This window comes from Microcoleus sp. ARI1-B5 (genome assembly GCF_036705795.1).
GTDB lineage: Bacteria > Cyanobacteriota > Cyanobacteriia > Cyanobacteriales > Microcoleaceae > Microcoleus.
This window is the reverse complement of record NZ_JAUBVK010000001.1, coordinates 394673-452343: the sequence shown is the minus strand read 5'-3', so window position 1 is coordinate 452343 and position 57671 is coordinate 394673. Positions and strand designations below refer to the sequence as shown.

Annotated in this window: 46 protein-coding genes (2 of these 46 running past the window's edge); 8 read left to right on the top strand and 38 right to left on the bottom strand. The window is 45.8% G+C overall.

The window, feature by feature from the left end:
* A protein-coding gene (locus QUB63_RS02025) for a tetratricopeptide repeat protein (protein ID WP_332943098.1) crosses the window boundary here: on the top strand, positions 1-4552 show its 3' portion. It extends 536 nt beyond the left edge of the window; the window shows 4552 of its 5088 coding nt (coding positions 537-5088); the start codon falls outside the window, past its left edge; its stop codon occupies positions 4550-4552.
* A gap of 44 nt (positions 4553-4596) precedes the next feature.
* Here QUB63_RS02025 and QUB63_RS02020 read toward each other — a convergent pair whose 3' ends face one another.
* From QUB63_RS02020 to QUB63_RS01885, 28 genes are all read right to left on the bottom strand, one after another.
* A complete protein-coding gene (locus tag QUB63_RS02020) occupies positions 4597-5877 on the bottom strand; it encodes a glycosyltransferase (protein WP_332943097.1) in 1281 nt (426 codons plus the stop codon).
* 93 nt (positions 5878-5970) lie between these two features.
* Entirely contained in the window at positions 5971-7098 is a 1128-nt protein-coding gene (locus QUB63_RS02015; RefSeq protein ID WP_332943096.1) for a hypothetical protein, read from the bottom strand.
* A gap of 175 nt (positions 7099-7273) precedes the next feature.
* Positions 7274-9208, bottom strand: a complete 1935-nt coding sequence (locus QUB63_RS02010; protein WP_332943095.1) for a methyltransferase domain-containing protein — start codon at positions 9206-9208, stop codon at positions 7274-7276.
* Between the two features lie 364 nt (positions 9209-9572).
* On the bottom strand, positions 9573-10205 hold the full coding sequence (locus QUB63_RS02005) for an SIS domain-containing protein (RefSeq protein WP_332943094.1): 633 nt from the start codon (positions 10203-10205) through the stop codon (positions 9573-9575).
* Between the two features lie 42 nt (positions 10206-10247).
* Positions 10248-10712, bottom strand: a complete 465-nt coding sequence (locus QUB63_RS02000) for an NUDIX hydrolase (RefSeq protein ID WP_332943093.1) — start codon at positions 10710-10712, stop codon at positions 10248-10250.
* Entirely contained in the window at positions 10712-11707 is a 996-nt protein-coding gene (locus tag QUB63_RS01995; protein ID WP_190656445.1) for an SDR family oxidoreductase, read from the bottom strand. The genes QUB63_RS02000 and QUB63_RS01995 overlap by 1 nt, the downstream gene beginning before the upstream one ends.
* 100 nt (positions 11708-11807) lie before the next feature.
* Entirely contained in the window at positions 11808-12881 is a 1074-nt protein-coding gene (locus QUB63_RS01990) for a Gfo/Idh/MocA family protein (RefSeq protein WP_332943091.1), read from the bottom strand.
* Positions 12882-12910: 29 nt separating this feature from the next.
* Positions 12911-14128, bottom strand: a complete 1218-nt coding sequence (locus QUB63_RS01985) for a methyltransferase domain-containing protein (RefSeq protein ID WP_332943090.1) — start codon at positions 14126-14128, stop codon at positions 12911-12913.
* Positions 14129-14256: 128 nt separating this feature from the next.
* Entirely contained in the window at positions 14257-15258 is a 1002-nt protein-coding gene (locus QUB63_RS01980) for an FkbM family methyltransferase (RefSeq protein ID WP_332943089.1), read from the bottom strand.
* Between the two features lie 111 nt (positions 15259-15369).
* Positions 15370-15903, bottom strand: coding sequence for a WbuC family cupin fold metalloprotein (locus tag QUB63_RS01975; protein ID WP_332943088.1), 534 nt, complete (start codon positions 15901-15903; stop codon positions 15370-15372).
* A 13-nt stretch (positions 15904-15916) separates the two neighbouring features.
* A complete protein-coding gene (locus tag QUB63_RS01970; protein WP_332943087.1) occupies positions 15917-17119 on the bottom strand; it encodes a class I SAM-dependent methyltransferase in 1203 nt (400 codons plus the stop codon).
* Between the two features lie 17 nt (positions 17120-17136).
* Complete coding sequence (locus QUB63_RS01965; protein ID WP_332943086.1) at positions 17137-18066, bottom strand: NAD-dependent epimerase/dehydratase family protein; 930 nt, start codon at positions 18064-18066, stop codon at positions 17137-17139.
* A gap of 26 nt (positions 18067-18092) precedes the next feature.
* Positions 18093-19334, bottom strand: a complete 1242-nt coding sequence (locus tag QUB63_RS01960; protein WP_332943085.1) for a class I SAM-dependent methyltransferase — start codon at positions 19332-19334, stop codon at positions 18093-18095.
* 67 nt (positions 19335-19401) lie between these two features.
* The gene (locus tag QUB63_RS01955) at positions 19402-21156 is read right to left on the bottom strand and encodes a TIGR04372 family glycosyltransferase (protein ID WP_332943084.1); all 1755 of its coding nucleotides are present in this window, start codon (positions 21154-21156) and stop codon (positions 19402-19404) included.
* A 25-nt stretch (positions 21157-21181) separates the two neighbouring features.
* A complete protein-coding gene (locus QUB63_RS01950; RefSeq protein WP_332943082.1) occupies positions 21182-23800 on the bottom strand; it encodes a tetratricopeptide repeat protein in 2619 nt (872 codons plus the stop codon).
* Between the two features lie 40 nt (positions 23801-23840).
* Entirely contained in the window at positions 23841-27359 is a 3519-nt protein-coding gene (locus QUB63_RS01945; RefSeq protein ID WP_332943081.1) for a tetratricopeptide repeat protein, read from the bottom strand.
* 25 nt (positions 27360-27384) lie between these two features.
* Positions 27385-29496 carry a TIGR04372 family glycosyltransferase gene (locus tag QUB63_RS01940; RefSeq protein ID WP_332943080.1) on the bottom strand — a complete coding sequence of 704 codons (2112 nt, stop codon included), beginning with the start codon at positions 29494-29496 and terminating at the stop codon, positions 27385-27387.
* Between the two features lie 150 nt (positions 29497-29646).
* Positions 29647-31770, bottom strand: coding sequence for a TIGR04372 family glycosyltransferase (locus tag QUB63_RS01935; RefSeq protein WP_332943079.1), 2124 nt, complete (start codon positions 31768-31770; stop codon positions 29647-29649).
* 39 nt (positions 31771-31809) lie between these two features.
* On the bottom strand, positions 31810-32487 hold the full coding sequence (locus QUB63_RS01930; RefSeq protein WP_332943078.1) for a class I SAM-dependent methyltransferase: 678 nt from the start codon (positions 32485-32487) through the stop codon (positions 31810-31812).
* 164 nt (positions 32488-32651) lie between these two features.
* Positions 32652-33101, bottom strand: coding sequence for an LIC12192 family sporadic carbohydrate cluster protein (locus tag QUB63_RS01925; RefSeq protein WP_332943077.1), 450 nt, complete (start codon positions 33099-33101; stop codon positions 32652-32654).
* Positions 33101-33901, bottom strand: a complete 801-nt coding sequence (locus tag QUB63_RS01920; protein ID WP_332943076.1) for a sporadic carbohydrate cluster 2OG-Fe(II) oxygenase — start codon at positions 33899-33901, stop codon at positions 33101-33103. The genes QUB63_RS01925 and QUB63_RS01920 overlap by 1 nt, the downstream gene beginning before the upstream one ends.
* 22 nt (positions 33902-33923) lie before the next feature.
* A complete protein-coding gene (locus QUB63_RS01915) occupies positions 33924-34625 on the bottom strand; it encodes a class I SAM-dependent methyltransferase (protein WP_332943075.1) in 702 nt (233 codons plus the stop codon).
* A 144-nt stretch (positions 34626-34769) separates the two neighbouring features.
* Positions 34770-35720 (bottom strand): transketolase family protein, encoded by a 951-nt coding sequence (locus QUB63_RS01910; RefSeq protein ID WP_332943074.1) that lies wholly within the window; start codon positions 35718-35720, stop codon positions 34770-34772.
* The gene (locus tag QUB63_RS01905) at positions 35721-36575 is read right to left on the bottom strand and encodes a transketolase (RefSeq protein WP_199292447.1); all 855 of its coding nucleotides are present in this window, start codon (positions 36573-36575) and stop codon (positions 35721-35723) included. It abuts the gene before it with no gap.
* On the bottom strand, positions 36535-37623 hold the full coding sequence (locus QUB63_RS01900) for a phosphotransferase (RefSeq protein WP_332943072.1): 1089 nt from the start codon (positions 37621-37623) through the stop codon (positions 36535-36537). The genes QUB63_RS01905 and QUB63_RS01900 overlap by 41 nt, the downstream gene beginning before the upstream one ends.
* Entirely contained in the window at positions 37598-38230 is a 633-nt protein-coding gene (locus tag QUB63_RS01895) for a hypothetical protein (RefSeq protein WP_332943071.1), read from the bottom strand. Before QUB63_RS01895 ends, QUB63_RS01900 begins: the two co-directional genes overlap by 26 nt.
* Before the next feature lie 126 nt (positions 38231-38356).
* Positions 38357-39358 carry an NAD-dependent epimerase/dehydratase family protein gene (locus QUB63_RS01890; protein WP_332943070.1) on the bottom strand — a complete coding sequence of 334 codons (1002 nt, stop codon included), beginning with the start codon at positions 39356-39358 and terminating at the stop codon, positions 38357-38359.
* A gap of 228 nt (positions 39359-39586) precedes the next feature.
* A complete protein-coding gene (locus tag QUB63_RS01885) occupies positions 39587-40204 on the bottom strand; it encodes a D-glycero-alpha-D-manno-heptose-1,7-bisphosphate 7-phosphatase (RefSeq protein WP_332943069.1) in 618 nt (205 codons plus the stop codon).
* 41 nt (positions 40205-40245) lie between these two features.
* Here QUB63_RS01885 and QUB63_RS01880 point away from each other — a divergent pair, with 41 nt between their 5' ends.
* Positions 40246-40431 carry a hypothetical protein gene (locus QUB63_RS01880; RefSeq protein WP_332943068.1) on the top strand — a complete coding sequence of 62 codons (186 nt, stop codon included), beginning with the start codon at positions 40246-40248 and terminating at the stop codon, positions 40429-40431.
* A gap of 53 nt (positions 40432-40484) precedes the next feature.
* Here QUB63_RS01880 and QUB63_RS01875 read toward each other — a convergent pair whose 3' ends face one another.
* The 5 genes from QUB63_RS01875 to nadD form a co-directional block, all read right to left on the bottom strand.
* Positions 40485-42032, bottom strand: coding sequence for a PfkB family carbohydrate kinase (locus QUB63_RS01875; RefSeq protein ID WP_332943067.1), 1548 nt, complete (start codon positions 42030-42032; stop codon positions 40485-40487).
* 107 nt (positions 42033-42139) lie between these two features.
* Entirely contained in the window at positions 42140-42310 is a 171-nt protein-coding gene (locus QUB63_RS01870) for a DUF5678 domain-containing protein (RefSeq protein WP_332943066.1), read from the bottom strand.
* Positions 42311-42332: 22 nt separating this feature from the next.
* The gene (locus QUB63_RS01865) at positions 42333-43286 is read right to left on the bottom strand and encodes a GDP-mannose 4,6-dehydratase (RefSeq protein WP_332943065.1); all 954 of its coding nucleotides are present in this window, start codon (positions 43284-43286) and stop codon (positions 42333-42335) included.
* A 341-nt stretch (positions 43287-43627) separates the two neighbouring features.
* Complete coding sequence (locus QUB63_RS01860; protein WP_332943064.1) at positions 43628-44647, bottom strand: type I glyceraldehyde-3-phosphate dehydrogenase; 1020 nt, start codon at positions 44645-44647, stop codon at positions 43628-43630.
* A gap of 191 nt (positions 44648-44838) precedes the next feature.
* The gene (nadD, locus tag QUB63_RS01855; RefSeq protein WP_332943063.1) at positions 44839-45549 is read right to left on the bottom strand and encodes a nicotinate (nicotinamide) nucleotide adenylyltransferase; all 711 of its coding nucleotides are present in this window, start codon (positions 45547-45549) and stop codon (positions 44839-44841) included.
* 621 nt (positions 45550-46170) lie between these two features.
* Between nadD and murC the strand changes: the two genes are divergently transcribed.
* From murC to QUB63_RS01835, 4 genes are all read left to right on the top strand, one after another.
* Entirely contained in the window at positions 46171-47727 is a 1557-nt protein-coding gene (murC, locus tag QUB63_RS01850; protein WP_332943062.1) for a UDP-N-acetylmuramate--L-alanine ligase, read from the top strand.
* Between the two features lie 158 nt (positions 47728-47885).
* On the top strand, positions 47886-48842 hold the full coding sequence (gene murB / locus QUB63_RS01845; RefSeq protein WP_332943061.1) for a UDP-N-acetylmuramate dehydrogenase: 957 nt from the start codon (positions 47886-47888) through the stop codon (positions 48840-48842).
* 62 nt (positions 48843-48904) lie between these two features.
* Positions 48905-49252 (top strand): YbaB/EbfC family nucleoid-associated protein, encoded by a 348-nt coding sequence (locus QUB63_RS01840; protein ID WP_193973579.1) that lies wholly within the window; start codon positions 48905-48907, stop codon positions 49250-49252.
* Positions 49253-49474: 222 nt separating this feature from the next.
* A complete protein-coding gene (locus tag QUB63_RS01835) occupies positions 49475-49978 on the top strand; it encodes a low molecular weight protein-tyrosine-phosphatase (RefSeq protein WP_332943060.1) in 504 nt (167 codons plus the stop codon).
* Here the strand turns inward: QUB63_RS01835 and QUB63_RS01830 are convergent.
* The 3 genes from QUB63_RS01830 to QUB63_RS01820 form a co-directional block, all read right to left on the bottom strand.
* Positions 49970-51025, bottom strand: coding sequence for a hypothetical protein (locus tag QUB63_RS01830; protein WP_332943059.1), 1056 nt, complete (start codon positions 51023-51025; stop codon positions 49970-49972). The two genes, QUB63_RS01835 and QUB63_RS01830, sit on opposite strands and share 9 nt — an antisense overlap.
* Before the next feature lie 409 nt (positions 51026-51434).
* On the bottom strand, positions 51435-52169 hold the full coding sequence (locus QUB63_RS01825; RefSeq protein ID WP_332943058.1) for a response regulator transcription factor: 735 nt from the start codon (positions 52167-52169) through the stop codon (positions 51435-51437).
* 72 nt (positions 52170-52241) lie between these two features.
* Positions 52242-53834 (bottom strand): glucose-6-phosphate isomerase, encoded by a 1593-nt coding sequence (locus QUB63_RS01820; protein WP_332943057.1) that lies wholly within the window; start codon positions 53832-53834, stop codon positions 52242-52244.
* A gap of 594 nt (positions 53835-54428) precedes the next feature.
* On the opposite strand from QUB63_RS01820, the gene dusB reads away from it, so the two are divergent.
* Both dusB and argF read left to right on the top strand, forming a co-directional pair.
* Positions 54429-55442, top strand: a complete 1014-nt coding sequence (dusB, locus tag QUB63_RS01815; RefSeq protein WP_332943056.1) for a tRNA dihydrouridine synthase DusB — start codon at positions 54429-54431, stop codon at positions 55440-55442.
* Between the two features lie 68 nt (positions 55443-55510).
* The gene (argF, locus tag QUB63_RS01810) at positions 55511-56431 is read left to right on the top strand and encodes an ornithine carbamoyltransferase (RefSeq protein WP_332943055.1); all 921 of its coding nucleotides are present in this window, start codon (positions 55511-55513) and stop codon (positions 56429-56431) included.
* Positions 56432-56665: 234 nt separating this feature from the next.
* Here argF and QUB63_RS01805 read toward each other — a convergent pair whose 3' ends face one another.
* Together QUB63_RS01805 and QUB63_RS01800 are read right to left on the bottom strand one after the other, a co-directional pair.
* Complete coding sequence (locus QUB63_RS01805; protein WP_332943054.1) at positions 56666-57250, bottom strand: Uma2 family endonuclease; 585 nt, start codon at positions 57248-57250, stop codon at positions 56666-56668.
* A 157-nt stretch (positions 57251-57407) separates the two neighbouring features.
* Positions 57408-57671 carry the 3' portion of a family 10 glycosylhydrolase gene (locus QUB63_RS01800; protein ID WP_332943053.1) on the bottom strand. It continues 1239 nt past the right edge of the window, so the window shows 264 of its 1503 coding nt (coding positions 1240-1503); its start codon lies off the right edge, out of view; its stop codon occupies positions 57408-57410.

Genomic DNA, 57671 nt, shown 5'->3' with positions numbered 1-57671 from the left:
TGAGTTGTACGACCTCAACGACCAACTTTTTTTGTCAGCGACTTCCCACATCAGCGACGAAGATTTTGTAGAAGAACTGTACCGCACCTACCTGAAACGGGCGGTCGATGTAGAGGGCAAAAACGGCTTCTTCAATTCTATCCGTCATGGCAAGCTCACCCGACAGCAATGCCCAGCTCAAATTCGTCAATCATCGGAATTTATATCCCTACTAGTCGATTCAACCGCTTCAAGATGTTTCCAAGAAGCGATCGCGGCTTACCGCCTTGTAGTTGAACTAAATCCTGAATCTGACGAGTCTTACCGCTGTTTGGCGGAAGCTTTAGGTTCACAGGGCAAGCTTGATGAAGCAATTCTCGCCTACAGTAGGGCGATAGAATTTAACCCTAACTTTCATGAATTGCACAATAGTTTAGGAGAAACATTTTATCAATTGGCGATGGCACTGAACCAAGAATCTTTCTCGTCATATTCAAGGTTAGGAGAAGTTTTTTCTCATAAAGGTCAAGACAACGACTATTTAAATGAACTATACCGATTTAATGACGAATTTTTTTTGCAAGCAACCTCACAACTAAATGATGAACAATTCATCGAAGAAGTTTATCGCACTTATCTGAAACGTGAACCAGATATGGGAGGCAAAAACTACTTCCTCCAATATATCAGTAATGGCCACTTCACACGCCATCACTCACTCGTTAATATCAGAAAATCATCAGAATTTACACCTTTTTACATCATTCCCATTATTTCATTTTGCTTAGAAGAAGCGATCGGCGCATACCGCCGTGCTATTGCTCTGGACAGCAGCTATGATAGATATTATCATAACTTGGAGAAGGCGCTCGATCGGCAGGCTGAACTCGATATCAAACCAGACTCGCTGCAAATCTACCATTTAATTAGCAGCCACTTTTATGTTTATGGAAAATATGATTGGGCTGTCAAATTGCTAATCAGGTCTGGGGAAGTTCAAAATGAACTTGCAAAAACATATCAATTTGATAAGTTAGGTATACGAATTCTTACACAAGAGTGGACTGGTGCTATTGGTCACCTAGGTTTACTTGATTACTATGTGAAAATGAAAATCCTTGGCTGGTTGCCAGCACACCAAACTATTTTGTTGGCGCCCCCATTTCAGAGTGCTAACCCTTGTTACCTGAACTACTGGTATCGTTATTTCCCTGTGGTGATTCCACCAGCACAGATCCAGCTTTTGTCCCCATTAACAAAATATCTGGCAGACCACATCAATATGATTAGTCTTAGTAACGGAGAGACTCTGCCTTTATATGAAGCTGTGATGAAGGTTCAAAAACAATGGGAAGCTGAGAAGCGACCACACCTGCACACTTTGTCCGATTCGGATGAAGAGCGTGGTTGGTCTTGTTTGGAGCAACTTGGCGTACCAAAGGATGCTTGGTTTGTCAGCCTGCACGTTCGAGACACGGGCTATGTTAACGGACAGTGGGACGGGGCAACTCGATCGGGACGCAACGCTCATATTGAAAGTTACTTCCTAGCAATCCAATCGATTTTGGAACGAGGAGGATGGGTAATCCGTATGGGCGATCGCAAGATGAAGCCTCTACCGCCCATGCCGCAAGTAATTGACTATGCTCACAGCGACGCAAAAAGTGATTGGATGGATGTCTTTCTGTGGGCTAAGTGTCGCTTTTTTATCGGTACGCCTTCAGGTCCTAGCGTTGTCCCCCCTACCTTTGGTGTCCCCTGCGTTCTAACAAACTGGGCATCAATACAGTTTCGACAGCACTTTAGTCAAGATATCTTTATTCCTAAACTTTACTGGTCTGAGAATGAGCAGCGCTATCTAACATTTACCGAAATGCTTTCTCCTGCTTATATAGTCACTGAAAATGTTGACTACTTTGATTCTATAGGCGTTAAAGTTGTCGATAATACTCCAGAGGAGATCAACGACTTAGTTTGGGAAATGTTGGAGCGACTGGAAGGGAAAATCAACTACACAGAAGAGGATGAGCTGTTGCAGTCTCGCTTTGCCCAACTGGTAGATCCTGATGACATTTACAGTGGTTCTAGGATGGGGCGGAATTTTCTACAAAAGTATGCTCATCTCATGAATTTATCGCCAGATAACTTTGAATTGTACTTGCAGTTAGGGAATACCTTAGTTTCCCAGAATCAATGGGAGGAAGCACTGGTCAATTATCGGCGTGCTGTTGAACTCAACCCAGACTCTTTTGAATGCCATCACCAGTTAGGAAAAACCTTCGATAGCTTGGCAAGCGAGCTGAATCCTGAATCTGTACAATTATATAACTGGTTAGTGGAACTGCTCGCTCAACCAGGTCAGAGCAACGACTTTTCAACTGAGCCACTTCACCTCAGCGACTCCGCCTTTTTGCTGGCAACTTCTCACCTCAGCGACGAAGATTTTGTAGAGGAATTGTACCGCACCTATCTGAAACGGGCGATCGATGTAGAGGGCAGAAACGGCTTCTTCAATTCTCTCCGTCATGGCACACTCACCCGACAGCAATGCCCAGCTCAAATTCGGCAATCATCGGAATTTATATTCCTGTTAGTCGATTCAACCGTTTCAAGATGTTTCCAAGAAGCGATCGCGGCTTACCGCCGTGCAGTTGAATTAAATCCTGACTCTGACGAGTTGTGCCGCTGTTTGGGGGAAGCTTTCGCCCAAAAGGGCAATTGGGAAGAGGCTATTACTTGTTTTCGGAAGGCGATTGAACTCAATCCAAGCTCAGCAGAATTTTACCACAGCTTAGGGGAAGCTCTCAGCCAAGTCAGTCAACAGTCCGACACGGCAGATGTCTACCTGTCTGCTAGCACTCATTACATGATGGCCACATTACTAGCAAAGCAAGGAATGCTGGATGAAGCAATATCCTACTTCCAAAAATCACCCCAGATCAAGCTTAGGGAGGAAGCCATCTACGAAAATATATGGAACGGATTGAATCAAATACCCATTAGGCTTGATGAGAATTTTCCTGATTACTCAACCGAACTCAATCAGCAATCTGCCTACCAATATTTTGATAAAAATAGCCAATATCGAGAGATTATCCTCTGCTCTTTAACTGAAAACGACAAAAAGTTTCTTCGGGATTCTGGCTTGTCATTAGCAAATTTGGAGTTGATTTTCAAAGATGATATTTTTCTAGAAGAAATTTATATTAATAGTTTTAGCTGTCGCTCAAAACACCAGCTTTCAAAACAAGTAGAAGGCGAAGCTCCAACTGTATGGCAAGCATTGAAAAACTATGCTTGTAGTAAAAGTATTGTAGAAACTGGCTATATTTATTCAGTCTGCCCCACAACTGGTAAAGTTATGAGGTCTCAAGAGTCATTTCATAGTGTTAGTTGGCTTCAAATGCTTTTTTATAGGTTTGTAGGATGTGAAGTATTTTATTTATTAATAGGACACAATTTAGGATGTAAAGTTTGTATTTACTTACCTCGTTTAAACTTAATTATTTATCACATAAAAGACCCACATATTGTAGCTGAGATTAATCGATTTAAAAGTTACACTGTTAGTTATTGGCAGGATTTTAAGCGTTATATATCATCAAATGCACCCAAAGAACTGGTGGCAACTCAAGGTTTTTACCCAAACCTGGGGCATTACTTGTGGAATGATGTTACGGGACTTCAATACTTATATGATAATGGAATCTTGAACAGAATCAGCAAATTCTTAATTGGACCTCATGAATATTTAAAATTTGCCGATCTTTTTGCCGAAATTCCTCGCGAGAAGATTGTCCAAATACCCGACAATTTGACTGTCTTTAAAACAATCTTAGAAAAAAACTATTTTGCTCTGAGAGCAACTGGCTATTTTATCACTCAGGGATTGGCAACAAGAATCTCTGAAGCTTACCGCAAGAAATGCTCTAAAACTTTTTTAGAAGAGATTGACAGAAGCAAGAAACATTTCCCCCTAATTTGTTTTCAACTGCGCACGCACAATAGAGTCTGGCTGTCTCAAGTAGAAGGAATTGCTAACATTATCACAAGCCTCTATCCAGATTTTCCGAATATGGGTGTTGTATTTGAGGGATTTTCACGTCCAGAAAGAGAAGAACTTAATAAGGACGTGCAGAAAACCGATAATACGTGGGATTTGGAAAAGATGATTGAAAGCGAGAACGCACTTGTTGACCAAATCCGCAATCTTATTCCGCCTGATATCTATATAGATAGCGCCATAGGTTGCATGATTTATGAAACTATTGTTTGGGATCAAGCTATGGATCTGTTTATTGCACCGGGAGGATCCGGGCTTACCTTTATATCATGGATTGCTAACAAACCAGGGGTGATACATGGAAACAGGGAGGCTTGTGCTAGCACTGCTCAAAGATATTGGATAGAGAGTCGAGAAAACATTGTGCCGCCAGTCTTTATATCTTTGGAGTATATTGTTGATGATGAGGCGAGTACCTTTCATCCTCCTAATCGCAATTATGATTGTGATTGGAAAGTAGTTTATCAGGAAGCTCTGAAAATCATAAAACAGTTACAAGAAAGGGGATGAGCCAGTTATCTACCTCTTGACAGTTCAAGCAAGATTGATATTAATTATTTAATCTTAGGCTGGCGGGAAGCAAGCTTCAGGCATTGCTCTAATTCCACCTGCACTTGCTGTGCTGTATTCTTCCAAGCTTGAGCTTGGGATTCAAAGTAATTTGCTTGAGCTTGAAAGTAATCTTTGGCTCTATAAAAGTTGTTCGTTGTCCACATATTCATAATATGTTCTACCCGACTTCTAACCTTTTTGCCGATCGCCTGCGGACTCAATAAAGACTTCAACTCCCTAGCTGCTCTTGCGCCTACTTCCTGGGCTTGCGGATAATTGTGAAAGACGTAATACATGAGAGCAGCAGCGTGTTCGATATCAGCTTCCGCCCAAGTGTTCCCTCTTTTGTAAGGCCCCTGCTCTTCTACAAGCGTCACCAAATCGTATTTAACTAAAAAACTATTGCCGACATTCATAAATTCCATATTAGACGAGTAAGCCGTGGCGATTACTGGCTTGCCGTAAAACATAGCTTCAGCCATTGTCAGCCCGAAACCTTCAGCCCGATGCAGCGATACATAGCAGTCAGAATTGTAAATTAAGGCATTCACCTCTTCCTTCATCAAATGCCCCTCTATCAGGTGAACTGACGGATAGTTTGCCACTAACTCCTTAAATTTATCTCGCTGGTGAGGATAGTGCTCCGAGTTAGAAAACTTTATGACCAGCCAAACATCGTTATTTGACTCGCCGAAAGCTTGGATAAATGCCTGAACTACTCCTTCGGGATTTTTTCTTTCAAAGGTGCTCAGAGAGTCAAACATAAAAAGAAAAATAAACTTATCTGTAGGCAAACCTAAAGCTTCTTTTCCCAAAGAAGGCTGGGGCAGATCGAGGCTAGGCATGATCTTGATCACGGGGATAGGCGACACCGCTGCGATCGCTTCTGCCGAGTGATTGCTGTAAGTCCATATCTCGTCAAAGAAATCGAAAGCAAACCGCCACTCTGGAGGAAATGTCGGCAGTTCCCAAGCCCAACATCCAATATTGTAGTGATTTTGAAAATAACTTTTACCAAAAGCATCAATAAATGTACCCAGGGACTCGGCATTCACGTTGACCAAATTAATTGCATAGGGGTTTTCAGCCGCAAAATCTTCCTCTTTGTGGCTGGTATCTAAGTTCCGGTGCCACTGGACATTCAGGCTATTAACTGTGTAGGGAATCCCCGCAGCTTTGATGGATCTAATATTCGCTCTGACACCTTCCCCAAGCCCAAACTCACCTTTGACAAAACCGCCTATATTAACTCCAAAATTAGAGTTTAATGTTTCCTTGTTCATAACATATCTCCCGTTATTCATAATTTAACTCACTCACGATCAAGTGCGGTCTTGCGGTATGCAAGTCAACAGCCGCAGCGGTTGCTTAAAATTCTATCTTTGCCGAGCCAGAGCTTGCTCCAGCTCCTTTTGAAGCTGTTGTGCCATCTGTCTCACAGCCAGATATTTGGATTGCAGCCAATCTTTTTCTGCCTGAACTTCCTGCATCAAAGTTTGAATCCGCTTCAATTCCTCCTGAGTTTGGCTTAGTTGCTCTTGCACTCCCTGCAATTGCTCAATTTTCCCTTGCATCAATTGTACAAAAGCGTGAGATTCCTCTAACTCTTCTGAGGAAGTGTGAAGTTGAGCAGCAAGCGTTGAAACCAGGAAAATAAAGTCAGGGGACTGTTCTAATTCTCCTGCTGTTTGGATTTCGGGCTGAGATTTCTCTAATTCTTGCTGTTCCTGATAAAGCATTTCGTAAAATAGAGGGGTAGGCTCTGTATTTAAGTTTAAGTGAAAATCGGCTGACACCTTAGAAAGCTGTATAACAGCGATCGCGTTAGCACAAGGCCAAGGTAAATTGTATTCGACACTGCTAAGTTCGACAGCATTTGATTGCCCCCAAACCATGCGGGGGCTGCTGCTTGTTGTTTCTATATTTATTAGCTTTAAAAAGCTAATTGATATAGCTGTTTGGGGAATGCCATATTTTTCGACTAAAAGAGCCAAATACTCTTGACTGCACTGAATAAACCATCCTGCATCCGTGAGTTTGCCAAAAGGCACTGTAATCAAAGCTTTACCCTCTGTAGCAAGCAGGTCGTATATTTTGGCAATTGCTTTTAGCGGTTCTTCCAGGTCGCGGGACTCTACCGACTGCCCGTAATGACCCGACGGCTCAGCTCCCTGTCCTATATGTTCGACAGTAGAAACTGACACTATAGCGTCGTATTTCTCAGGCGATAAAAAGCTGATTAAGTCTTGATTATCTACCCCGACATCTCTTTCAAATTTATCTATGATTTGTCTTGACTTAATTCCTAGATAGTCGCTGAGGGTGTTTTCATAATGAGAAAGTACATGGCCTACTTCTAGAATCCGTTTTTTACTGTCGAGATTTGCCAGAAAGTCAAAGGCGATCGCCACCTCAACTGCTCTCTCTGATGGATTGTTAAATTGGATTCTATTATAGGATAACTCTTTTCCTTGAAAAACAAACGTATTCTTCCACTCTGTCATCTTTAGTTTTTCACTTCCCAGATAGGTATTTTCATCTTTGCCTCAACTTATAAAAAAGATTGCAGCAATGTGTGAACCGGATACTAGAACTTGCACATTTAATTTCTTTTCCTGCAAGAGCGAGAAAGCGGTTGATTGAGAATCCAACTTTCCCGGAGACTTGCACGACAGATATTCAAATTTTAGATGAGTTTGCCTTGGTAAGGAGGCGGCGCATCAATTGTTTCCACTCTTCTGAGTTCGTCAAGGCATGGCTGTCAAGCTGCCCACCTTTCTCCGAGGAGAAAGTGCTAAAACTCTCTAACCAGTTACTTACTGTTTCAGTTCGCGGTAAAGACGTAAATTTCAAAGATTCCTGCAAGCACTCCCGCATTTTTTTCAAATCGCCGCTGCGATAGGCATACCATCCCTCCCACACTAATAGTCTGTAACGCATTTGACCGTTTCCATTTGCCTGATTAGCAACAGCTTGTTGATATTCAGCTCGCTGCAATTCCCAGTGAACCCGCTCCCCTTGAGCTTGAGAGCGGTCTAACTGTTCCTGAAGCTGGTGCAATTGAGACTGAGATTGCTCGAGTTCTGCAAAAACCGCGTGGTACTGAGACTGCCACTGCTTCATTTCCTGCTGAGTACAGTGTGCAGCAGACATAGCTTGAGACAGTTCCTCTTGAGTGCGGTACTCCTGCGATCGCAAGTTTACCAGCTCGGCTTCCGCACCGTGCAGTTGCCCCTGCAATACCTCGAATTCTCCCAAGCGTTGCTGCAATTCTGCCTGAGTGCGCTCAAAGTCCCCCTGCATCTGGTGCTGTTGCGCCTGGAAGTTGACCGCCTCTAGCTCGGCGGCCTGCAGTTGCCCCTGCAATACCTCCAATTCTTCCTGGCGTTGCTGCAATTCTGCCTGAGTGCGCTCAAAGTCCCCCTGCATCTGGTGCTGTTGCTTCTGGAAGTTGGCCGCCTCTAGCTCGGCGGCCTGCAGTTGCCCCTGCAATACCTCCAATTCTTCCTGGCGTTGCTGCAATTCTGCGTGAGTGCGCTCAAAGTCCTCCTGCATCTGGTGCTGTTGCGCTTGCGACTGTGCCACTTTGGCCTCATTTTGATGCAGCCGCGCCTGCGATCGCTCCACTTCCTCCTGAGTCTGGTACAGTTGCGCTTGAAATTGTACCAATTCTGACTCTTTCTCGTGCAGTTGCGCTTGCGATCGCCCTATTTCTGTTTGAGCCGCGTGCAGTTGCACTTGAGATTGTACCAATTGTGCCTCTTTCTCGTGCAGTTGCCCTTGAGCTTGTCCTAACTCTGTTTGAGTTGCGTGCAGTTGCGCTTGAGATTGTACCCATTGCGCGTATGTGTCGTGCAGTTGCGCTTGCGTTCGCCCTAATTCTGCCTCTGTCTCGCGCAATTTTACTTTGTACTGTTCTGAGTCAACTTTTTCAATAGTTTGCAGGTAATCTCTCGATACCAATAAAAAGTCTTTCAGTCCTAGCGAGTCATAATAAGATAATCTTTCAAACAGTGCTTCCGGTATATTACTTTCTGTCAGCAGGTGCAGCGACGAACCATTTGAGTACAGGTTTAAGCCCAACCTTTCTGCTAAAATACAAAGTGATTTGGGAGTGTAAAAAGAGATGTGCTGCCCTTCGTGAGGCGCATAGTACCACCACTCTTCTGGTTTTGGGTCGCTGTCCGGCAGCAATTCCGTGCTAAATAAGATGTTTTTTGAATACTTTAATATCTCGCTAATTTCAACAATAGGATTGACAAAATGCTCGAATACTTCAAAGGAAGTTGCTACTTCATAAGTTTCTCCCTCTTGTAAATTAGCTTCAAACCCTTGGGCAAATATATTTTCGCAATACTTGTCTTGCCAGAAAAACTTATAGTTGATGTCTCTCATCAGCCGGACAAATAAGCCGTACCCCCCGCCGCAGTCTAGGAAATTTGCCTCCGGGTTAAATAGTTTGGCAATTATATTGCTCGCTACTCTCGATAGCATATAGTTTCTAAACACTAAACCCGCATCGCTGTGGGCTATAGGGCTAGCATAAGCTTCTTCCAGCCAGTAAGGATCTTCTGTTTGAACAAACCTGCAATTGGTACATTGAAAATAAGACACATCATATTTGTTTAAAACTTTTGCCCGGGCAAAGTAAAAGGATTCCGCTTCACAAATTTTGCATTTCATATTTATGCTTCCCTCTAGCAACTGCTTGGCCAACTGTCAGAACACGAACCGGACAATAAATTCTGGATTTTCGTCTTACTTTCTTTACTGCCAATCTCCGCAGTATTTTACCTCATTTTGCGTCTAAACGAGAGATTTTTTCTTAAGCTGAGGCGATCGGGGACTAGACAAAAAATTCTATCTACTTTGCTCAATCCCCAACCCCCGCATTCCCAACTCTTCGACTCGTATGCCAAGCGCGAACAGGCCTACAAACACAACTAAGTTAGCAAGAAGCCCTACCTACACAGCATTTTCACGCTGGGGTCGCAGTTTCCTGTACCAGATCGGCTTCAGGCAGAGCACCTTTCATTAAGCCGTCCAAGATACAGTGACAAATGCAGAGGTGGGTAATTTCAGCAAACCCGTAAGCCATTGTAGGGACGTAGAAATTGAGGTTGCCTAATTGGCGCAGGGGATTATCTGGCTTGAAAGCCGAGAGCGTAATTACGTAACAGCCCATTTGATTCGCTTGATTTGCGCCTGCGAGGATATTAGCAGATTGTCCAGAACTGCTAATGGCAAAGACGATATCTCCCGGCTGAGCAAAGGTAGCGATCGGCTTGCTAAAAACTTGTTCGTAGCCAAAATCATTGCTGATGCAGGTGAGGAGGGCTCCGTCGTTAAAAGCGATCGCCGGAAAACCCCCGTTGCGCCAGTAGTCGATCGCCTGGTGGCTGGCAACTGCTGCACTGCCGCCATTGCCAATAAAAATTACCTTTTTTTGCTGTTGGGTTTGCTGCCGCACTAAGGCAGCAGCCCGACTAATGCCTTCATCAAAAGACAGAGGTTGAGATTGGCGATCGCTGACCTCGAAAGTTTCGCTCAGACTCGCCAACTGGCGGAAATAATCAGTAGCAAAAGCAAGTTGCGACGGTAGTGTTTGCATAGGTACAGAATCTGGATATTGCAAAATAGAACGGGGCGGAACTCACTTGGAAAAAGCCTGCCAAGCTGCTGTGAGTTCAGGGGAGGCGATAGCATCAACAACTTTTGGCAAATTGTGCTGGATGTGAGGAACTGTAGGCAACTGAGCCAACTCCTCAAAGGTAAACAGCCCGAGTGCTTGACCTTCGGTTAATTGTAGCTGGCTGGCGGCTGTTGTCAGAGGCGCACCGTAGATATAGGTGACGCAAGGGGGGTCGGACTCTTCCCACGTCAGCAAGAACTTGAATTCGGGCGGCGTCCAGCCTATTTCTTCTTCAAGTTCCCGCGCGATCGCTTGAATGGGAGTTTCTCCGGGGTCTACAGCCCCCCCAAACAGCCCCCAATAATTGGGGTAATAAATATCAGGTTTGTTGTCTCGCAGTTGCAGCAGCAGGCGAGGCCCCTGATAAATAAACGCCTTGGAAACCTGAATCATCATTGGCGGCGGAGTTTCTCGAGCCACAGACATTATTTTTGTCCCAAACACTCAAACCATTCCTTTGTTGCTTGCTGAATCGAATCAGGCGTCCACACCGGGGCCTCTCGCCACAGATCGATATTTGCCAGCATTTGCGATACCCCCTCTGGAAAAGAAACCTGTGGCTGCCATTTCAGTAGGGTTTTCGCTTTAGTAATGTCTCCCCAGGTACAGTCAGGTTCTCCGGGACGCTTGGGGATGTGGACGATTGGCCCTCCTAATAGTTCCACTAAAGTCAGGACGCTTTGAGGCTGGCCGGAGCAAATATTGATGATTTCACCCGCCAAATCTGACTCCGCAGCTTTCACAAAGCCTTCTACAACGTCGCTGACAAAGGTAAAGTCCCTGGTTTGGGTGCCGTCTCCGACCAAAGTAAAAGGTTTTCCCGATAATTTCTGAGCTAAAAAGACACCAAAAACAGCGCCGTAAGCCCCAGTAGTTCTAGAACGCGGGCCGTAGACGTTAAACAGCCGCAGGGATAGGGCCGGCAGTTTGTAGACCTTCGCCCAGTGAAGCACGAGTTGCTCTCCTAGATACTTAGTGAGAGCGTAGGGGTGTTCGGGAGAACAGGGATAAGTTTCCGGGGTGGGGTACTGGTCCGGGATGCCGTAGCAAGTCGAGGAAGCAGTGTAAATGAAGCGCTGGACTCGGGCGCTGCGGCAGGCTTCTAACAAGGCAAAGGTGCTTTGGACGTTGGCGTGGTAGTATTTGCCGGGGTCCTCAATGGACGGTACTAAATCGGCCAATCCCGCTAAGTGAAATACCCAGTCGATGCCTTCTAGGGTAGAGGGAGCGATGTCGGCTAAATCTTGTTCGAGAAAGGTAAAGTCGCCGTAGGTTTTGGCTGTTGCTAAGTTGGCTGTGCGACCTGTAATCAAGCTGTCCAAGCCAGTTACAGAGTGACCTAGAGCCAGGAGGCGATCGCAGAGGTGGCTGCCGATAAAGCCGGCCGCACCCGTAACTAAGCAGCGTTTTGAAGTTGTCATTAATCCTCCGGTTCTAATTCCTCGCCGAGAAATATTGTCCACAACATCTTACAGAATTACTGCCACAAAGCCTAGCAGCTTTAGCCGGCGAATCTAAAAATTAACCTTTGCTAATTTGCTGCCGCCACATTTCCTCAACTAAACGCATATCTTCTAAAGCATCTGCACCGCTAGCGATCGGTTCTAAGCCTTCCCGAACGTCTCTGACAAAAGCCTCTGCCTGACGGCGAAAAGCCCAAGTCCACCCGCACAGGGGAGTGTAAACCTCGTGCAATACATCTTTGCCCTTATACAGTTCTACTTTTGCCGGTACATTTCTCAACATTCCCGGCGGATGTTCGATGCGAAGGCGCCCGCGAGTAAAATATATTTCTGTGACTTCATCCCAACCCCGGTAGGTTAAACTACCTGCTTCTAAAACGGCGGTGTAACTGCCGAAGTCTAGGACAGCTACTTGTCCGTCGCTTTGTTTAAATTCGACGAATTTTACTTCAGGAGTGCGGCCTAAAAGATAGCGCAGCAGGTTGATGTTGTGGCAGTAAACGTTGAGAAACCGCGCATATTTCTGTTTGTACTCGTTCGGCATCCAGTCAGGAGCGATCGCCCACTCTGGACTGGATTCCGAAGTTTTTTCATCGGTGATAATTTGACCGTCAATATTGCAGTAAAATTCTCCCGTAAAGCAGTGAGATCGAACAAAAGTAACTTCGCCTAGTTCTCCAGTCTGCAACAGTTCATCTACAATTTTTTTTGCTGTTTGGACACCTTCATCGTGGCGTTTCATGTAACCCACGGCATAGTGAACTCCTCTATCGCGAGCTGCTTTTACTAAAATTTTTGCTTGTTCTACTGTTGCCGCCATCGGTTTTTCTGTAATGATATGCTTGCCGGTATTCAAGCAATCTAGGGCGATCGGGCCGATTTTCGGGCGTGAGGTGGCTACTGCCACAGCGTCAACTTCAGCGTCGCCCAGCAGTTCTTCGTGGCTTGAATAAGTGCGGGGAATGCCGTAACGTTCTGCGACCAGGCGGCGGCGTTCCGGTTTGTGTTCTGCGATCGCTGCAATTCGACACCCGTCAATCGCTGCATAATTGGCTGCGTGAGCTAACTGTCCCATCAGTCCCGCACCCACAATGCCGATATTTACAGTAGAAGTTTTTGGCTCGGAAGACATACATTTTAGATGATTTGACGGCGGTAATTCTAAATACTAACTGGCTTTTTTTTGAACACAGCAAAGTGATATTGCACTCCCCAATTTTTGATAAAAACAGCATCTGAGTTGCAGAAATCTGTTAAAGCTTGTACGTCGGCAGCAGCCAGCAAATCAAAAATTCTGTCAATACTTCCTATCAGTTGAATTGCCTCCTGCTTCTCTGCTTCTGAATCTGCCAGTACATCGCCCTCGCTCAACAATTTTTGAATCTGCTGCAAATCTTCTCGCACTTGTTGAACTACGCTCGCATCAAAATCATCAATCAATCTGTCAATCGAAGTTACTATCCTGTTAACTACATCGCTAACTGCCTTAACTTCATCTGGCGATTGAGCAAACAAAAATAACTTCTTGCCAAAAGCAAAGCTCAGGCTACTTCTCGCAATAAAATCTAAATTGTTTGCTAGCTGTTCTTCTGACGACAGCTCTTTTTTGTGCCAGTAAATGCTTAAAGTATCGCTGTAGTTAGGCCACGAAGAATACAGCGAAAACCCTGCTGACGATAACTTGCAGCACAACTCACTGGCATTCAAGAAATACTCATATCTCACAAATGGATTGTTCAAGACATCCATCACCCAAGATTCAAATGCCCGCGTGTGAGGGATGGAGTTCCATTTGGATTGAAATAGTCTCCAGGCATTTTCTTGGGAATCTAAACCTGTTAAAGCTTTAGTTCTAGCGTGAATTACTTTCAATATTAGTTCTAGAAAAGAAGCCGTCGATTCGTAGTAGTTAATTACACAAAATCCGCTGTCATTTAAGAGACGGCTAAAAAGTTCAATCCAGGTTGATTCGGGACGGACTGTATAGATGAAACCTTCAGCAATAACTAGATCGTATTTTTCTTGAGACTCAAACTGGGCAACATCAACTTCAACTAAAGATTCCAATTTGTCTTTCAAATTGAACTTGTCAAAGTACGCTAATATTTGAGGGCGAGCGTTGGGGTTCGGTTCAACTAAAGTCAGGCTGGCTCCCCAACGGGCAAATACCAGTGAATTCTCGCCTGAATCAGGTCCAAATTCGACTGTAGTGGCTCCTTTAAATACTTGTACGGGCAAGTGCAGTTTGTCGCAAAATATATGGGTTCTTTGGCGATCGTAGCGCTCTAGTTGTTCGATAGTTGTGAACCGAGCAAATGTGGGCAAAATACTTTGCTGTTCGTAATAGACATACATTTTGTCAGTTTTCTGTGCAGTCATTGTGAATAAATTCCTTGGTAAATATTTATGAAATTGCTACAAGCAGGTAAGCATAACTAAACAACATATCTGGCGAGCGAAAAACGAGTCTTCAGCCGACTTGATTATTTTTGCTGAACTGCTTATTTTTAATCAAGGTAATCTTTAATTTTAGCAAGGATAGGTATGGAATCTAAACCGTGCTCGGTCGCGAATGAAGTTTGAGCTAGACTTTCGACAATACTATTAGCACAATTATAGTTTTTGTCTTCTCCATACCTTCTAGTTAATTCCACTAATAATTCCAGAGCGTAATCTGGAAAATTGAGCATATCAGCAATGCAAGCGAGTTTCAGGATTCTATCCGGTGTCGTCAAATGCCTATTTTTGTCGTGTTCCATCAAATCCCGAAACCAAAAAGCTTCGCAAGCAAAGAATAACTGGCCGCGGTGCTCTTTCGACAATATCGGAATGCCTCTGCGTTTACCGCGAGCTATATAGGATAGATCGAATAATGTAAAACCATTCTGTCTCCTAAGGTAGACATCTATATCTCCAAACAAAGGTTGATTCTCGTACAATTCAATAAACATAGTTTCAGCTACGACAGCTAGGATGCCGCTCTTCATAAGATTTGAGGCGCCTTCTAAAACATTCAGCTCTCCTCCTTGAACATCCATCATGATGATGTCTATTTCTTGAGGGTCTATTTTTCCAAAGAAATCATCAAGACTTATTGTTTCAATGTCTTCTATAGAATAAGTGGTGAAAGAACCTTCTGTGGTACTAAATTCCCACATTCCGCTCTCTTCTTGATATGAACTAAATCGCTCCCTCATGGATAGTTTAGGAGGATAGAGGGACGACCCGCAGGGATTTCTTGAGACGTATAGCTTCTGCTTTCCTGATGAATCCCAAATGGCCATTGGAATGTGCTTTTCAGTCCAATTTACATTTTTTGCTGCCAAATTAGCATTCAACATATCGCAGGCCGTTCGATCTGCATCAAAGCCATAAATGGTTAGATTTGGCGCAAATATTTCCCATCCTTTCCCGGCTAAATTCTCGTCGCGAGAACCCACAAAGCAAACAGTTATGTGAATTCGATCTAAATGACCGCTTTTCTTTAAATTTTGCAAAAACACTGACATTTTCACCTTCCTATCGATCGACTATTTAAAGCAGGAATCTTGGGCGGTATCATCTGATTTTACCATACAGCCAGTTGGTTAGATTCTCTGCCACCTTTACTATACCGAAGGTTAGTGCAAGTAGCTGACTGTACCCAGTTGTTTGGTTAAACTTTCCATAAAAGTCCTTACACCATTTGTGTCTTCCTCGCTAGGAGACCAGGAAGCAAATACTGTTTCGCTTCTGTTAAAAGGGCCGCTGGTTGTTTCGTGGAATACTAAAAACTCCGAATAAATCAGCAGCGTGTGATAGTAAGGCTCTGAAAGCCGATAGTAAAATTGCTTGCCCGATCTAAAATCCCCCATTTCAATTGCTTCGACTATGCTGCCTGCTTCGTTAAAAATGATTACGTCAGCACAGCCTTCTATTATGTGAAATGATTCGCTTTTATTCAAGTGTTTGTGCGGTCTGACGTAAGTATCTTTAGCGTGAACTATCAGCATTTCGTGCAGTTTGTCGTCAACTCCTTTGTGCGAACACAATCTAATCCGTTGGCGGATATTGTGTTGAGACATTTCTTTTAATGATTCTATGTCTTGTTGGTTCACTTTGACGATGGGTTCGTCAGCGTACAGCACTTCTTTGTTGAATTCTTTAGTCCGCATGGTTTGATTCCACTTAAATTTTTAAGGCGAGTTTGCTAGCAGGAAAAATTGACGCAAATGTTCCTCCTTTTTCCAGAAAAGCTTGATTGTTTTGCAAAACTTTGGTTTCGCTGTCGGGACTGAGACTTAGCAGGCACAGTTTGATGTCATTTTCTAGCAAAGCAGCAGAATTGTAAATTGGCAGTCGCGAACTGGGCATGAACAGTCCTTGTTTGTTGGGGTTGTCGTCGGCGACAAATTCAAAGTAGCCGTCTAACTCTAAGAAGGTGATAAAGGCACAGCAGAGATGTCCAGCACCCATCAATGCAATTTTACCTTGATTCTGTCGGTATTCTGAGAAAAAGTTTTTCAATTTTTGCTGCTGTGCGGATAATCCCCGAGCGAAATCAGTAAATCTGCTTTTTTCACTCTCTAAAATGCTGTCTGAAGGGAAAGTTGGAGTTACTGATTTTTGGCACTGTCCGATGCCGACGAGGGAATTTTCAAAGGGGTAAGGAAAGCTGTCAAAATGAATTAGGGAGAGTCCGCTAAAACTGAAACTGTTGCGGAAAGTTTCTGGAGTGAAGTAAATTATGTGTTCTTCCCAGATAGTGGTGTAGTCGCATTTGGCAAGCGATCGCTCGCAGTCGGGTACTTCTAATACAATATACCCTTCTGGTGTTGCCAGTTCTTTGAGTGCTGCTGCGAAGTCTAGCGTATCATAGGCGTGTTCGAGAATGTGTCTAGCTATGATGATATCCGCTTTGCCGCGAGTCTGGGCGATCGATGCGGCTGTTTCCCGTGTTAAATGCGACTGAATTGTTTCTACTCCCGAACGGCGATCGCCTATTCCCAGATCTATTTCGGGGTCAAGCCGCCAGGTATTTTTAAATCCCAGTTTCTGCATTCTTTCTAACAGCGGATCGTCTTTAAAGCTGATTCCGCCGATCGCAGCATCTCGATTAATTCCCGGCAGTTTGCTGATTGTATCTGCTAGGGTGTCGAGGTGCGCTTCCGGTTCTCGGTAGGTAATCCAATCGTAAAGCGGTTTGAGTTCTTCGGCTGGCACGGGACGGCTGATTTGAACCAGTCCGCAAGCGCTGCATTGGCCGACTACTATAGGGTGACTGTACTCTTCTGCGGTTGGGGAATCAAGAAAGCGGTTGCTAATTGGCTGCATTCCTAAATCCAGCAATTCTACCACTTCTTTCCTTCCGCAAATATGGCAAGCATTCATCGAATTTTCTCCTCCTTTTAATAGGTATTTTCTAACTTCATTTGCTCTAATTCAGATAGGTAGGTTTGTCGCATTCCCTCTGCCAAATTCGTAAAACTGATGTTTGGCAAAAGTTTAGCTAAATGGGAAGTCTCAAATTTATGATCTACCTTTTCTTTGGTTCTGGGGCGCGAAGTTACTGGAATTTTTGACTGCACTAACTCTTCGATAATTCCTAGGGCTTCAACATAAGTATAACTCCTGCCGCTGGCGATATTGAAAACTCCTTCGCAATCAGCCACAGCTAATTCATGCAAAATTTTTACTGTGTCTTCTACAAAGACAAATTCCCGCAGTTCCGTACCATCTCCCCAAAGTGTAATTTGTTCTTGATTCAGGGCAGCTTTGATGAAGCCGCAAGGGCCGTAAGAATAAGAGCGATCGCCCGCACCGTAAACTAAGGCCGGACGCGCGATCGCTAGCGCTGTTTTGCCCTGTCCTTCTACCGTTTTGCGAAACAAACATTCAGCGGCGTATTTTGCTGTTCCGTAATAGGTACGCGGTTGAATTGGGGTTTCTTCGGTAATTTTGGTGTTGTGGATGTCCTCACCGTAAACTGCGGCCGAACTGATAAAAACTAAGCGTTTTGCAGGATGGCTTTGCAGCAGGTGGCACATATTAACAGCCATCTGAATGTTTTGCGAAAAAGCATCTACAGTGTCTCCCAACTGTTTCTTAATTGCAGAACACATCACGACTGCTGTTTGCAAGTCTAAAAATTCTGCTATAGAGAAAGTATCTTCCGCTTTGGTGAGGTCGAAATCGGGGAAGGAACGGCCAACAATTTCTATTTCCGGCGATCGCTGGCGGAAAAATCTTTCTAAATGACCTCCGATAAATCCGGTATTGCCGAGAATAATGACTCGCCGAATATCGCTGGGAGTGACTGGGTTAGTGGGTGCAGGCATCTTGCTTTTCCTGAATAGTTAAAGTTTTAAATTACAGAAATTTCTGGCAAAGGCAAGATAAAATGTCCTCCCTGATTTAGGTAAGCTTGATGCTTTTTCATAATGGGTTCAGCGTATCTCCAAGCGAGTATAACTACACAGTCAGGTTTGCGATCGTACAGGGCTTGCGATGGCAATACTGGAATGTGGTGTCCGGGAGTAAATAAGTTATGTCGGACTGGATTGTCGTCTACGAGAAAACTCAGCAAATCGTTAAGCTCAAAGTGATAAAGTAGGGTAGTGACACCTACAGAAGCGCCGTAGCCTGCTACTGTTTTTCCTTGTGCTTTCATGTCGCGCAGCAAGGCGAGAAGCTGCTGTTTGAGGGTGTCAATTTTAGCAGCATAAGCTTTGTAAATTTCCGGGCGATCGCACCCTTGACTTGTCTCTGAATCTATCATGTTGGTGACAGACGGCGACACTTGTCTCGCGCCGCCTGCTAGCTGTACAGTACCACGCAGGGAACCGCCTTTGGAAGTTATGCGTTCGATATCTATCAATTCCATATTGTGGCTGCGAAAGAATGTTGCCAGCGGTTTGACTGAGAAGTAACTCAGGTGTTCGTGATAAATAGTGTCGAAAAGATTCTGGTCGATTAAATCGAAGCCGTAGCCTGTTTCAAATACAAATACGCCGTCAGGGGCTAACAAGTGACGAATCCCCTCCATCATATCAGTCAAGTCGTCAATATTAGCAAATACGTTGTTGGCAGTGATGACAGATGCCGCGCCGCGATCGTTTTTAATCTCCTGCGCTAATTCGGCGCTAAAGAAGGTAGGCAGCGTTTCAACACCTGATTCTGTAGCTTTTTGAGCGATGTGGCGCGCTGGTTCCACTCCCAAGACGCGCATTCCTCGTTCTTGGAAGTGCCTCAGCAGGGTGCCGTCGTTGCTGCCAATATCGATCGCGATCGCCCCGGCTGCTGGTTTTACCCTCTCTACCACTGTATCTGCGTATTTGCGGAAGTGTTCGACTAAACCCAAAGAAATGGAGGTGGTGTAGATGTATTTGCCGTATAGCACTTCCGGGTCAACTACGTCAAGCAGTTGCAAGAGGCCGCAACTGCGACACAAATAAAGGTCTAGCGGATAAGTTTCTTGGTGTTCGTCGAGGTATTCGCTCGAAACGTAGCGATCGCCCGGTGGCGTTGCTGCTACGGGCACGGCGAGTTCTACATCAGTTGCACCGCAAAGGCGGCAAGTGCTGCGCCGGAAAGATGATTTGCTCATGTTGGGCTGTTTGGGAATTTGACGAAAGGCTCAAGTTTCTTATTAAATCAGTTGACGTACCAATTACTCAATCTGGCAACAAATAAGCGTACTTTCGCAAAAAGTCCCGCCCCATCCGGTTGCAAAATTCGTAAGCTTGATAAGTAGGCGACAGTGCATTCAACCTCTGTAGCAAAGCTTCATCTTCTGCGGTGAAACAGCTTTTGCCATCCAGCAAATCCAGCATTTCCACTACCGCGTCCTTGATTTCCTCTGGCGTATTGTCCACCATCTGAATGCCCGCTGGGTCTAGCTGATGCGTGTAAGTTGCCCCATCAACGGGCGGTTGCAGGTGTTCTGCAAAAGTCAGATAGCGCTGCTGTTCCACCGACCAAGCTAGTTTGGGAATAAACAAGCTGTGTTTGCCACAAACCAGCCAGAAAGCGTGGGACATCGGTACCGAGTTGGTCATCACTGCGGGCACGCCAAAGGTGGGCGGTATGTGAATTGGCCCGGAGGTAGTACCGAGGAACAAGCGGCACTCTGCCCACAGAAATACGTCCATCCAGTCGCTTCTTTTGTCGCACAGAGCGTAATCGATCGCGTGTTCTGTTGCTGGCAAAGGTTTCATAGAGGGGTCGCCCGTGCGTATCACCCACCCGCCCCGCGCCGCAATGGTGTCGATCGCTAATAAGTACGTATCGATATCGGCGTTGCGGGGCGCACCCCGTCCTTGTTGATTGTAAAAGCCGTCTTCGCGAACGTGAAGGCTAACAAACCAAGCATCTTTGGGGACACCGAGTTCTTGGAGGCAACGCCAGCCTTGTTCCCGGTGAGTATTTGACAGGGTGAGTAGGGGCGGACGGTTCTCTGCTTCCCACTGTTTTTCAACTGGTACGTTAGGACGACAAAACCGCTGACCGTTAGGGAGAGATACTGATGTCTTGCGACCCCAATCTATGTCTCTAAGTTCTTGTTTGTTCGCTAGTGGGGAGAGCAAGCTGATTAAGTGGGGGTCGCAAATAAATTTGATCGGGCCTTGTTGACGCCAGTAATTGAGGTAACAGGGATTAGCAACTTTACTCTCTGCCAAAATACAACAGTAATTTGGTATCCAGCCCAGGCTTACCATTTTGGCGTAAATCTCCAAATTTCTCAAGTGACCGATCGCCTGAACCCAAGTTTCTGACACAAATCGAATGCCCGATTTAGCTAACGGGTGATTTCCCCTGAATTGCGACAGTCCCTTTGCTGAAATTTCGCGGTTACTCTGCGACTCGTGAGGCTGCCACTGCATGAATGCAACTGCCAACTCAATTTTCTGTTGCAGTTCTGGCCAGTCTGGTTTGAGAAAAAGCGCCCGCAGCCAACAAGCCATTGCTTCATCCATTTGCCAAACCCCGCAGTTTAGCTTTTCCAGGGCGTTTCCCATCGAGAAATACGCTTTTGCCCAGTCTGGTTTGAGGGCAACGGCGCGACGGTAAGCTGCGATCGCCTCCTCTACGCGATTGAGTTTTACCAAAGTTTCACCTAGCTGGTAATGAGAATTTTCGCATTCTGGGTTGAGTTCAATAGCGCGACGGTAAGCTGCGATCGCCTCCTCTACGCGATTGAGTTTTGCCAAAGTTTCCCCTAGCTGGTAATGAGAACTCCCGCATTCTGGGTTGAGTTCAAGGGAAATGGTATAAGCAACCGCAGCTTCATCAAGAGCCCCTACTTCTACTAAAGCATCTCCTAGCTTTTGGTAAAGCCCCTCCAGCGCCCTTCGGCAAGCAGCAACAGCTCCCTCAAATTTGCCTTCTTCAAGATAATTGCTGGCATCATTGAGATGTTTAACGCTCATTTAAACTGTATCCTTTTTTCTTTTTTTAGCTGGGCGACCATCCAAACCTCTCGAAGATTCCTTTGGGGATCATGCTAGAGGCTTTTTGGGCTTGTTCAGGAGTAAATACTTCCCGCCATTCGTCTTTCCTGCCCTTGCGATAGTGCAATTTACCCTCCTGCGGCGGCTCTGGAAAAGTAAACCGCGCTTTCTTTATTTCATAAAAATTTAGTATTGATTCAAAAAATACTTGCGAGTTGTCTGCCAAATCTTCGTATTTTGTAAATAGGATCTTCGGATAAAATGAATTATCCGCCTCGGCATCCAGCCATCCTTCTAGAAAATTTATGACGGCCGACAGGTGTCCTTTTTCTATTTGCCAACTTATTTGCTCAGTCAAAGATAGGGAAAAATAGTTTTCTGCATCAGGTATAATGTGCATTAGAGAAAGCACATCTTCTGTTTCTGCTATTGTTTTTCTTAAATGGTGTACCCATGATAGCATTGCTTGTCTGGGGTCGCGGACGTGAACTATTAACCTATCTAAAGCTTCAGTAATTAAACATAAATTCATTACAGAGACCGGCAAATGTTCGTGAGCCAGCTTCATCTTGTCAGCCAAAAGCTTAATATCGTCGCGCCTAATAATTTCACCGCCTGCTGCTATTCGCATCCAGGGTTTATTTAAACCATTGGAAAGAGCTTCTAAAACGTACTGACTCCCTGACTTCGGTAAAGTATTGAGGAAGATGCAGGGAATTTCGCCATTGGCGATTAGGGCTGCGGTTTTAATTTGGTTAGACTTATATAAATTGCTAAAAGCCTCATTTTTCCGACCGCGCAACAGCATTATTTTGCTGATTTCGGTGTAAGCTGATGCGCAGTTGGGATCGTTTTTTAATGCCTGCTGATAACAGGAAAACCCTCGTTCGCTGTCACCCTGAAGTCGCAGGATATCTCCCAGCAACACCTGTGCTTCTGCTGAACTCGGTTCGATCGCCAGCGCCTGCTGACAACTCTGCATAGCAGCGTCAAAATTTGGTTGATTTAAGAAAATTCGACCTAATTTTAAGTGCAGTTCCACCAATTCAGGCTGGATGGCAATTGCGTATTGATAAAGAGAGATCGCTACCTCAGAATTACCTTGAGCTTTCAGTTTGTCCCCAATATCGCAGGCTACGTCTGGTCGGCGGACAATAGCTTGTTGCCAAACTGCTATCGCGTCGTTGAGTTTGCCCCTCTGATTCAATACTGCCGCTAGCTTCATGTAAGCTCCCATTTCCTCGGGAGCGACAGCTATTATTTGTTGATAGCAAGCACACGCCTCTTCTAGTTTTTGTTCTAGCTGCAATCTGTATGCTAAACTGAAGCCCACCTCTGGCTGGCGTGCGATTGCTTGTTGCCAAGTAACCACAGCCTTGTCAAAATTCCCAATTTGGCTTTCCAGGTGCCCCAAACTTAAGTAAGCTTCTACCTTGTCTGGGGCAGCAACTATTACCTGTTTGTAAACGGCAATTGCTGCATCTAAGTTCTCTAAAGCTTGCAATTTATATGCCAATTTTAACCCCAACTCGGCTTTGAGTTGGGCAGTTTGTTGATACCAACTTTGCAGGGCTTCCTGGTTGCCTTGTTGCTTCAATACTTGTCCCCAACCCGCATAAGCCTCGATATTTTCTGGTGCTACCGTTATTGCCTGTTGATAAAAAGCGAGCGCTATTTCTGGATGGCCTTCAGTTTTCATTCTCTCGCCCAGAGACGCTGCCAAATCTGGTTGGCGGGCAATAGCCTGCTTCCAAGTCGCGATCGCCTCTTCAAAAAATCCAATTTGACTTAACAAGTGCGCCCGACTCAAATAAGCCTCTATATTTTCGGGTTGGAGAGCAATTACTTGTTGATAAATAGCAATGGCTGCCTCTTGCTTGCCTTGTGCTTGCAGCAAACTTCCCAAATTCAAGCCCAAATCTGGTTGCTTCGCTCCCGCTTTTAAATACCAGCTTAATTCCTCTTCCATATTCCCCTGTAGGTTCAATATTTCTCCGACACCCATACAAGCATCAACATTTTCTGGTGCTACCGCTATTGCCTGTTGATAAAAAGCGATCGCTATTTCTGGATGACCTTCAGTTTTCATTCTCTCCCCCAGAGACGCTGCCAAATCTGGTTGGCGGGCAATAGCTTGCTTCCAAGTCGCGATCGCCTCTTCAAAAAGACCAATTTGACTTAACAAGTGCGCCAGACTCAAATAAGCCTCTATCTTGTCTGGTTGGACAGCGATCGCCCCTTTGTAAGCAGCGATCGCTTCTTCAGATTTCTCCCCATAGCTCAACAAATGTCCCAGATTCAAGTAAGCTTCTACTCGCTCTGGTTGGAGAGCAATTACTTGCTGATAAACCGCTTTTGCTTCTTCGTATTTTCCCAATTTGCTCAACAAATGTCCCAGATTCAAATAAGCCTCTACTCGCTCTGGATGGAGAGCAATTACTTGTTGATAAATGGCTTTTGCTTCTTCGTATTTTTCCAATTTGCTCAACAAATCTCCTAGATTCAAGTAAGCATCAAGATTTTCTGGTTGGATAGCAATTACTTGTTGATAAACGGCAATTGCTTCCTCCAACTTCCCTTCTTGAATATATTGGTTAGCTGCCTGAATGTATTCGATACTCATCTTTTGTTAATACCTTTTTATTGTATTTTTACTACTAAAATTATCGCTGCGGCCATCCAAATCTGTCGAAGAGCCTTTGGGGAATCATGCTTGAAGCTTTTTCTGCTTGTTCAGGGGTGAACACTTCCCGCCATTCGTCTGCTTTGCCTTTACGATAGTGCAATTTACCCTGCTGCGGCGGCTCTGGAAAAGTAAATGGAAATTTTTCTATCTTGTAAAATTTCAGTATTGATTCAAAAAATGCTTGAGGCTCGGCCGCTAAATCTTCATATTTTGTGAACAGGATCTCAGGATAAAATGATGGGTCTGCCTCTGCATTCAGCCATCCTTCTATAAAACTAATGGCTATCGGCAAATATCCTGACTCTATTTGCCAACTTATTTGCTCTGTTAAAGACCAAGAAAAATAATTTTCAGCAGTAGGTATGGCTGGTAGTAAAGATCTCACATCTTTAATTTCTCGCGTTGTTTTTATCAAGTGGTGTACCCATGATATGGTTGCTTGTCTGGGGTCACGAACGTGAACAACAAGTTTATCCAAAACTTCACTTATTAAACATAAATTTCTAGAACTTGGGTGCAAATGTTCCTGGGTTGCGTTCATTCCTGAAGCTAAAATACCGATGTCAGCACGTTTAATAACTTCACTTTCCGCTGAGATTGGCATCCAATTTATATTTAAACCCTTATAAATGGCTTCTAAAATATAAAAACTGCCTGATTTTGCCAAAGTATTTAATAGTATTCCCGGAACTTTACCGCTATCAATTAGATTTACAGATTTAATTTGATTAGACTTGTATAAACAACTTAGAGCTTCATTCCTGTTTCCGTATAATATAAAAACTTTGGCTAGACAAGTGTAAGCTGCTGCTGAGTTATGGTCAACTTCCAAAGCCCGCTGGCAGCAGCTTACAGCTTCTTCATATTCGCCCTTGCGCCCCAGTACCTCCCCAAGTTGGAGATGTGCTTCTACTAATTTGGGGTCGATTTCTAACGCCTGCTGATAACTTTTAATTGCTGCATCAAGCTGTTTCTGTTCTCTAAAAATGTTGCCTAGTTTTAAGTAAAATTCCACTTGATTTGGTTGGACAGCAATTGCGTGTTGATAAAGTGCGATCGCGTCCTCCGGTTTCCCTTCCGATTGCAATCTCTCGCCCAAGCTCACTCCTAAATCCGGTTGCAAAGCAACGGCTTTTTTCCAAGTATCTAGCGCTGACTGCGATTGCCCCATTTCGTTCAACAAGTGCGCCAAACTCAAGTAAGCCTCTATTTTTTCCGGTGCGGAATCTATTACCTGTTGATAAAGTGCGATCGCCGCATCGTGTTTGCCTTCTGCTTGCAAAGTGTTACCCAAACTTAATCCCAATTCCGGTTGGATAGCTGCGGCTTTTTGCCAAGCCCCGATCGCCTCTTCAAAGCGCCCCACTTCGTGCAATAAGTGTGCCAAGCTCAAGTAAGCCTCTATTTTTTCAGGTTCGACAGCTATTACTTGTTGATAAAGTGCGATCGCGTCCTCCGGTTTCCCTTCTGCTTGCAACCTATCGCCCAAGCTCAATCCTAAATCCGGTTGCAAAGCAACGGCTTTTTTCCAAGTATCTAGCGCTGACTGCGATTGCCCCATTTCGTTCAACAAGTGCGCCAAACTCAAGTAAGCCTCTATTTTTTCCGGTGCGGAATCTATTACCTGTTGATAAAGTGCGCTCGCCGCCTCTTGTTTCCCTTCTGCTTGCAAAGTGTTACCCAAATTTAATCCCAATTCCGGTTGGATAACTGTGGCTTTTTGCCAAGCTGCGATCGCCTCTTCAAAGCGCCCCACTTCGTGCAATAAGTGTGCCAAGCTCAAGTAAGCCTCTATTTTTTCAGGTTCGACAGCTATTACTTGTTGATAAAGTGCGATCGCCGCATCGTGTTTGCCTTCTGCTTGCAAAGTGTTACCCAAATTTAATCCCAATTTCGGTTGGATAGCTGCGGCTTTTTGCCAAGCTGCGATCGCCTCTTCAAAGCGTCCTATTTCGTTCAACAAGTGCGCCAAACTCAAGTAAGCCTCTATTTTTTCCGGTGCGGAATCTATTACCTGTTGATAAAGTGCGCTCGCTGCCTCTTGTTTCCCTTCTGCTTGCAAAGTGTTGCCCAAACTTAATCCTAATTCAGGTTGTATCGCTACGGCTTTTTCCCAAACAGCGAGTGCCTCTTCAAAGCGTCCTATTTCGTGCAACAAGTGCGCCAAACTTAAGTAAGCCTCTATTTTTCCCGGTGCGGAATCTATTACCTGTTGATAAAGTGCTATCGCCGCATCGTGTTTGCCTTCTGCTTGCAAAGTGCTGCCCAAACTTAATCCTAATTCCGGTTGGATAGCTGCGGCTTTTTTCCAAGCCCAGATGGCCTCTTCAAATCGCCCCCTTTCTTTTAACAAGTGCGCCAAACTTAAGAATGATTCAACTTTATTTGGTTGGAGTTCTATTACTTGTCGATAAATAGCGATCGCTGCCTCTTCCTTTTTTTGGGCTTGCAAAGTGTGTGCCAAATGCAGTGCAAAATCTGGTTGCTGCGAGATTGCTTTTTGATACCAGGGAAGCGCTTTGTCTAGTTTACCCTGTTTGTTCAATACGTGTCCCAAATTCAAGTAAGCTTCGCTGTTGTCGGGGTCGGCAGCAATTATTTGTTGGTAAAAAGCGCTCGCCTCATCTAGTTTGCCGAGTTTGATTAAAACTTCCCCCAACTTGCTGTCAAATCGCACCAAACTCGGGTTGAGATTAATCGCTTGGCTGTACGCTGCAAAGGCTGCATCCATCTCCTCAGATTTTGCCAAAGCTGACCCCAAGTTGCGGTAATATTTCGCGCATTTCGAGTCTATATCTATCGCTTTTCTGAAGCAGGCGACAGCTTCTTTTAACTGACTCGTTTGGGCGAAATTTTCTCCCATATTATTGTAACATCTAGCCAATTTTGGGTCAATTGTAATTGCTTTGCGGTAAGCGGCGATCGCTTCTTCTAGTTGACCAACTTTGGTCAAAGATTCCCCTAAATTGAAATAAGCCCTAGCCGACAAAGGATTAACTTCAATTGCTTGGTGGCACAAGCTAACAGTTTCTTCTAACAGCTCTTTTGGGGCAGCATTATCACCTAAATTGCTGCCCGAAAAAGCTGCCTGCTGGTTGAATTGTGCCGCTTGGCTGCTGGTGGCGATCGCTTCCTCTGACTCACCAAGTTGTGCCAAAACTAACCCTAAATTTTGGTAAAACTCAGCCGATGTTGGGTTGAGTTCAATAGCTTTGCGGTAGGAGGCAGCGGCTTCGTTCAAGCAGCCTTGTTTAACTAAAACTTCCCCTAACTTGCCAAAAGCCGCAGCAAAGTTTGGGCTGCACTCAATGCAGGTGCGGTAAGCCGCGGCGGCTTCCTCTAGGCGACCTTGTTTAGCTAAAGCTAACCCTAAATTGTAGTAAGCCCCGGAAAATTTAGGACTGTGTTCGACAACTCTGCGATACTGCGCGATCGCTTCATCTAAATTGCCAGACCTCAGTAATTGGTTTGCCTCATTAAAATAGCTTGCAGTCATAATTCAGCTACTCCCCGATATTTAACTATTCTTTAACACAATCAGTTGATTTTGACAACATTTTCGCGTATTTTCGCAAGAAATCCCGTCCCATAGGGCTGTTTCCGCAAGCTTTACAGTGGCTCGCCAGTTCCTTAAACCGTTCTTGCAGCACCTCGTCGGACGCCTCGTACTGAATTGTTCCGTCCAACCGATCGAGCATTTCTACCGCTAAATCCCTAATTTCTTCCGGCGTATTTTCTCTCAACTTAACCCCCAGCGCCGACAGCATTTTAGTATTGTTAACTTGACCGTAAGGTGGAGACATAGCCTCTTCTACTGTCAGATAGCGCTCTAAAGTTTCCGACCAATAAAGCTTGGGAATAAAGATATCTTTGCCGTAAGAAGACGTAATCCCCATACAGGCCCAATTAGCCAAAGCGCAAGGAACGCCAAAAGTACCCGGAACGTGAGCCAAACCGGAAGTCGAACCCAAAAAGAAGCGGCCCGCAGCGCACAAAAATACATCCATCCAATCGCTTTTTACTGAAGAATGAGCGTAGTCAATTACTCCATCCATCGGTGGCAGCGGTTTCATCGTCGAGTCGCCCATGCGGACAACCCAACCGCCGCGTTTGACGATCGCCTCTACAGCTAACAGGTAAGTGTCAACATCCGCGTTGCGAAATTCTTGAAGTTCGACTACGTGGTTGTGGTAGCCGGATTCTCGAGCGTGAAGGCAAACAAACCAAGCATTTTTTGGCACTCCTAAAGACTCTAAAGTGCGCCAGCCCCGTTCAAAGTCGAAATCGGATAAAGTCAGCAGGGGACCTCGGCCTTGGGCTTCCCACTGTTTTTGTACCGCCGCGTCTGCTTGGAAATACAGCAAAGTTTCTCCCTTTGCCGGCAGTGCAAAAAAGAAGTCGTTCAAATACCTCACCATCGGAATTAGAGAACTGTACTCGGCCGATTCTGAAAGAACTTGGACGTAGGGGTGCCAGTAGTTCAAGTAACACGAGTTAGCAATAACTAAAGACGGGTGCGGGAACACAATAGTGCGCTGCGGAGGCCGCCATCCCAGAATACCCATTTTGACATAACAGTCCAGCAAAGCTGTGTGACCGATCGCGACAGTCCAGTTATCGTGAAGAATCCGAATTCCTAAATTGTCAATGCCATGCGATCGAGCAAGTTCGCGCTGTTTTTGATAATACTGATTGCAGACATCAACTGCTTCTACAAGTTTGCCACAATTGCCCATCATGTAACCGACAATCAGCAGTGTTTCTATCTTGCCCCAATCGAGCGTGACGGCTCGCTGCCAGTGCTGCGACGCACCTTCTAAATCGTTTCGTTGGGCCAATTCGTAGCCCTCAGTGAGTTCTTTATTGATCTCGACTTCTAGGTTCTCATTTGCCAATACATCACCGTGAACCGCTATAACTTTGAAAGCATTCGCTTCTGTCAGTTGAGAGTGAAATAAACTCTGTTCCGGTTGGAGTTCAGCAGCTTTTTGATAAGCCGATATCGCTTCATCTTGATGTCCTAATTTAGCTAGGACTAATCCCAAGTTGTAGTAAGACCACGCTGAATCAGGATTGAATTCAACTGCTTTGCGCAAGCAGAATGCAGCTTCCAGCAAATAGGCAGATATGATAATACTTATCGGCTGCCTGAATTCTGATGATTGCCGAAATCCACTCAGGAATAGATTACGGGTGAGATAACCTTTGCTCAACTGGTCTAGCCAGTAATTTTTGCCTTCTATATCTATTTTGTGCTTCACGTAAGCGAAATAAGTTTCTTCCAGAAACTCTTCGTCTGTGAGGTCATTTGTCGATCGCAAAAATACCTCGTCTAACTGCTCGCCCGACCAACGATCGTAATTTTTATAATTCAGATTTGTCGCCAGTTTGTAATAAGTTTCCCCTAACTGGTGGTAAAATGTAAAAGACTCTGGCTCTAGTTCAATTGCTCGGCGGTAACTAGCGACAGCTTCTTCTAGGCGGCCCAGTTGGGCTAAAGCTTTTCCTAAGTTGTGGTGCGACCAGCAAAAATTGGGGTTTCGCTCAATAGCAGAACGGTACATTTCGACCGCTTCATCTAATTTTCCAGAACTCAGCAGTTGGTTGGCAGCGTCAAAATAGCTTACAGTCATTCGATTTTAGTTAGATTTTAGATTTTAGATTTTAGAATAGACCCCGCAGATAAATCCTCTGGCTTGAGGCGAATCAAAAATTTGTTGCGGTTCGCGACAAAAGTGGGGGGTTGTGACTTAATTGTTTTTGGGTCAGTTAGAGCCGCTCTTTTATCCTTTTTTACTCTCACTTGCTCCCTCAGTTGCCTTTGACAAAAGCCCAGCATATTTCCGCAAAAAATCTCTCCCGATGCGACAGTTTCCATAAGCTTGACAACTGTTCCTCAATTCAAAAAATTGTGCTTGCAGCAGATCGTCAGATGCCTCGCAGTGTATTGTACCATCCAAACGCGCCAGCATTTCTACGGTTAAATCCCTGATTTCTTCGGGCGCGTTGTCTGCCAATCTCACGCCTAAGGCGGACAATAGTCGAGAATTGTTAACTGGACCGTAAGGTGCAGACATTGCTTCTTCTAATGTGAGATAGCGCTCTAAAGTTTCCGACCAATAAAGCTTGGGAATAAAGATATCTTTTCCGTAAGGAGACTGTATTCCCATGCAGGCCCAGTTAGTCAAAGCGCAAGGAACGCCAAAGCTGGCGGGAACGTAACACAAACCGGAAGTTGAGCCTAAAAAGAAGCGACCCGCAGCGCACAAAAATACATCCATCCACTCGCTTTTTACTGAAGAATGAGCGTAGTCAATTACCCCCTCCATTGGTGCTAGCGGTGTCATTGAAGAGTCGCCCAAGCGGACAACCCAACCGCCGCGTTTGACAATAGTTTCGATCGCCAGTCCATATGTATCAATATCTGCGTTGTGGCAGGCTTTAATTGCCGCCAGACTTTTGTGATAGCCGGATTCTCGAACGTGCAGGCAAACAAACCAAGCATTTTCCGGCATTCCTAAAGCTTCCAGAGTGCGCTTGCCCGGTTCAAAATCGGCATCTGATAGAGTCAGCAGTGGCCCTCGCCCTTCGGCTTCCCACTGTTTTTGCACCGCAGTCTCGGCTTGGAAATAAAGCAAAGTTTTGTCTGCTGTTGGAGTTGCAAAAAAGAAATCGCTCGAGTACCTGACTACTTGGGAAAGACGGGCCACCTGTACGGGATCGGAAATAATTTGAACGTAGCGCTGCCAGTATTTGAGGTAATGCGAGTTAGCAATAGTATGGTTGGGGGGCGTCAACAAAATCGTGCGGTGCTGCGATCGGCATCCCAAAAGACTCATTTTTACATAGTAATCCAGCAAACCTATATGACCGATCGCGGATACAGCATTGTGCGGATCGACAAACCGGATGCCTAACTTGTCAACTCCGTGCAATTCGGCAAATTTGCGCTGCTTTTGATAATATTCTTGAAAGATATTTACTGCTGCGTCGGTTCTGCCGCAATTGCCGAGGTAGTATCCGATAAATAGGTATGTTTCTATCCGGTCCGGAGCAAATGCGATCGCCCGCTGCCACGACACCCAAGCCCCGTCAAAATTGTTTTGCTGGGCGTTTTCATATCCGTTATCGAGTTCGGCTTGAATCGCCAGATCTAAATTCTGAATTGACCAGACATCCGATTGCTCTAAAATGGTTTTAAGTTGGGCCTCCTCTGACAGCCTAGCGCGAAATAAAGACTGCTCCGATTGCAGCTCTATCGCTTGTTGGTAAGAAGTTACTGCTGCTTCTAAGTCGCCTTTTTTTGCTAAAGCTTCCCCCAAGTAAAAGTAAGACCAAGCAGATTGGGGGTCGATCGCAATTGCTTTATCAAAACAGGCGATCGCTTCTTGCACGTAAGCCGATTTCAGGACAACGCAGGGCGAATACTTCTTTGATTTCCGAAGTTCGCCTAGCAAGTGTTCGCGCGATAGGATGCCAGAACCTAACTGTTGCAGCCAGTAATTTTTCCCTGATTCGTCAGGCGCATTCTGTATGTAGGTTCTGTAAGCTTCTCGCACAAACGATTCGACCTCTAGGTGATTTGTAGCTTGCTTAAAAATAGCATCTATTTGGTGTAATGAAAATTTAGATGCAGATTCACTCGTCAAGTCGTCTGCTAGCTTGTAAAAAATTTCTCCTAATTGCTGGCAAGATATCAAAGAATTTGGGTTGAGTTCAATAGCTTTGCGGTAACTGGCGACAGCTTCTTCAACCAAATTCTGTTTGGCTAAAGCTTCGCCTAAGTTGTGGTGCGACCAATAAAAGTTGGGATTGAGTGCGATCGCTTCTCTGTAGGACGCGATCGCTTCCTCTACCTTTCCTGACCTCAGCAGTTCATTAGCAGCGTTAAAATGGTTTAATTTCATGATTTTAAATAACCGCTCCCGTGCCGTGCAATTTTTCCATTACTTTCGGCCCGCACCCATTGCAAATAAATAGTGCGCCATCGCATAAAATCCAGTATGCACTACTTCATCGTTCATGGAAAATATGAAAACGTTGTGGAAGTATTTTAACATTAATTCTTTAAGACCTTTGTGGTCTTTGCAGTTGATGTGTCCCGCCTTGCTGCCTTCAGAAGCGTAAGCTTGAGATTGAATTGACGGAGAACCAATGATGAGCACGCCGTTTGGGTCGAGCGATCGCGCAATATTTGAAATAAATAGCTGTTCGTCCTCTTGAGGTATGTGTTCGATCACGTCAAGCGAGTAAGCCGCGTCAAACTCTCCCTCCACAGGCCCTGACAGCATATCGTGAACTCTGCAATCAAATTTCCACTTTTCTTCCATCTGTTCGTTTACGTGATTTACAAACAGCCGATCGAAGTCTACCGCACAAATTGCACCCACCTCTTGCAAGACAATTCTAGTGCCAAATGCGTCTCCGCATCCCACCTCCAATACATTTTGTTTCCCGGTCAACATTTTCGATACAAATTTGTATCTCGCCAAAACAAAAAGCAACCGTCTCGGGTCTTCGTACCAGGTAGCATTTGCTCGCAAACCTAGCTGAGTCAGCCCTTTTGTCTCGCTCAGAGTTACGTGGGCTTGATATTGAGGTTCTCTAGTTGTTTGTATGTCCATAAACTCCTTACCTGTTTATCCTAATGGTATTGGACTCGTAGGGTGCGTGACAGTGAAAAATCTTTAAATCGCTGCGAGTGTCTTATTGATTGTCTTGCACCGCTTGGAGTTGTGAGATGTCATCGCTTCAGATACCCGACTTAAAGAAGTCGGGTATCTCGCCTTCACGAATCATTTACGACTGCTAGACTGCGCGCGATCGCTCTCATTGTGCCACTGCTGTTGCTTTGCGCTACTAATGTCTTGCAAGCAATTATGTCTTCTATTAAGTTAATATCTTCCTCCTCAACCACAGCCAGCTCTTCTAAAGCAAAATGCAATTCGCATTTCCCATTCAAAATTTTCTCATAAATCGACTTTCTCTGAAAAGGACTTTCTGGCAACAGTTTTAGCGAATAAAAAATCAATCCCCCTAACGAGTCTAACTCCTCCAACAAAGCACTTAACATCATGTAGCAATTATCCATATAGTATTCAGTACCGCTCAAGAGAAACACCATTCCTCTAGTTTGAGCGTAATTGCGAATTACCATATTTTGCAGCCTTTGAGGAATCGCGCTCCCGCCGATTTCGCGGCTGGAAATATATCCCCTCCAACCTTTTGTTGATTCCATCAGCACTCCGGTTTGATATAATTGTACCCGATTCTCGTAACTGGACGCATTGTAATCGGCAAAAATGATTCCCCTAGCTCCTTAGTTCCGTAAGGAGACAGCAAACTCTTAAACCGGACATTAATCGTCCACCGGGTTTCTGCTTTACCATTGACGCGGTTCCCGTGCAGCAGAGAGTGAGAAAAAATAACTCCCTGTCCGTATTTAACATCTAACCAAACCAGCTTGTCTTTGATTTTTTGGTAAAAATCTTCAGCCGTCAAACTAGAATATTGTTTAAAGTTTCTGAAGACTTCCTCTGATTGCGATCGCGGCAAGATAAACATAGACTTAGTATCGTAACAATTGACGAACGGCAGCCAAAAAACTATTTCATAAGGAGAATTTCCCGACCAAACATCAGAGTGAAGTGGCAAAAGCGAACTGTCATCTCCGGGAAACTGAATGCTGAGATTGCAATTTCTCTGCATTGCCAATTCATTGCCAACCAGCCAGTGAATCTGCTTCTTAGCAAGAGAATAAATTGAGGGTCTGACACTTTTGTCCTCAGCCATGTAAGCTATCAGTTTAACCCGAAAATCATTCAAGTCTTTGACTGAAATTATTTCGTGAATTTTATCAAAAAAATCATCTTCAGAAAGCTGAGCTTTATTATTTATCAAAGCAGCGGCTGCCAGATAAATATTTTTTTTAACTGCATCCAGCAAAGTCAGGTCTTCTATGGAAAATACAAGATAGCCGTCCCTTAAAAATTGGGCGATTGCATCATCTTCTTCTGAAGTAAAGAATGGATTGCTCATAGTGCGAACTTCTGAGTCTCGTTCATTCAAAGAAAATACACCCATAATCTCCTGTATAACCGCTATCTTTGAAAAACCACTCCCACTCTTGGGGAGTATAAAACGATTGGCAAGTTAGCTGCCAGTAAAGCAAGTTAACTTTTTCGGCCTCGTTCCTGTAGGACTCCACAACAATGTACTTATCTTGCTTTCCTACCCGTTCAATTTCTTGCAAAGCTTGTCGCAGTTGGTAGTTGTACAAATTGTGCAGTGTCAAAATTGAAACTACAAAATCAAAAGTCTTGTCAGGGAAAGGCAAATCAACAGCATTACCTGCCGTTAAGAACGGCTTTACCTCTTCTTTGGCATTTTCAATCGCGTACTCGGAGATGTCAATGCCAGCAATTTCTACTCCAGGAACGGCTTGGGTGAACTCGTAAAGCAAGTATCCTTTACCGCATCCGACATCAAGAATTTTGTCTCCTGATTTAATGCCGTAATGCTGAGCCATTTTCTCAGCGATCGCGCGCCACCGGCCGTCATAGCGATAGCCGCCGTAACCGTACTTGCGATCGCCGTCCCAGTAATCTTTCCCGTACTGTTTGGCAACGGCGGCACACTCCGCTTTGTCGTACTCGACGACACGCTCGACATAATTGCGCTTGGTACTCGTATGCACCTTGGTAATGAAATCGACGCAGGCCACGCTCCAATCCTCCACAATACAGTTAAAGTCGCCGCTCAAAGAAAATTTGCCGCAGCTCGAACGGCACTAAGTTCTCAATCATTTTGTTTGCACCTCATAAATTTTAAAACTTTTGTGAGGTGGGCTCTCTCACCGACCAAAAATGCAGTGCCAAATGCTTGGCAGCTTGAGAGCCGGTTTAGTTCAAACTGCTGCCAGCGGTTCGCGCCGCCGTTCAGCAAGAGTTGCAACTGCGGCAGCCAACTTTTCAGCGGTAATGCCGTACAGCGCCATCAGACTCTCTTGAGAACCGTATTGTTCCGGGAATACATCCGGAATGCCAATGCGCTTGAACCGCTTGGCCGGGTTAAAGTTAGCCTCTGCAACTAATTCAGCCACCGCACTACCTAGTCCCCCCATCAAAGTGTGTTCTTCAATAGTGACAATTACAGGCACGTCAGCAGCATATTTGAGAATAGCATCCGAGTCCAGCGGCTTGACAGTATGAACGTGAAGTACGGCTGCTTCTAACCCCTGTTTGCTGAGATTCGCTGCTGCATCTAAAGCCGCCTTTAAAGTAACGCCAGTGGTAATAATCAGCGCGTCAGTTCCTTCGCGCATGGGAATTGCCTTGCCAATTTGAAAGGGGATCTCATCTGTCGTTAAAATCGGCTCATTTCCCTTGCCTAAACGGATGTAAATCGGCCCTGGATAATCGACTGTCTCCGGCATCAGCCGCCCCATTTCAGCTTCGTCAGCCGGTGCGACAATTGTCATCCGGGGAATTGTCCGCAAAATTCCAATGTCGTCAATTGCCAGGTGAGTAGGGCCCAGCGGCGCGTACACTACGCCGCCGCCGTTGGCGATTAAGCGGACGTTAACGTTGTGCAGGCACAAGTCTAAAACAATCTGTTCAAAACATCGGCGGGAGAGAAAGGTGGCGATCGTATTTACATAAACAATCTTGCCTTCTAGGGCCAACCCAGCAGCCATGCCGACAATATTAGCTTCGTTAACGCCTTCCATTAAAAATCTCTCCGGCATCTCCTCTTTAAATTTTTGGAGAGTGCCGAAACCGAGGTCTGAGCCAATGAAGAAAATCCGGCGGTCTTTCTTGGCCAATTCATACACTGTGTCCAGGCAAAGTTGACGCATTTAGTTTTCCTCCAAGGCTGCCAGCATCGATTGAATCTCGCTGTCGGATACTTTATTTTTGTGGTGCCATTTCAAATTGTTTTCAGCAAATGGAATGCCTTTGCCTTTCACTGTATGGCAGATAATTGCAGTTGGTTTATTGGGTGCGATCGGCAAATTCAACAAAACAGAACGCAGTTCTTCGACGCTGTGACCGTCTACTTCTGTCGCCGCGAAACCGAAAGCTCTCCACTTGTCCGCTAGCGGTTCTAAATCTTGAACTTCATAGGTTGTGCCGTAGGATTGGTGCTTGTTGTAGTCTACAAGCACGGTTAAATTTGTTAGTTTGTGTTTGCCGGCACACATAGCTGCTTCCCAGACCGAGCCTTCATTTGACTCGCCATCTCCCAAAATCACAAAAGTGCGGTGATTGGCTTTCTCGTACCTGGCATTGAGAGCAAACCCAATTCCTATGGACAAACCGTGACCCAAACTTCCTGTAGATGCTTCGATGCCGGGAACTTTGCTGTATTCCGGGTGTCCTCCCAAAATTCCGTCGCTTTGGCAAAATTTCCAGAGTTCGGATTCGGGAAAGAAACCTTTTTCGGCAAGAATTGCGTAGAGAGCGAGACAGCCGTGTCCTTTGCTGAGGATGCAGCGATCGCGCTCCGACCACTTCGGGTTCTTAGAATCATACCGCAGTACGTCGTCGTAAAGCACCCGCAATATTTCTATTAGCGAGAATGTAGAACCTACATGACCTCTGCGGCTCGCTTCCAGTATTTTAACAATGGTTTTGCGAATTTCTCTAGAGCGGCTGTCCAGTCCAGATGAATTAGTTTTTAGGTGTTCGGCCACCGTAGGGGAACTGCTCATAATTTGCCAGAATTTTTTGTAACATTCGTTTGGCTTTTGCCAACTGTTCTATCTGCAATTTGCTGCGGTCTAAGTCGATCGCTTGAGCGAACCCGCGCCGCAGCAAGTCTTGAGGCACAAACTCATTTAAGAGTATCAGACACCACTTCAATCCGAATAGGGGATAGACTATTTCGACTCGCTCGGCCAGATGTTTGCTGTCTTTAAAACCGCCCAGCATCTGGTCGAGAAACCGCTGTTTTAGGCTCTCCCCCAACTCCACCGCTGGATGGAGCAGGAAATCTGCGATCGCTTTAGCCTGGTCGTCCCAGCCAAAATATTCAAAATCCACAAATATTATTTTGCCATTATCCCGCCTTATGGCATTGTGAAAACCAAAATCTGAGGGACTCAGCGTTTTTTCTTCCTCCTCTATCTCTGCGTCCCAAGACATTTGCGACTGACTGAGCCTTTCCTGACACCATGTTGCTATTTTACTCCAAGCCGGCCTGAAGTCAGCGGTCAAAAATTTTTCCAGTTCAATATAAGATGCCTCGCTATTAGGAAGTGCGGACAATCTCTTATATCGCTGTTCAATATTGCCAACAACGCCTCCGACAGAAAAAAATGCCTCCGATGCCAGTGGCAAAAGATGACTGTTTTCTCTGCTTTTAAGTTCCGCCAATTGTAGCAAGAAGTTTGCCACAACATCTATTTCATTATTTGTCACCTCTTGCGGTATAATCTTTTCGCCCGAAATGTATTCGTAGACGGCACAGCCGAAGTTGCTGTCAGCGACAATCGGTTGCGGAATGCTTTTCACGCCGTTTTCCCAGAGGAATTGCAAGCTAGAGAATTCAGTTTCTAGGCGGTTTCTTTTGTCTGAATTGTGGCGGAAATATACTTTAGCAGCGTAGTAACTAGAATTTTCGCAAGATAGTTTGTAAACGCGGCTGTTGCGTCCCCCACCTATTTTTTCAATATCAGTAATTTCTAGTCCTAGCAGTGCCGAGCAAGCTGATTGGACTTTCGCAGTTATGTTTTCAGCTTGTTGAGAAAAAATATTCATTAATTTCTTGCCATTTAATTACTGCTTTTACTGTTGGGATCTCGGCAGGTTGGTAATTCGGCGCGTACAGAATCTTGTTAACGCTGTTCGGAAAGGATTCCTCCAGAAATGTTTCTTCTAAATCGTCTATGAAATCCGTACAGTTTAGCTGTTTTATTCGCTCTATTTTTGATGCTCTCGTAGATTCAAAATAAACTTGTTCTTGAGTTAATCCCAACCCGCTGCCCGCAAAAAAGCTGTGACTCTTCATCCAAGCTAGCGCGGCTTCTCTCAGATTAGTTTTGGTTTCGTCGTAATTAGCGTACTCGGTTTTGTGACTGACAATATAAGCTCGCACTCGGTGTTGCTGACACAACTTAAAAAAGGTCAGCACTCCTTCTATTAACTTGGCTTCTTGCATCTGGGGACCGTAAACAATTGCTTGCAATTTTTGCCATTCTATGTCCCCGTTGGGCAACTGGCGAATGCAGTCGCGGATTTGCTTTTTACTTTTGCTCACTTGGGGAGAAATCCAACCTTTTTCAACGGCTAACCTGTGCATGAGGTCGTCGTAGCTGACAATTGTATTGTCAAAATCAACACCGATAATGCGATTGATGTCAGTCATCCTGCTATAGCAATCCTATTTCATTTGTGAACTAGATTTATTTTTGAACGAACCGCCAAGACCGGAAGGGTGCTTTCGTAAGAGAAGAGATAGATAGGTTCACAAATCCTGCAAGGATCGCTATAGTTATTTGAGATTCAGAGCCTGCATGATCTTAATGTTGTAATAGCGGATATCTGTCATCGGGTTAGGCACTAAATCGGCTTTAAATGCTTTTACCAAATCTTTTACCGCTTCTTCGATAGTGTGCTGAGGTACAAACCCCAACTCCCGCTTAATTTTATCAGAGGAGATGTGATAGGAGCGGTGGTCGTCGGTGGGGGTGGCGATAATTTCTACTTGTTCGCCGACAACGTTCCGCACCATCTGGGCAATTTGCATGACGGTGTGGTTTTCGTAGCCGGCGTTGAAAATTTTGCCATCGATCGCTTCGTCAGGCAACTGCAAAGACTTGACGTAGAGATCGGTCATGTCTTCTATGTGAATGTTGGGACGTTTTTGTTCGCCACCAAAAACGGTGATTTTGCCGTTATTAATAGCGTGGTTGGTAAGAATATTTACTGTTAAATCCAGTCGCAAGCGGGGCGAATAACCGCAGACTGTAGCAGGCCGCAGCACTAAGGTTACAAACCCAGGTTCCCGCTTGGCAAACAGCACTTCTTCGCAGAGTGCTTTATATTTCGAGTAGTCTGTCAAGGGTTGTAGTGGCAATTCTTCCGTGACGTTTTCGGTTTCTTTGATGCCGTAAACGCTGGAAGAAGATGCGTAGATGAACCGCTTGACTCCGTTGTTTTTTGCGACTTCTACTAAGTCGAGAAATGCGTCGTAGTTAATTGATTTTCCTAGATCGGGGTCGAGTTCAAAACTGGGGTCATTGGAAATGCAAGCTAGATGGATAACGGCGTCGCATCCCGGCATTATTTTTTCCAAGAGGGCGCGATCGCGAATATCTCCTTTAATTTGTTCTAAACCCGGATCGTCTTTGACGGCTGCTAAAACGTCGTCTCCGTAAATGTACAAATCCAGTACCTTGACTCGGTATCCCGCTTGCAGGAGTTTAGGAACTAAAACAGCTCCTACATAGCCAGCTCCACCTGTAACAAGAATTTGCTGCTGCAATGTATTCAAAGTTGACAGTCCTCCATTTTTTAATTGTATATTAACAGCCTAGGGTAAAATTCGACTTGGGTCAATAATAATATTTTTTCGTCCTTTCTATCAAAGCTGTCTGGATCTCAAACTCAGTTACACTCCAATACCGACTCTCTAGTTGCTGGTTGTGCTAAACTTTTTCAAGTTGGAATCTGTGGCAAAAAACTTATTCAAAACTTATTCAAAACGATCGCTCAGTCATGTTTATTCTTTACAAACAGAAGCTTGGGAGTCTTTGCAGGCTGGTAAATTCTGGTTTTCCTGCACGATCGCGCCAATCTCCGACAAAGATGAAATGACAGTAACTAGCGAAGCGTAAGGACGTTTGGACAGTTCTTGCTGTGCCTGCAACCCGCTGCCAGTTTTTACCAAAAAAGCTTTCATGCCCAGTTGCAGTCCCGGTTCTAAATCCCGGAGGCGATCGCCAATTACCCAGCACTGATTCGGATTTAAGCCGTGGTCTCTCATGGCTTGGAGAAACATTCCCGGCTGCGGTTTGCGACAGTCGCAAGGGCAACTGTACCGGGAAACTTTACCTTGCCGGTGGTGGGGACAGTAATAAAAATCGGCGATCGAGGCCGACACCTGTTCTGCATCCCACAGCAGTTTAGCATGAACGGCTTCGACTGCGGCGGCGTCAAAATAGCCTCTAGCAACCCCTGATTGGTTAGTCGCAACTAAGATTTTGACGCCGAGTTCCTTCAACTGCTTGAGAGTGTCCAGAACCCCTGGAATCCACTGTATTTGATCGGGCTGACTGAGAAAGTGGCAATCCTCGATCAGGGTGCCGTCGCGATCGCACAGAATAGCTTGCAGCTTCATTTTTTTGCTATTTAGGGACATTCCAGAAATAAACTGAAACGATGACTTGGAAGGGTAAACATCCGATAGTCAAACTCGTGACCTTGACTTATCAAACTGGGGTTAAACTCACAAGTCGGGAAATGGCTGAAGTTGAAACTCCGATTCAGCGTTTGTCCCAACCTGTTGGAGATAGCCTCCCCAATCTCGGTAAGTGGTTTATCGATATTGTTTACAGTACCGCTTGATTTTGGACGAGTTTTTTATTTGGTAGTCCCTTATCCAGTTATCGGGCCGCCAACTAAAACTTTAAGACCGTGGTGGCAAATTTCAGCAGTCGGGCCTTTTCCACTGGTTCGGCATTGCCGAGAGTATTGGCTGCGATCGCGCCTGCTAGATTCCCCAGCAGCGACCCAATAGCGACAGGCAACTCCAACTTGGCACTCAGACTCGCCAGAGCAAAAAACGCATCGCCCGCACCAATTGTATCCTTCACGTCCAGGGTTAGGGCTGGAGTCAACTCTTCTTCGCCCTTGACGTTCATTCCCAAAGAACCAGAAGAACCTAAAGTCAGCCAACCTTGCTGCGCCCCTAAATGCTGGTGCAAGCGTTTGAGGAGATGCGTGTGGTCTCCGTAGCGGCTGGAAAATGCGAGGCGGATTTCCTGTTCGTCCAAGCAGAACGTATCCGCGCGCTTATACTTGGTAATTAAGTTATAGCCATGATTAGCACTGTTAGTTTGGCAATTGACAGCCAAAAACGGAGCCTTGCTTTGAACAAGTTCAATCAGTGTTGAATCGAGCAATCCGTGTCCGTAGTCCGCTACTACCACCAGGTCATAATCGCGAATAGTTTTTTCCAAACGCTCTAGCAGTTTTTGGCGGTGGATTGGTGCTGGACCTTGTTCTTCTAAATAGTTGATCGAGAAGAGTTTATTGTATTGTTCTCTCATGCCTTGTCGAGCAATAAAACGATGCTTGACGACTGTCGGAGCATCGTTTTCATACTGTAAATCCAGCCGAATACCGCCATTGATGTTGTTCAAAATCAGGCTGTGTATGTCAGGCTCTTTTCCAGCAACGCCCACGACAGTCACAGAGTCTACAAAAGTAGCCATGTGGCGGGCGATAGCCAGAGAACCACCTAAATGCTGCTCTTTTTTCAGAAAGCGGGTCGAAATGACCGTCCCTTTCGAGGTCAATCCTTGGACAGTACAGTGGGTAAATTCATCAATAATGACATCCCCTATCACTAATACTTTTAGCTTCTGCATAGCATCAACACCCTCTCTGACTTGCTCGAAAGGGTATTGCTGGCTGAACAGACTGGTATAGTTTTTTACCTGCGGTGGCAACACGTCCAGGTAATTATTAATCAATCGGGTTGAGCTGAACACAATCTCTCCCGTATAGCGGATGTCGCCACCGTAGCTCCTAACCCGTTCGGCTTCTCGATCGATGTTTTGGGTGACATCTTGACTGTGGTCGGCATACTCGTGTCCTTTGCAGTAAAAATCAGGCTGCACTCGATCGAGCACTTCTAATGCCGTGGCTACGGGAGACAACAAAACGTAGTCTACACAAGCTAGAGAAGCTATAGAATACAAACGCAGGTCGTCAGAAAAAACTGGTCTTCCAGGGCCCCGATTCACATAAGGTGCTGCTGTGATTGAAACTACCAGCACATCTCCAAGTGCTTTCGATTCCTGTAAGTGGGCGAGGTGTCCTGGGTGAAGCAGGTCGAACACCCCGTGGCAGAGGACTATCTTGCGGCCTTGCTCTCGCACATTGGCAAGCGCCTCTCTACAGGTTTCAAAATCAAGATATTTTTCGGTATTTTTTGTCAACATCTTTCATACTGTTCCATAATCACATCGTGAGATTTCAAATACCTCATCCTGACAGGATAAAACCTAACAGGAGCAACAAATTCACTTTCAAATATGCGACCGAGCACCTAACCCAATTTAGGTATATCAGCAGGAATCCCGTCCTTCATTTTTCGCTCATCCCGATCGTGACTAATCACCCCTTTGTTAGTATAAGCTATCCACTCACCTCGATATTTTTTTGACTCTCGGCGATTTGCTTTATACCACTCCTTAGCCGTTGCATATTCTGCAGCCATATTTTCACCTCATAATTTTCCCTCAAATAATTCTCGCCTCCACCATCATCCGCACCACATCGGGCATCTTATACTTCGCCTCCCATCCTAACTTTTGCTTCGCCTTAGCCGGATTTCCCTTCCCCACAGCAATGTCCGTCGGTCTGTAGAGACTCGCATCGGTTACTAAATGTTCCCGCCAATCCAAACCCGCAGAAACAAAAGCGCTCTGCACAAACTCCTCCAAAGGATAACTTACACCCGTAGCAATTACATAATCATCCGGTTCATCCTGCTGCAACATCAAATACATCGCCTCCACATATTCCGGAGCCCAACCCCAGTCGCGCTGCACTGAAATGTTGCCTAAATGGAGTTTTTCGGGACGGCCTGCTGCAATTCGGCACACAACAGATACAATCTTTTGCGTCACAAACCTCTCCGGCCGCAGCGGCGACTCGTGATTGAACAGAATACCGGAACACGCAAACAAATTGTACGCTTCCCGATAATTCGCTACTTCCCAAAATGCCGTTGCTTTCGCCACCGCGTAAGGGCTTCTGGGACGAAAGGGTGTATTTTCATCCGCTGGAGTGCCTCCGGTATCCCCAAAACATTCGCTGGAACTGGCATTGTAAAGTTTAATTTTGCCCCCTGTAAACCGAATCGCTTCTAACAGATTTAATGTACCTGTGGCAATGCTTTCGAGGGTTTCTACGGGTTGTTCAAAAGACAGGCCGACGGAACTTTGACCCGCTAGATTGTACACTTCGTCGGGTGCAATTTTTGTCAATATTTGCAAGACGCTGCGAAAATCGTTGAGAGACATGGATTCTAGTTTTACTTTGTCTCGGATTCCCAAACGGGCCAGGTTGCCGAAACTCGACATTTGGGCGTCTCTGGAAGTGCCGCAAACTTCATAACCCCGATCGAGCAACAGTTTAGCTAAATAAGCTCCGTCCTGACCTGAAATACCCGAAATTAAGGCTTTTTTCATATCACATTTTGTTTTCCGAACTATACCGTAGCTGTAGCTATTTTTCCAGCTTTGTGAGTTTTATACTCGTAATTTTTATTATTTTTAATGTTTTGGATTTTCCGAGGACTTACCAGAGCAAGTTTAAGCACTTACTACAAACAAATTTCAGGATTTACGCCCGGAGGCTAAAGAAACCGGGTTTTTCACCGATATTAAGGGTTTCCACCAAATATTTGGGTGAAAAAACCCGGTTTCTGCCCCCCTGTGCGATCGCTAGTCAGTTAGACATTGGCTCAGAAGTAGAAAAGATCAGCATTTTTACCTTCTGACGAATAACGAATGACGAATCCCGGAGGGTACTAGCCTTCCCACCGTTGGGCGACCAATTCAGCCAAGTCAACTACCCGCTGACTGTAGCCCCACTCATTGTCGTACCAAGCCAACAGCTTCACCATGTCGCCGTCCATCACCAGCGTCAAGCTAGAATCCAGGATCGAAGAAGCATCACTTCCGCGATAGTCGCAAGAAACAAGAGGCAAATCGTTGTACTCCAAAATCCCCTTCATCGGGCCTTCGGCTGCTTCTTTGAAAACTTGATTTACTTGCTCGCTAAAAGTCTTTTTCTCTACCTGAGCCACAAAATCAACTACCGACACATTAGGAGTCGGCACGCGCATGGCGATGCCATTTAACTTACCCTTCAATTCCGGGATCACCAAAGCCACAGCTTGAGCAGCACCAGTAGAAGTGGGCACAATATTCATCGCCGCAGCCCGCGCCCGCCGCAAGTCGCGGTGGCTGGCATCCAGCAAGCGCTGGTCGCCAGTATAGCTGTGGGTAGTGGTCATCATGCCTTTGACGATGCCAAAATTTTCGTGAAGCACTTTCAGTACGGGAGCTAGACAGTTAGTAGTACAGCTAGCATTGCTGATGACAGTGTAGTCGCTGTGCTTGTAGTTGTGGTGGTTGACTCCCATCACATAGGTGCCGACTTCAGATCCCTTACCGGGAGCTGTAATCAGCACTTTTTTAGCGCCGGCAGTGATATGCTTCGAGGCACCAGCCTGGTCAACAAAAACGCCCGTTGCTTCAATAATCAGATCAATACCCCAATCTTTCCAAGGCAGGTTGAGCGGATTGCGATCGCTCACGCATTTAACTGTCTTGCCATTGAGAATAATTGAATTTTCATCCGTACTGATGTCCACACCCTTCAACGTTCCCATCATGGAATCGTATCTCAGCAAGTGGGCATTAGTTTTCGGATCGGAAGTGTCATTAATAGCTACCAGCTCTAGCTCACTGTTTTCTCGGCCCAGCCAGCAGCGCGCAAAACTGCGCCCGATACGTCCAAAACCATTAATCGCGACTCGAATCACCTTAGTACCTCCTAACGATGGCAGCCCTTAGCTCAGGCTGAAATTTTGGCAAAATTTAAGAATTGAGTTATGAGACAAGATCATATCGCAAAGGCCGATCCTTTCTAACTTTTCGTCTGTATCCAAAAAATCGGAAATTTTTGAGAAGGCAGAAATCGCAAGGTCCGAGGCATTGGACTTTCTGCGGCTGGTTACTGGTAAAGCTGATGGGCCGCTATATAAGTCCGGACAGCTTCCGGGACTAGGTAGCCCAGGTCGCGATTTTCGGCCGAGCAGCGGCGGATGTGGCTCGACGAAATCTCGATCGCGGGCATGGACAGCACCTCCCAGCGAATTTCCACGTCCCACAGAGCCATCTGTTGAGCAACTTTACAGCAAACAGCATTTGTCTCAACCTGCATCCTGTCGCCGGCATCGATGGACACATCCCTCAGACTATCGCCCCACTCGGACGCTGCCCCCATCTCCCCGCTTTGTCCTGTCTCCCCATCTCCCTGACTCGGACGCGGGCCCACCAACCAGTGGCACAACCGACCTATTTCGGCCGAGCGGTGCCATTTGGGGAGAGTTCTGAAAGCATCGCTGCCAATAATCCAGTGCAGCCGATCGCCCGGATACAATTTTTGCAAATACAGCAGGGTGTCGATCGCCAAAGAACTGCCGGAGGGATTTGCCTCCGGCGGCGCCAGCAGGAAGTCTGGGCGATCGGCGATCGCCAGAGCGAGCATGGAGCGCCGCCTCTCAAAACTTGCCAAATCCGGGCGCCACTTGTGAGGAGGAGCGCGATCTGGTACCCAAATCACTCGATCGAGATTAAATTGACTCGCAGCCGTCTCGGCCGCCAACAAGTGACCCCAGTGCACCGGGTCAAAAGTACCCCCAAAAATCGCTATTTTCCCCATATTTCCCAAAAATCAGGATTAATACAGACATCGCCCAAATTTCATGTTTGTACGCTTTTACCAGTAAGCTGCTGTTAGGCTCCTGTGCGTTTCGACTGTTGGGACTAACTGCACAATATGTATATATACAATTAAGTGAGAAGACCTACTACAGTCGCGATCGAGTCAATCTCTGACTTTCAAGAAAAAATGACGGTACCTGCAGATAAATGACCAGAAAATCAGCGAAATTTTGTCATACGTGGTAGTGTTTGTAAATCCTGATGGGTTTTACCCTCAATCTTGGTAAAAAGGTTGTGGGGCTTTTGCTGCCGTATCCCAGCACAGGAGGCGGATAGAAATAGAAAGAATGCAGGAGTATGCAACCGCCCAAAATTAGTCTGTTAGTCCAGACCCCAGACCCCATTCTCTCTGACCTGCAATTTTCGAGCTGTGACTGTTCCGGAAAACAACTCGGTACTAAGTCATATAGGATACAAGACAAACATCTCTACAAGTCCCGCAAATCTAGGGACGCGCAGAGAATTTTGTAGAAAATCTCTAGCGAACTGTATCCTGAAAAAACAATTCTTGATATGATATCGCGTGTTATTGGCGTGGTGTGGTGTGTGAGGAGCGAAGATGCCGAGTTCTGTTAATTTCAGCGGGAGACCATTTCATTTCATCGGCATTGGTGGGATTGGGATGTCAGCCCTTGCGTACATTCTAGCGAAACGCAAGTTGCCTGTGTACGGCTCCGATATTAAATCGAGTCACATAACCGAGCGCTTGCAAGGAATGGGAGCTCACATTTTTTGGCGTCAAGACGCCAGCAATTTTGAAGTATTTCAAACGGTTCTCAACGGTAGCAGTCCCGATCGCGGGACACCCGAAAAAGCCGCATCCTCGGCAGTCGCTGGCACGGTAGGAACTTCCGTGGCGACAGCCGAAGCTCTCAAATTGAACGGCAACGGTTCAAGTGCCCAAGCAATTGGGGGATTGCCTCAAGTTGTATGTTCGACGGCAATTCACCCGGCAAATGCCGAATATCGAGCTGCTTTAGATTTGGGCTGTCCGATTTTTCATCGATCGGATGTGTTGGCAGCGTTAATTCAAGATTACCAAAGCATAGCCGTAGCTGGGACTCACGGCAAAACTACTACTAGCAGCTTAATCGGCTTTATGCTGATGGCTGCGGGTCTAGACCCGACGATTGTGGTAGGAGGCGAGGTAAATGCTTGGGAAGGCAATGCCCGTTTAGGGGAAGGCCCCTACTTAGTGGCTGAGGCTGATGAATCCGACGGTTCTCTCGTCAAGCTGGTAGCCAAAATTGGCATAGTGACGAACGTGGAACTGGATCATCCAGACCATTACGATACCCTCGACCAGGTAATAGACACATTTAAGGTGTTTGCCCAAAACTGTCAAACGTTGGTGGGCTGCATAGACGACCAAATCGTCAAAGACTGCCTGGGGCCGAATGTCAGCTACAGCTTGCATTCGGACAGCGGTGCTGACTACACGGCTTCGGGCGTGGAGTACGGAGCCGAAAGCACCAAGGCCCGCATTTGGGAGCGAGGAGCTTTCCTGGGGGAAATGGAGTTGAAGTTGCTGGGCAAACACAATCTCAGCAATGCACTAGCTGCGGTAGCAGTGGGTCGATTGTTGGGGTTGGAGTTTTCGGCGATCGCCAAAGCGATTGCCGGCTTTGAAGGAGCTCGCCGCCGTTTTGAGGTGCGGGGTTTTCACAATGACATCCTGTTTGTGGACGACTACGCCCACCACCCCAGCGAAATTCGCGTTACCTTGGCCGCTGCTCGCTTGCGGATCGAAGGTAGCGAAAAAAATCCCAAATCCCGAAGAGTAGTTGCTATTTTTCAACCGCACCGTTACAGCCGGACTCTGACATTTTTGCCAGAATTTGCTCAATCTTTTGGGGATGCAGATTTGGTTGTGGCTTGCGATATTTATAGTGCTGGGGAACCGAATTTAGGAGAAATTAGCGGGCAGCAGGTTGCTGATTTGATTGCGAAAGAACGCCGAGAGGTTGTGTTTCGGCCTTCCCTGGAGTCGGTAAGTAAGTTTTTAACCCAAAATCTGCAACCGGGGGATTTGGCTCTGTTTTTGGGTGCTGGTAATCTGAATCAGATTATTCCAGAGGTTATGGCTTTTTATCAAGAAGCCGATCGCCACTCTTAGCTCTGAGATCCCGCGAGCCAAGAGTCGATCGAAATGATGGCGGTGCAGGTTGTACCGACACTGCTGTCTGGCGACTCGCTCAAAATGGCGAGATAAGTTAAGTTACGTAAATCAAATTTCAACCACGTCGAACGCAGGTATTTTTAAGGATTTTCAAGATGGTGACTATCTCGAATGACTCCTCTGTTAAGGACAATCGGCGAGTGTATTCTCCTATTTCTTTGCGGGGAACTGACTGCAAGATTAACTCCCAAGTTTCGCTGGCGGGTCTGACTTCCTTCCGAGTCGGGGGCCCGGCCGAGTGGTACGTCGCTCCCGGCAGTATGGAGGCTTTGCAAGCGAGTTTTGCCTGGGCACAGGATGAAGGGGTGCCGGTGACTCTGCTGGGCGCGGGTTCTAATCTGTTGGTGAGCGATCGGGGTTTGTCCGGTTTGGTCGTCGCCACTCGCTACCTGAAACAGGTAAATTTTAATGCAGAAACAGGTCAGGTTACAGCCGGGGCGGGGGAGTCAATCCCCCGCCTCGCTTGGTTGGCGGCTAAACGGGGCTGGAAAGGCCTCGAATGGGCCGTTGGCATACCGGGCACTGTGGGAGGGGCTGTGGTGATGAATGCAGGCGCTCACAGGGGCTGTGCTGCTGATATTCTAGTCAGCGCTCGCCTGCTATCCCCTAATGGTAAGGTGGAAATTCTCACACCAGAAGATTTAGGCTATCGTTACCGGACTTCAGTGTTGCAAGGGGGCGATCGACTGGTAACAGAAGCGACTTTCCAGTTGCAGCCGGGATTTGACCGATCGCAAGTAATGGCAGAAACTAATGACAATTTCAGCCAGCGGCGGACGAGTCAACCCTACCATCTGCCTAGCTGCGGCTCAGTTTTCCGCAACCCCAGCCCGAAGGCGGCAGGCTGGTTGATCGAACAAGCGGGACTCAAGGGATATCAGATCGGCGGCGCACAAGTAGCTCAGCGCCATGCTAATTTTATTCTTAACTGCGGGTCGGCAACGGCCAATGATATTTTTCAAGTGATCCGCCACGTTCAACAGCAAGTCGAGCAGCGGTGGTCGCTGTTGTTGGAGCCAGAAGTTAGAATACTGGGAGAGTTCCCCTTCTAAGGCATCATGGAAGTAATGCGGAAACGGCAGACTGCCAGCCTACACACAATCAAAAAGTAGTTATGACAAAATCAGGACAAGGATTTGGCTTCGGCCTGGGCAAAATGAAAGAACTGACTGAAGCTTTCAAAAAAGCTCAGCAGGTTCAAGAAGGAGCTAAAAAGCTCCAAGAAGAGTTGGATGTAATGGAAATTGAGGGAACTGCCGGCGGCGGCTTGGTTAAGGTTTTTCTCAGCGGCAACCAAGAACCCCGCCGGGTGGAAATTTCGCCGGATGCCCTCGGTGAAGGTGCTGATGTGGTTTCTGAACTCGTCACGGTGGCGATGCAGGATGCTTACGCTAAGTCTACGATGACGATGCGGGAGAAAATGGAAGAACTCACCGGCGGATTGAATCTCCCCGGTTTCTAAGCCATCAGTCATCAGTCATCAGTCATCAGTCATCAGTCATCAGTCATCAGTCATTAGTGATTTATGTTTAACTAACGGCTTGATAGCTAATGACTGGTTGATTGGTACGAAGTAGGAAACATTGGGAAAAAGACGAAAAAAATCTTCTTCCGACTTCACGCTTGACTTCTTCCCTTTTCCTTCTTCCTTCTTCCTTCTTCCTTCTTCCTTCTCCCCAATTAAATGTCTTATAAATTACTGTTTGTCTGCCTCGGAAATATCTGCCGATCGCCCTCAGCAGAAAATATTATGAATCACTTAATAGAAAAAGCTGGTTTGGGCGATCGCATCACCTGCGATTCGGCCGGAACTGGCGGCTATCACATTGGCAGCCCCCCTGACAGGCGGATGGCATTGGCGGCGAGGAAGCGAGACATTGAATTGTTAGGCGAAGCCCGCCAATTTCAAAGGAAAGATTTTGAAAATTTTGATTTGATTCTGGCGATGGATCTGGACAATTATCAGAATATTCTTGCCCTCGATCCTGCGGGAAAATATAAATATAAAGTGCGCTTGATGTGCGATTTTTGCCGAAAGCACGACTTAAAGGAAGTGCCAGATCCTTACTACGGCGGCCCGGAAGGATTCGATCGAGTAATTGATTTGCTGATGGACGCTTCCGAAGGTTTGTTGGAGTACGTTATCAGTCAGGAAAAATCAAGAGTTGGCGGCCAGGAATCAATTTAAAAAAGTGCCTTCTTCCGCCGGAATATTAGCAATGCTGTAGCGGGGACAACGCTGAGCAAACTGGTAACTAGGGAGAGTACACTTTTGCCATCTCCCCCCCCCCAAAATTATACTTATTGATAAGCAAAAAGTTAAAGTTGTCAATACAAAATTGGGAGAATTGATACTCACAGCAGCAATTGGCAGCAAAATAGATGGATACCAAGGCATTAGCCAGGGTGTAGCAAACAAAAACAAAGTGAGAGTCGTCCAGCCAATATCTGATACCAAATGAATTTCCGAATCATCTTGGCGGAAGTCCAATTTAATTAACGTCACTGCATAATAAACTATCCAGCTTAAATACGCAAAATATTTGATAAATAATTGAATGCGGTTTGCGGTTTTAAGAGTGACATTGGGCAAAAAATGTAGAGACAAATTTATCACATCGTGAAAAGATCGAGCTGTCACCCACGAAACTCCAGGATTCAACAGACTTTTCCAAGCTGAAACTGTTGGTAAAAATGTAGAATTTATCACCGCGATAATTAATAAAGAAAGCAATACTGATGCTGCTAAATCTTTCCATCGACGCTGCTTGCAGAGGAAAGCCCCAACTAAGGGCATCCAAATAATAGGTAAGGTCTTTACTAGAAAGCCTACCCAAATTGCTAAGACTGCGAAAATATATCGCCGATAGTAAAGACATCCTATTAAAACAATCAATGTATTGGCCACCAAAACGTCAAGGTGAGCATTAGCTATTTGCTCGTTCAACAGCATTGGATTGACTAAATAGGCCATTGCGATCTGGTTGCGGCGATCGGCATTTATTAGCAATCGCCAAATTAAGTAAGCATTCAGTGTATGTACAAGAACGCAGATTAGTTTAAAAATATACACTCCCACTAAAGGGCTAATTGGTACAGCAAGTGCTGATACCGAAAAAAAGAATAGAGAAACTGGGCCGTAGGTAGAAGTTTGTGACCAGTTGAGGAAGGGAGATACGTTAGAAACAAATGTAGAGGAAATATTAAGATAAGGATTGATTTTATGTAAGTTCATCGCTCCGTACTGCAAGTACATATAAATGTCATTGCTTTGGGGATAAGCTATGAGGGCAAGTGCCAGAAAGGGGATTGCATACTTGCAAATATCTAAAAATCTGGAACTTGTCGTTTTTTTTTAGTTAACCATATAATATATGTAACTGTTGCTATTAAGTAGGAACCGTTAATTAGAAGTCTGATCGGACTGAAACCGCTGGTAGGGAAATCGCCATAGTTTTCTCCACCCTGTAAAACGCTGTAAAACTTGGTGATTCCCATTGATGTCATGGCAATACAGAAAATTATGGAAGCTGCTAGTGCGGCAGCATAGAGAATTTTCGGATTTTTTAAGTAATTGTTGAGCATGATGTTATTCATGTTTGTGCGGCAATTTCAGGTATTTTTTTTGCCTTTAGCCTTTGCGGTTATCTGACTAAATGGTGTTCCATCGCAAAGCGAACGAGTTCTGCTCGGTTGTTGCTTTCAGTTTTTCTGAACAAGCTGCTGACGTGCTTTTCGACGGTTCGGGGACTGAGGTGGAGCCGATCGCCTATGAGAATATTAGAAAGACCTTCTGTCAGCAAATCTAGCACTTCTCGCTCTCGCTGCGTCAAAGTCAGAGCATTGTGGCTGCCAGATGCACGCGCGGCGGAGCTATCCCGTAGGGAATCGCCAGTTGCTGACTTTTGAGTGAAAAAATCCGCTTCAGGCGTGCCAGTGGCTCTGCTGCGTGCCTCTGCTGGCATCGGTTCGGGTTCCGGGGAACGAGACGGTGCCTGAGCGATGAGAGCGTAGCGATCGAGCAAAGAGCGAATTACCGCCCCCAATTCCTGAAGTTCAAAAGGCTTAGCCAGATAATTGTCGCACCCCATCTGATAGCCGCGAATCCGTTCCTGCGTGCTCGTGCGTTCCGTCAAAAAAATCACCGGCAGCAATCGGAAAGCGGGACGAGTCCGAACTCGCCGCACGAATTCGTAGCCATCCATCTCGGGCATTGTAATGTCGGTAACAATCAAGTGGGGCTGAAATTCCTCTACCAAGCCCAAAGCTTCTTTGCCGTTCTCAGCAGCGATTACAGAGTATCCGGTAATTTCCAGATAATCGGTAATCGACAAGCGAGTCGCGAAATCGTCGTCAGCAACCAGAATCGTCAAGGGCATGGGGGGACATTAAAAATTAAACATTAAAAATTAAAAGTGATTAATTTCACTTTTAATTTTTAATTCTACTGTTTAATTCTCTTTATAACTTGCAGTTAAAGTAGCAGGTTGCGCTAATTTCCCCTCCAAAGCTACGCCGCGCCCGTTGGCTGCCAAATGGCGCAGAGTTTTGTAAATTGTCTCGATTTGCTCTGGCTTTCCTGCTTTTTTGGCTATTTCTGCTACAGAAAGAGGTGTTTGAGCGTCTTTGAGCACTTGCAGTACCCGTTGCTGCAACTCCAATACAGCAGCGGCCGCTTTTTTGCCTGCTTCGACGCCCGGTTGGTGATAGGCATTGACATTCACCAAGGAACCGTAAAAACCTACGGCTCTTTCGTAGAGGGCGATTAATGCTCCTACTGTCCGAGGGTTGACTTTTGTAATTGTGACAGTAATGGAATCTCGGTGATTTTCGTACAAAGCTTGTCGAGTTCCCTGCAACAAACCAGACAAATAATCTCCCGATGTGACGCCGGTTTCTACTTCAACAGAAATGCCTTGCCTGTCTTCCAAAACTTCGATAAATGTTAGGAAGAAATTCGGCACGCCGTCTCGCAGTTGCTGGACGTAGGCGTGTTGGTCGGTGGTGCCTTTGTTGCCGTAGACTGCGATTCCTTGATAAACTGTGTTGCCGTCTAAATCTTTCTCTTTGCCTAGAGATTCCATGACTAATTGCTGCAAATAGCGGCTGAACAATAGCAGGGAATCTTTGTAAGGCAAAACTACCATGTCTTTTTCGCCGCGTCCGTTGCAGGCATAATACCAGGACATGGCTAAAAGGGCGGCGGGATTGTGTTGAATGTCGGCAATTCTGGTAGCTTCGTCCATGACTTTAGCGCCGTCGAGCATCGCCCGAATGTCGATGCCTTGCAAAGCTGCTGGCAAAAGTCCTACTGCTGAGAGTTCCGAAGTGCGTCCTCCCACCCAGTCTGACATTGGGAAGCTGGCAATCCAGCCTTGTGATTTTGCTAATTTGTCTAGTTGGCTGTCTGTACCGGTGATGGCAACTGCCTGTTTGGCGAAGTCGAGTTTTTGGGCGGCGAAGGCTTTTTGAACTTCGATCATGCCGTTGCGGGGCTCGGGGGTGCCGCCGGATTTGGAGATAGTAATTACTAGGGTGCTGGCGAGTTTGTCTTTGATTTTGCTGAGGATGCGATCGATCCCGGCGGGATCTGTGTTGTCGATAAAATGAATTGCTAGGGGCGGAATGTCTGGGGATAAGGCTTCGGCGACGAATTGAGGGCCGAGGGCTGAACCGCCAATGCCGATCGAGATTATATCGGTAAATTGCGGAGCAAAGGGCGGTTTGATATCGCGGCTTTGAACTTTCTTGACAAAGGCTTCGACTTGTGCTATGCCTTCGATTATTTCTTGTTTTAATTCTGGAGTGGGAGCTAAATCGGGGTTTCGCAGCCAGTAGTGGCCCACCATGCGGTTTTCGTCGGGATTGGCGATCGCACCTGCTTCCAAAGCTGCCATGTCTTTGAAAGCTTTGTCAAATTTGGGCTTCAATGCTGCTGCGAAAGCGTCGTCGAATCCCATGCGGCTGATATCGAGGTAAAGTCCCAATTCCTCGTTGTAGTAAAGCCAGTCAAGATAGCGTTGCCAGAGTGCTGCGGCGTCCATAGGAATTCTCTACAATTTTTATAATGTTCGATCGGCGTCGTCGGGAATCAACCAATTGTAGTTTAAAACGATGTTATGTATGGCTTTTGCAGAATCCCCATAAATTTAAGCATTAGTCGTCTCAAGGCATTCGGCGGCAGCAGAATAAAAGAAAAAAAAATGTGACTTGCGCAACAGTCTTAGTAGGTAGATCGCCCATTGGTGGCAACGCCCCATAGATCGGCTTTGCTAGCATCTAGATTGTCTGTGATGTTCGAGGGGGAGAGGAGGAGAGGGGGAGAGAGGGAGAGAGGGAGATGATTTGACTGTGAAGGGGAATAGTTCATTGAAATATACAATTTAAATGCAGTACAGCTTAGAGCGAAAGTCAAGCGAGAGTGGCATATAGATTTAAGTGTTGTCGGGGTTGGGCTTTGGGCCCTGGTTTGACAATACTCAAATTCTGGCGATCGCCCGCTGTAAAATAGGCCTTGCGGTCTGCTTACATATACTTTTAGCTGCCACTCAACAATCGGCTAAAAATACAATTAACAACTCTCCATTACCTGAAGTGTAGTAGAATATACAGATATTAGAATTAAAGTGCGATCGACTATGCTTACTCTATCAGCAGAATTAAAAGAAAGATTAGCAACCCCGCTCAAAATCGGCGATTTTGAAGTAAAAAGCCGCGTCCTGCAATCGCCCTTATCCGGCGTTACCGATTTGGTATTTCGCCGCCTGGTGCGCCGCTACGCGCCGGATTCGATGATGTACACCGAAATGGTGAACGCTACGGGTTTGCACTACGTGAAGCAACTGCCGAGAATTATGGAAGTTGACCCAAACGAGCGCCCGATTAGCATTCAATTGTTTGACTGCCGGCCGGATTTCTTGGCAGAAGCAGCGCAGAAGGCAGTGGCAGAAGGAGCGGATACTGTTGATATTAATATGGGCTGTCCGGTTAACAAAATTACTAAAAACGGCGGCGGTTCTTCTCTGCTGCGAGACCCGGAAACGGCCGAGGCAATTGTGCGGGCGGTTGTGGAAGCTGTAGAGGTTCCCGTTACTGTTAAAACTCGCATCGGTTGGACTGACAAAGAAATTAATATTTTGGAATTTGCGAAACGGATGGAAGATGCGGGAGCAAAAATGATTACCGTACACGGCCGCACTCGATCGCAGGGTTACACCGGCCCGGCAAAATGGGAGTGGATTCGCCGAGTTAAGGAAGTTTTATCGATTCCAGTTATTGCCAACGGAGACATTTTTTCAGTAGAAGCAGCGGTGCGGTGTCTGGAAGAAACCGGCGCCGACGGAGTTATGTGTTCGCGGGGAACTTTGGGCTATCCATTCTTAGTGGGAGAAGTCGATTATTTCATAAAAACAGGTGTGGAAAAGATAACTCCGACACCAATTGAACGGCTCGAATGTGCTAAGGAACATCTGCGGGCTTTGTGGGAATATAAGGGTGACAGCGGTGTCTGCCAAGCGCGCAAGCACTTAACCTGGTATGCTAAGGGTTTCCCCGGCGCTGGGGAATTGCGGGGCGTGTTGGCTGTGGTAGAAACGGTTGAACAAGGTTGCGATTCGATCGATCGCGCGATCGAGCAATTGCCCGCAGGTTGACACAAATAGCCCGACGAAAGCGGGCTAAGATTTAAGACACAGTTGAAAATTTGTGTGTGGGGAAAAGCATGGATTCATTAAAAGGGCGAGATTTATTAAGTCTGGCAGATTTAAGCATTGACGAATTAAATTATTTGCTGGATCTAGCAGCCAGTTTAAAATCGGGAATGGTCAAGCTGAAACGCAACAAAGTTCTCGGCTTGTTATTTTCCAAAGCTTCAACGCGAACGCGGGTGAGTTTTACGGTGGCAATGTACAAATTGGGAGGGCAAGTAATCGACCTCAATCCCAACGTCACGCAAGTCAGCCGCGGCGAACCTTTGGTCGATACAGCGAGGGTTTTAGACCGATATTTAGACATTTTGGCGATTCGGACTTTCGAGCAAAAGGATTTAGTAACTTTTGCCAATTATGCAAAAATTCCTGTAATTAATGCGCTGACAGATGACGAACATCCCTGTCAAGTGCTGGCGGATTTAATGACAGTGAAAGAGTGTTTTGGCAAGCTGGAAGGAGTGACGTTGGCTTATTTTGGCGACGGCAACAATATGGCGAATTCGCTGATGTTGGGCTGTGCAATGACGGGGATGAATGTCAGAATTGCTTGTCCTGAAGATTTCCAGCCAAATCCTGAGATTGTGGCAAAAGCTAAGGATCTTGCTAACGGAAAAACAGAGGTTACTGTGACGGCTGATGCGGAAGCTGCGGCGAAGAATTCTCAAGTGATTTATACTGATGTTTGGGCAAGTATGGGACAGGAAGAGGAAGCAAAACTCAGGATTCCTTTGTTTGAGCCTTATCAGGTAAATGAACGACTGGTAGAGTTGGCGGCTAAAAATGCAATTGTACTGCACTGTTTGCCGGCACACCGGGATGAAGAGATTACCGATGCGGTGATTGAAGGTGAGCGATCGCGCGTTTGGGATCAGGCGGAAAATCGGATGCACGTTCAGCAAGCTTTGCTGGCGGGTATTCTCGAAAGCGATTAGGTTTGTAGCGAGGATTTCAGTCGTTAAATATCTCGCTAATCCGACAGTCCGCCAGGGGTTTAAACCCCTGGCTCAAAGCTTAAGTCGGTTAAAACCGACTGCTATTATTAGCTTTTTTGCAGGAATTTTCGAGGGTTCGGGAAACCGCAGATGCAACGCAGAGAAACGCAGATAATTTTAGATAGGAAAGTGAATGAATTTAACAGGTATATTGTATTAGTTTGATAGCGGTTTTCAATTTGATATAATGGGCGGCAGCAGTTCCTGAATTGCAATATTAAAAGCGGGAAATTGCAGCGGTGAAATGCTGGCAGTTTCCTCAAGAATGACTTCACTTTGATAGCCATCATCGGCGGGTTCTCGGAAAACGTGCAGTTGTCTCTCATTCACATTTACTACCCAATAATCGACTATTCCCGATCGCGCGTAAATTTGGGCTTTAATTTCGCGATCGTAAGCTAAGCTGCTGTCTGCGACTTCGATAATTAGATATACTTCTGAGGGCGTCGGATGGTGAGTGGCGTAGTCAAAGGGATCGATTCTAACTACGGCGATATCGGGTTCTGGTTCGGAATTGTCGTCGAGGGCGATCGGATCTTGAGTATAGACAGCAGCCAGGTTTTCGAGAAGATCGCGCAGCAGCGTCGCAGTGCGTCTAGTTGCGGAAGTATGAGCAGTTCCTTTTGCACTCATTTTTATAATATTTCCTGAAATTAATTCGACTCGTTCCTCTGGGTGAAAAAATCCCATCTCTCCCAGCTTCTGATATTCTTTAACTGTCCATTTGCGGAGGGTGAAAGGGGCTTCTGTTATTAGCATAGCTTCACCAAAAAAATCACAATTTGATGCAGGATAATTTGATTATAGCTTGAAATTATAGTTTTATACAAGGAAAATTGGAGGCTCTGCCTCCGGATCTTTGTTACCAGGCAGAGCCTGGTAACGAGTGGAAGAATTAGGTGCGGTGTGAAGCGCCCTACAAACTGGCGAAATTCACTTTTGTGACTTCACCAGCAACAACATTAACTGTTTGTTGAATTTGACTTCCGTCAACTTTCAACTGATATGTTCCCGGAGAAAGTTCGATCGCCCCAAACCATCCTTTACCATCCGCCCGCAGTTGGCGCACCTTGCCACCAGCATTAATTGCCTGCAATGTCAAGCTCGCGCCGTCGCAAGTTCGATCGCACTTTTGCAAATTTCCGGCGATCGCGCCTGCAGTCGGCCGCGACTTCCAAGG

Excerpts from the sequence above, each read along its gene's own strand:
- QUB63_RS02020 (WP_332943097.1), bottom strand. The coding sequence starts at position 5,877 with ATGAACAAGGAAACATTAAACTCTAATTTTGGAGTTAATATAGGCGGT.
- QUB63_RS02015 (WP_332943096.1), bottom strand. The coding sequence starts at position 7,098 with ATGACAGAGTGGAAGAATACGTTTGTTTTTCAAGGAAAAGAGTTATCC.
- QUB63_RS02005 (WP_332943094.1), bottom strand. The coding sequence starts at position 10,205 with ATGCAAACACTACCGTCGCAACTTGCTTTTGCTACTGATTATTTCCGC.
- QUB63_RS02000 (WP_332943093.1), bottom strand. The coding sequence starts at position 10,712 with ATGTCTGTGGCTCGAGAAACTCCGCCGCCAATGATGATTCAGGTTTCC.
- QUB63_RS01995 (WP_190656445.1), bottom strand. The coding sequence starts at position 11,707 with ATGACAACTTCAAAACGCTGCTTAGTTACGGGTGCGGCCGGCTTTATC.
- QUB63_RS01990 (WP_332943091.1), bottom strand. The coding sequence starts at position 12,881 with ATGTCTTCCGAGCCAAAAACTTCTACTGTAAATATCGGCATTGTGGGT.
- QUB63_RS01985 (WP_332943090.1), bottom strand. The coding sequence starts at position 14,128 with ATGACTGCACAGAAAACTGACAAAATGTATGTCTATTACGAACAGCAA.
- QUB63_RS01980 (WP_332943089.1), bottom strand. The coding sequence starts at position 15,258 with ATGTCAGTGTTTTTGCAAAATTTAAAGAAAAGCGGTCATTTAGATCGA.
- QUB63_RS01975 (WP_332943088.1), bottom strand. The coding sequence starts at position 15,903 with ATGCGGACTAAAGAATTCAACAAAGAAGTGCTGTACGCTGACGAACCC.
- QUB63_RS01970 (WP_332943087.1), bottom strand. The coding sequence starts at position 17,119 with ATGAATGCTTGCCATATTTGCGGAAGGAAAGAAGTGGTAGAATTGCTG.
- QUB63_RS01965 (WP_332943086.1), bottom strand. The coding sequence starts at position 18,066 with ATGCCTGCACCCACTAACCCAGTCACTCCCAGCGATATTCGGCGAGTC.
- QUB63_RS01960 (WP_332943085.1), bottom strand. The coding sequence starts at position 19,334 with ATGAGCAAATCATCTTTCCGGCGCAGCACTTGCCGCCTTTGCGGTGCA.
- QUB63_RS01955 (WP_332943084.1), bottom strand. The coding sequence starts at position 21,156 with ATGAGCGTTAAACATCTCAATGATGCCAGCAATTATCTTGAAGAAGGC.
- QUB63_RS01950 (WP_332943082.1), bottom strand. The coding sequence starts at position 23,800 with ATGAGTATCGAATACATTCAGGCAGCTAACCAATATATTCAAGAAGGG.
- QUB63_RS01945 (WP_332943081.1), bottom strand. The coding sequence starts at position 27,359 with ATGACTGCAAGCTATTTTAATGAGGCAAACCAATTACTGAGGTCTGGC.
- QUB63_RS01940 (WP_332943080.1), bottom strand. The coding sequence starts at position 29,496 with ATGACTGTAAGCTATTTTGACGCTGCCAACCAACTGCTGAGTTCTGGA.
- QUB63_RS01935 (WP_332943079.1), bottom strand. The coding sequence starts at position 31,770 with ATGAAATTAAACCATTTTAACGCTGCTAATGAACTGCTGAGGTCAGGA.
- QUB63_RS01930 (WP_332943078.1), bottom strand. The coding sequence starts at position 32,487 with ATGGACATACAAACAACTAGAGAACCTCAATATCAAGCCCACGTAACT.
- QUB63_RS01925 (WP_332943077.1), bottom strand. The coding sequence starts at position 33,101 with ATGGAATCAACAAAAGGTTGGAGGGGATATATTTCCAGCCGCGAAATC.
- QUB63_RS01920 (WP_332943076.1), bottom strand. The coding sequence starts at position 33,901 with ATGAGCAATCCATTCTTTACTTCAGAAGAAGATGATGCAATCGCCCAA.
- QUB63_RS01910 (WP_332943074.1), bottom strand. The coding sequence starts at position 35,720 with ATGCGTCAACTTTGCCTGGACACAGTGTATGAATTGGCCAAGAAAGAC.
- QUB63_RS01905 (WP_199292447.1), bottom strand. The coding sequence starts at position 36,575 with ATGAGCAGTTCCCCTACGGTGGCCGAACACCTAAAAACTAATTCATCT.
- QUB63_RS01900 (WP_332943072.1), bottom strand. The coding sequence starts at position 37,623 with ATGAATATTTTTTCTCAACAAGCTGAAAACATAACTGCGAAAGTCCAA.
- QUB63_RS01895 (WP_332943071.1), bottom strand. The coding sequence starts at position 38,230 with ATGACTGACATCAATCGCATTATCGGTGTTGATTTTGACAATACAATT.
- QUB63_RS01885 (WP_332943069.1), bottom strand. The coding sequence starts at position 40,204 with ATGAAGCTGCAAGCTATTCTGTGCGATCGCGACGGCACCCTGATCGAG.
- QUB63_RS01880 (WP_332943068.1), top strand. The coding sequence starts at position 40,246 with ATGACTTGGAAGGGTAAACATCCGATAGTCAAACTCGTGACCTTGACT.
- QUB63_RS01875 (WP_332943067.1), bottom strand. The coding sequence starts at position 42,032 with ATGTTGACAAAAAATACCGAAAAATATCTTGATTTTGAAACCTGTAGA.
- QUB63_RS01870 (WP_332943066.1), bottom strand. The coding sequence starts at position 42,310 with ATGGCTGCAGAATATGCAACGGCTAAGGAGTGGTATAAAGCAAATCGC.
- QUB63_RS01865 (WP_332943065.1), bottom strand. The coding sequence starts at position 43,286 with ATGAAAAAAGCCTTAATTTCGGGTATTTCAGGTCAGGACGGAGCTTAT.
- nadD (WP_332943063.1), bottom strand. The coding sequence starts at position 45,549 with ATGGGGAAAATAGCGATTTTTGGGGGTACTTTTGACCCGGTGCACTGG.
- murC (WP_332943062.1), top strand. The coding sequence starts at position 46,171 with ATGCCGAGTTCTGTTAATTTCAGCGGGAGACCATTTCATTTCATCGGC.
- murB (WP_332943061.1), top strand. The coding sequence starts at position 47,886 with ATGGTGACTATCTCGAATGACTCCTCTGTTAAGGACAATCGGCGAGTG.
- QUB63_RS01840 (WP_193973579.1), top strand. The coding sequence starts at position 48,905 with ATGACAAAATCAGGACAAGGATTTGGCTTCGGCCTGGGCAAAATGAAA.
- QUB63_RS01835 (WP_332943060.1), top strand. The coding sequence starts at position 49,475 with ATGTCTTATAAATTACTGTTTGTCTGCCTCGGAAATATCTGCCGATCG.
- QUB63_RS01830 (WP_332943059.1), bottom strand. The coding sequence starts at position 51,025 with ATGAACTTACATAAAATCAATCCTTATCTTAATATTTCCTCTACATTT.
- QUB63_RS01825 (WP_332943058.1), bottom strand. The coding sequence starts at position 52,169 with ATGCCCTTGACGATTCTGGTTGCTGACGACGATTTCGCGACTCGCTTG.
- QUB63_RS01820 (WP_332943057.1), bottom strand. The coding sequence starts at position 53,834 with ATGGACGCCGCAGCACTCTGGCAACGCTATCTTGACTGGCTTTACTAC.
- dusB (WP_332943056.1), top strand. The coding sequence starts at position 54,429 with ATGCTTACTCTATCAGCAGAATTAAAAGAAAGATTAGCAACCCCGCTC.
- argF (WP_332943055.1), top strand. The coding sequence starts at position 55,511 with ATGGATTCATTAAAAGGGCGAGATTTATTAAGTCTGGCAGATTTAAGC.
- QUB63_RS01805 (WP_332943054.1), bottom strand. The coding sequence starts at position 57,250 with ATGCTAATAACAGAAGCCCCTTTCACCCTCCGCAAATGGACAGTTAAA.